Source organism: Methylobacterium sp. P5_C11, assembly GCF_054049775.1.
The window spans coordinates 1-42,242 of the sequence record NZ_JBFULS010000052.1 but is presented as its reverse complement, the minus strand read 5'-3'; the positions used below and the strand labels follow the sequence as shown (position 1 = coordinate 42,242).

Genomic DNA, 42,242 nt, shown 5'->3' with positions numbered 1-42,242 from the left:
GCCCGTCGGCGCGCCCGCCAACAGCCTCGTGCCGCCTCCCGGCGTGCCCCCGCCGGCCGCGGCGCCGCGGACCTTCGGCCGCGCCGCCAGCGCCCAGCCCGACGAGGCCGCGAGCGACGCCCGCACCCGCGCGCGGCAGGCCAAGACGCTGGACGAACTCGAAAAGATCCTGGGCGCCTTCGATGCCTGCCCGTTGCGCTTCACCGCCAAGAACCTCGTGTTCGGCGACGGCAACCCGGAGGCGCGGGTGATGTTTCTCGGGGAGGCGCCGGGCGCCGACGAGGACCGGATCGGCAAGCCGTTCATGGGCCGCTCGGGCCAGCTCCTCGACAAGATGATGGCGGCGATCGGGCTCGACCGGACGAGCGCCTATATCGGCAACATCGTGCCCTGGCGGCCCCCGGGCAACCGCAACCCGACCCCCCAGGAGGTGGCGGTGTGCCGCCCCTTCGTGGAGCGCCAGATCGAGCTGGTCGATCCCGACATCCTCGTCTGCCTGGGCGCGCCCGCGACCCAGACGCTGACCGGCACCAAGGACGGCATCCTTCGCACCCGCGGCCGGCTGTTCCCCTACAAGTTGCCGAACCGCGAGGTGAAGCTGCTGGCCACGCTCCATCCGGCCTTCCTGCTGCGCCAGCCGGTGCAGAAGCGTCTGGCCTGGCGGGATTTCCGCGCCCTGCGCGCCCTCCTCGACGGGACAGCTTGACCGCGGCGGCGGAACCGGGTCTCCCCTCCCGCCATTAGAGCTTCGTTCCCACCCCCGGTGCACCAGGGGCCGGACACAACGACGCACAGCAAACCGTGGGCTGCCCGAGGCGGCCGGCGCAGCATCGATGGCGGGACCCAACCATGCGCTGGGAAGATCTACGCAGCTCCGACAACGTCGAGGATCGCCGGGGCGAAGGCGGTGGCGGCGGCGGGATGGGCTTTCCCGGCGGCGGCGCCGGCGGGCTCGGCATCGGCACCATCGTGGTGCTGCTGATCATCAGCTACTTCACGGGCATCAACCCGGCGATCCTGATCGGCGGCGCCGAGCGGATCGGCGGCGGCCACAGCCAGCAGGAGCAGCCGGCCGACCCGCAGACCCAGGCGAAGCGGCGCCAAGCCCCCACCGACGAGAGCGGGAAGTTCGCCTCGAAGATCCTCGGCAACACCGAGGATGTGTGGAGCCAGATCCTGCCGCAGCAGACCGGCAAGCAGTACACCCCGACGACGCTGGTGCTCTACACCGGTGGCACCCGCTCGGGTTGCGGCTCGGCCCAGGCCGCGATGGGGCCGTTCTACTGCCCCCTCGACAAGAAGGTCTATCTCGACACGGGCTTCTTCAAGGAGATGGCCTCGAAGTTCGGCGTGAAGGGTGACTTCGCCTACGCCTACGTCATCGCCCACGAGGTCGGCCACCACGTCCAGGACGTGCTGGGCATCCTCGGCAAGGTCCAAACCCGCCAGCAGCAGGCCTCGAGCAAGACCGAGGCGAACGCCCTGTCGGTGCGGATCGAGCTGATGGCCGACTGCCTCGCCGGCGTCTGGGCCAAGAACTCCAACGACAAGTACGCCGAACTGGAACAGGGCGACATCGACGAGGCTCTGAACGCCGCCGCCCAGATCGGCGACGACGCCCTCCAGCGGCGCTCGAAGGGCTACGTGGTGCCGGATTCCTTCACCCACGGCTCGTCGGCCCAGCGCCAGCGCTGGTTCACCGCCGGCTACAAGAGCGGCCAGACCAAGGCCTGCGACACCTTCCGGACGGCCGACAACTGAGGGCCGACGGGCGGGGGACTCATCCCGTCCTGACACGCGCCTCTCCCTCCGCCCCAGAGGGGCGAGGGAGAGGCCGCCGCCCGCTCACCCCCGGCTCAGGCGCCGCGCGTTGGCCTGAACCTTCCGGCGATAGCTGCGGATCACCTTTCCGTTCGAGGCGCCGGCGGCCAGCATCAGGGCCGCCTCGCTCGCCGCCATGATCTTCTCGGTCACCATGAGCTGCGCCTCGACCTGTGCGGCCGGACCCCCGAAGGCGAACATCGCCATCCGCTGGGCGATCACCCCCTGGGCCTCCAGTCCGAGCATGGCCATGTCCAGGCTCGTCGTCCACCAACCGCAAAGCATCGTCGTCCTCAAAGGTGTCCGCCACGGCCAAGCCCGGCACCATAAGCCGGAGCGGCCGCCGGTGCCGCAGGCAAACGACGTAGCTCGCAGAATGGGGCCGAAAAGCCGCGCGGCCCCCGGCGACGGCCACGATTGCGTGGCGCGCAGGCCTCGCCCCCGCCCGGCCCGTCTTTGCGCCGTCTCGATCCATGCCGTAAGCGCCCCCGGGAGACCCTTTCCCGGACACCGCACCCCCTCTCCATGATACGCCTCGACAAGATCACCAAGCAGAACGGGCGTCAGCTCGTCTTCATCGAGGCCTCGGCCGCGCTCCAGCGGGGCGAGAAGGTCGGGCTCGTCGGCCCGAACGGGGCCGGCAAGACCACCCTGTTCCGGATGATCATCGGTCAGGAGCAGCCGGACGAGGGACAGGTCGCGGCCGACCGGGGCATCACGATCGGCTACTTCAGCCAGGATGTCGGCGAGATGTCCGGGCGCAGCGTCGTCACCGAGGTGATGGACGGCGCCGGCCCGGTGAGCACCGTGGCGGCCGAACTCGCGGACCTCGGCGCGGCGCTCGCCGATCCGGACCGGGCCGACGAGATGGACGCCCTGATCGAGCGCTACGGCGAGGTCCAGGCGCGCTTCGAGGAACTCGACGGCTACGCCCTGGAGGGCCGCGCCCGCGAGGTGCTCGACGGCCTCAGCTTCAGCCAGGAGATGATGGACGGGGATGTCGGCGCCCTCTCGGGGGGCTGGAAGATGCGCGTGGCGCTGGCCCGCATCCTGCTGATGCGCCCGGACGTGATGCTCCTCGACGAACCGTCCAACCACCTCGACCTGGAGAGCCTGATCTGGCTCGAATCGTTCCTGAAGGCCTATGACGGCGCCCTGCTGATGACCTCGCACGACCGCGAGTTCATGAACCGCATCGTCACCAAGGTGGTCGAGATCGACGGCGGCGCGCTCACCACCTATTCGGGCGACTACGCCTTCTACGAGGGGCAGCGGGCGCTCAACGAGGCGCAGGCCCAGGCGCAGTTCGAGCGCCAGCAGGCGATGCTCGCCAAGGAGATCGCCTTCATCGAGCGCTTCAAGGCCCGGGCCTCCCACGCCGCCCAGGTGCAGAGCCGGGTGAAGAAGCTCGACAAGATCGAGCGCGTCGAGCCGCCCCGGCGGCGGCAATCCGTGGCCTTCGAATTCCAGCCGGCGCCGCGCTCGGGCGACGACGTCGTGATGCTGAAAGGGGTGCACAAGCGCTACGGCAGCCGCACGATCTACGAGGGGCTCGACTTCGGGGTGCGGCGCCGGGAGCGCTGGTGCGTCATGGGCATCAACGGGGCCGGGAAGTCGACCCTCCTGAAGCTGGTTACCGGCACCACCGCGCCCGACGACGGCTCGGTCACCCTCGGCGGCAGCGTCAAGCTCGGCTATTTCGCCCAGCACGCCATGGATCTGCTCGACGGGGACAGCACGGTCTTCCAGACCCTGGAGGACGCCTTCCCGCAGGCCGGCCAGGGGTCGCTCCGGGCGCTCGCCGGCTGCTTCGGCTTCTCGGGCGACGACGTCGAGAAGCGCTGCCGGGTGCTCTCGGGGGGCGAGAAGGCCCGGCTGGTCATGGCGCTGATGCTCTACGATCCGCCGAACTTCCTGGTGCTCGACGAGCCGACCAACCACCTCGACATGGGCACCAAGGAGATGCTGATCACGGCGCTTGCCCATTACGAGGGCACGATGCTGTTCGTGTCCCACGACCGGCATTTCCTGGCCGCGCTCTCGAACCGGGTGCTCGAAGTCACGCCGGACGGCATCCACCAGTATGGTGGCGGCTACACCGAGTACGTGGCCCGAACCGGGCAGGAGGCGCCGGGCCTGCGGAGCTGAGGGGCCCCGCGCCGCTCCGTCATCGCGAGTGCAGCGAAGCGACCCAGGGCAGCGCGACCGCGGTCGGCGGGGCGCCGGCTGGGTTGCTTCACTGCGCTCGCAAGGACGGTGGAGGGTTTCGACCGGACGCCCTGCGACCGACGCGCCGCTATCCCGCCGGGGCCGGCCGCGCTAGGCTTCACCGAAAGCGGCCCGGGTGAGATGCCGTGCGACGCCTGCTGAAGTTCCTCCACACGATGGGGTCCGCCGGGTTGCTGGGGGCGATGGCGTCCCTGGTCGTCATGGTGAGCCTCGCGCCCGCACCGGCTGCCCTCGCGGGTTACGCGGCGATGCGCGGCGCGATGGGCGCGGTCGCCACATGGATCTTCCTGCCGGCGCTGGCCGTGACCTTGATGTCCGGCCTGCTGGCCATGGCACTCAACCGGGCCTTCCTCATGGCCGGTTGGGCCTGGGTGAAGCTCGCCACCGGCGTCCTCATGTTCGAGGGCGGTTTGGTCTATGTGCAGGGACCGATGAAGCAGGAGGCCGAGCAGAGCGCCCGGGCGCTCGCCGGTCTCGTCGACTCGGCCACGCTGGCGGTGGCACTTCCGGGCGAGCGCGGCACCCTCTGGGTGCTGCTGGCCGTCGCGACCGCCAATGTGGCGCTGGGCATCTGGCGACCGCGGATCCTGCGCATCCCCGCATAGGCCAGCGCCCTGCAAATTGCCGGCTATTCAATTATTTTCCGATGCAGAATCCACTGAATAGGCGGTCGAGCACATCCTCGACGCCGACATGGCCGCCGACCGCGCCAAGGGCGCGCACCGCGAGGCGCAGATCCTCGGCGGCGAGTTCCGGCAGGCCACCCGCGCCTATGAGAAGCCGGTCGAGATGGGCGACGCAGGCCTCGAGCGCCGCCCTGTGACGGGCTCGGGTGATCAGCGCATCGCCGGTGCCGAGGCCGGTCTCCGCCGCGGCCTGTACGGCGTCGAGCAACGTGCTCAGGCCCGCCCCGGTCCGCGCAGAAACGGCGATCGCGGCGTCGGACAGGGGTAGTGATGAGCCGGCAAAAAGATCGGCTTTGGTGTGGACGGTTAGAACCGGAATGCTCACCGACCCCAGATCGGGGGCCGGCGCCCCGGGAGGAACCAGGGCGAGGACGAGGTCGGCGCCGTCGATCCGCGCCCGCGTCCGGGCGATCCCCGCGGCCTCAATCGGCTCCAGGGTGTCACGCAGACCAGCCGTATCCACCAGGAGGACCGGCAAACCGCCGAGGTCGAGCCGGACCTCGATGGCGTCGCGGGTTGTGCCGGGGGTGTCCGACACGAGAGCCACGTCGCGCCGGCTCAGGGCATTCAGCAGGGTCGATTTTCCGGCATTGGGAGCACCGGCCAGCACCACCGTGAATCCCTCGCGCAGGCGCTCGCCGCGGTGCCCGTCGCGGAGCGCCGCCGCGATTGCATTCCGCAGGATCTCGGCGCGCTCGAACATCGCGGCATCGAGCCCGGCATCGTCCACGTCGCCCTCATCGGAGAAATCCAGCGCGGCCTCCGCGGCGGCCAGGCAATCGATCGCCTCCGCGCGCCAGGCGGCCACCTGGCGGCTGAGGGCGCCATCGAGCTGGCGCAGGGCCTGCCGCCGCTGGCCCTCGGTCTCGGCATCGATCAGATCCGCGACGGCCTCGGCCTCGGCGAGGTCCATCCGGCCGTTGAGGACGGCCCTGCGGGTGAAGGCACCGGGCTCGGCCGCCCGGCATCCGGGGATCTGCCCGAGGGCCGCGAGCACGCCCATGCGCACGGCCGTCCCGCCATGCAGGTGCAGCTCACCCATATCCTCGCCGCTATACGTGTCGGGTCCCGGGAACCACGCGACCAGCGCACGGTCGAGCTCGGTCCCGTCGGTCGGATCCTTCAGGGTCCGCAGGGACAGCCGCCGGGGTGCCGGCAGGCGTCCGCCCAGCGTGACGAGGACGTCGCGCGCCGCGGGGCCGCTGATGCGGATCACCGCCACGGCGGCCCGCCCGAAGCCGCTGGCAGGCGCGAAGAGCGTTTCAGTCTGCATCATGGTCCGACGGGGGCACCAAGGGACGGCGTTTCACGTGAAACAAGGGTGGACGGCCCTATACCATTGCGGCGTCACGGCGCCTCCCGCAGGGATGCAGCGCCGCGCCACCGAACCGGGCCGCCGCCATGATCGCCAGAACCCGCCGCTCCGTCAGCCTCGGCCTGTTCGCCGCGCCCTTCGTGTCGCCCCTGCGGGCGGCCGAGGCGGATCCGGACTGGGCCGTCATCGAGCGGCGCCTTGACGGACGCCTCGGCCTCTCCGCCGACATGGCGGGGCGCGTCTTCGCGAGCTACCGGGCGGCGGAGCGCTTTCCGATGTGCAGCACCTTCAAGGTGCTGGCCGTGGCCGCGGTCCTGGCGCGGGTCGATGGCGGTGCCGAGACCCTGAACCGGATCGTGACCTACGAGGCCGGCGACCTCCTGAGCTACGCGCCGGTGAGCCGGTCGGCCCTGGAGGCGGGGGGCGGGACCGGGCGGATGTCCGTCTCGGATCTCTGTGCGGCCACCCTCGTGTGGAGCGACAACACCGCCGCCAACCTGCTCCTGGCGAGCCTCGGTGGACCGGAGGGGCTGACCGCATGGCTGCGCGGTACCGGCGACGGCGTGACCCGCCTCGACCGGACGGAGCCGACTCTCAACACGGCACTCCCTGGTGATCTTAGGGACACCACCACGCCCGAGGCGATGCGTGCGACCCTCGGCCGGATCCTCCTCGGCACCGACCTGTCGCCGTCATCGCGCAACCGGCTGGAAGCCTGGATGATCGCCTGCGAGACCGGCCGCAAGCGCCTGCGTGCGGGGCTGCCGTCCGATTGGACCGCGGGCGACAAGACTGGTAGCGGCGACAACGGGACGATCAACGACGTGGCGATCCTGCGGCCGCCGGGACGTGCGCCGGTCGTGGTCTCGGTGAACCTGACCGGATCGACGGCCTCGGCGGACATCGTCGCGGCGGCCTATGCGGAGATAGGCCGGCGCATCGCCGCTCTGGCGAGTGCCGCCTGAGACCCGGACGCCCATGAAGACGCCCGCCAAAACGCGTTCCAAGACGACCCGCGCGACCCAGGCCCTCGACAAGGCCGGAATCCGCCACAGCGTTGATGTCTACGATTACGATCCGGACGCGCCGCGCATCGGCCTCCAGGCCGCGGAGGCGCTGGGGGTCGCCCCCGGCCGCGTGCTGAAGACCCTGATGGCGGCCGTGGACGGACGGACGGTCTGCCTGCTCGTGGCCTCCGATAGGGAAGTGTCGATGAAGCGGGTCGCGGCCGCGTTCTCGGGCAAGGCGGCGGCCATGCTGAAGCCCGCCGACGCCGAGCGGCTGACCGGCTACCATGTCGGCGGCATCAGCCCCCTGGGGCAGAAGCGGTCCGTGCCGACGGCGATCGATGCCGGGTCCCTCACGGAGCCCGGCGCCGAGATTCACGTCAACGGCGGCGGCCGGGGATTGCAGATCCGCCTGATCGAGGGTGATCTCGTCGCCGTCCTGAAGGCCCTCGTCGTGTCGCTCACGTGAGCGTGCGGTAATCATCCATTTACCCTGCCGGCCCACGGTGACGGCTTTCGGCAGGGACGGGTTAGGCATGCGGGGCACGGGGCGCGGGGCGATGGCGGCGCTCGGATCCGTCCTGCTGCTCGCGGGATCCCCGCGCGCCGCGGATCTTGACATCCGCGGCCCCGCCGAAACGGGGTTGGGCGCCAGTCCGCGCTTCTTCCCGCGCAGCGACGGGCTCGATCGTCGCCCGGTCTACGCGGTGCGGTCCCGTCCCGTGCCGGTGGGCTGCACGCCCCGACGGGCGCCAGTGCCCACCAACGCACCGGATGATCCGAGCTATGTCGGCTCCGAGTACGGCCTGTCGCATCCGAGCTATTACGGCTTCACGCCCCCCCTCGGCGTGGACGATCCCTTCGGCCGCTCCCTCCTGCCGTATTGTCCCTGAGTGGAACAGCCCGGCTCCGGGCGGGGCGCCCCCCGCGCGCGGGCACGCGCCGCCGCCCTACGCGGACGGGAGCCCGGGGCCGCCTCCCCCGCGGCATGCACCCGGCTGCTTCTTCGTCCAGGATGGTTGCGGACAGCCGGATTCCACCGGTCCGCATCATGCTCTAGACCGGCGACGCCCGTCTCCCGGAACTCGTCCCGTGCCAGATCCGACACTCCAGCCCTTCAGTGACCTTGCCGCCCTGCGCGGGTGTGTGGCCGCCTGGCGCGCGGCGGGCGAGCGCATCGTCCTGGTCCCGACCATGGGGGCTCTGCACGAAGGCCACCTCGCCCTGGTGGCCGAAGCGCGGCGGATCGGCCGCCGGACGGTGGCGAGCATCTTCGTCAACCCGACCCAGTTCGGCCCCAACGAGGATTTCTCCCGCTATCCCCGAGACCTGGAGGCCGACCTGGCCCTGCTCGACAAGGCCGGTGCGGACGCCGCCTGGACGCCCGGCGCGGCGACCATGTACCCGCCGGGCTTCGCCACCCGGATCGAGGTGGCGGGGCTGACCGAAGGGCTGTGCGGCCCGTTCCGGCCGGGCCATTTCGCCGGGGTCGCCACGGTGGTGACCAAGCTCCTCAATCAGGTCCGGCCGGACGTCGCGCTGTTCGGGGAGAAGGATTTCCAGCAGCTCCGGGTGATCCAGCAGGCGGTGGCGGACCTCGACCTCGCGGTGGAGATCCGCGGGGTGCCGACCGTCCGGGAGCCCGACGGCCTCGCGCTGTCGTCGCGCAACCGCTACCTCACCGCCGCGGAGCGCGCCGTCGCCCCGAAGCTCCAGGCCGTCCTCGCCGAGATCGCCGCCGCCTCCCGCAACGGCACGCCCGTGGCGGGCCGGATCGCGGCCGGCCGAGCGGCACTGGAAGCGGCCGGGTTCCGGGTTCAGTATCTCGCCATCTGCAATGCGCGGACCCTGGCGCCGGTCGAGCGGGTGGACGGACCGGCTCGCGTGATCGCCGCCGCGTATCTCGGCCGGACCCGGCTGATCGACAATCTCGCCGTGTAGGAGACCGCAGCGCTGCCACCCGTCCCCGCGGCGCGGTTCTCGGCCTGCAGGACGGCATCCGGCCAGGGCGCGCGGGCTGGTCCTGGATCGTCGTGGGCGCGGGACAGGATTTCACCGTGATCGCCGGCGTCCGTGGCCGGCGAGTCACGGCTCCCGCGGTTCTCAGATTTCGGTGCCAGGATGATTGGCGCCGCCGGGCCGATCTGCTCTCTGCTGACGCAGTGATCGCGACGCGCCCCGCTCCGGCCTTCCTGGCCGTGTCCCTCGCCCTGGCGGCGCCCGCCGCGGCCGGGGAGGACGCGTTCGAGGGCATGGCCGGCCCCTTGGCCGGCCCCTCCGGCGAGCGCCTGCGCGTCGATGCCAAGGGGCTCACCCTCACCGTCCCGGAGCCCGACGTGGCGCTCCAGATCGGCGGCCGGCTGCACCTCGACGGCGGCGCGGCCGGTTTCAGCCGGCCGGGCCTGCCCGAGGCCTTCCCCGACACCGTCGCGGTGCGCCGGGCCTGGATCGAACCGACGCTCACCATCGGCCGGGACTGGGTGATCGCCTTCCAGTACGATTTCGCCGACCCGATGCTGCCGATCAACGACGCGTTCGTCGCCTGGAAGGGGGTGCCGGGCACGATCCTGACGCTCGGCAACATGAAGGAGCCGTTCAGCCTGGAATGGCTGCAGAGCAACAACGACACCCTGTTCGTCGAGCGCTCGGTGGCCAATGCCCTCGTGCCGGAGCGCCGCTTCGGTTTCGCGGCCGGGCATCACGGGCAGGCCTGGACCGCGGTGGCCGGCGTGTTCGGCAACGCCGCCAGCAGCGGCATCGACGGGGACGGCGTCGCGGTGGCGGCCCGCGCCACCGTCGCGCCGATCATGACCGCGGACGAGACCCTGCATCTCGGGCTCGCCGGGGTCGCCCGCAGCCGGTCGCGGTCCGACGGCGCCTTCAGCTTCTCGAGCCCGGCGGGGGCGTCCCTGTTCGAGCGTCCTCTGGTGGATACCGGCGATCTCCCGGATGCGGCCAGCGTGTCGCGGCTCGGCGTCGAGCTGGCCTATCGCCGCGGCCCGTTCCTGATGCAGGCGGAGTACATCCGTGCCGCGCTGCAGCCGTTCGGCGACCCCGGCCAGCCCACCGCCAGTCTCGACTTCCAGGGCGGCTACGTCGAGGCGGCGATGGTGCTGAACGGCGCGGGCCGCGCCTACGCGCTGACGCCTCAGGGCGGCACCACCTACGCGACCTTCAAGGGGGTGACGGTCCCGGAGGCGCAGCGGGTCACGCGGGGCGGGATCGGCGTGTTCGAACTGGCCGCGCGCTACAGCGCCATCGATCTGAACGCCCGCGGTTTCCGCGGGGGCGCCGAGCAGGACGTGACCCTCGGCCTGAGCTGGTATCCCGAACCGAATCTCAGGCTGACCGGGAACGTCATCCACGGGCGGGTGCGACCGGGGGACGCCCAGTCCGAGCGCCTCGGCGCCGCCCCGTTCACGGTCGACACGGTCGTGGCGCGCCTGCAGATCGCGTGGTGAGGCGCGTGGCCGGGCGCGTCGCCCGGTCGGCCGCGCGGTCCTCACACCGCCCTGCGCAGGACCGACCGGAACGGGCGCCGCTCGGGTTCCGGCTCGGGCGGCGTGGGACCTTCGGGGGGCGAAGCCGCCAGGACCTCCGCGCGCACCGGCCGCGGCGCCGCGAAGGCCGTTCCCTGCGCGAACGGGACGTCGAGGTCGATCAGGTCCGGAACGTCGGCCTCGTCGGCGACGCCCGTGGCGACGAGGCGGATTCCAGCCCGGGCCAGGGCCGGTGCGGTATCCTCGACGGCGATGTCCGACAGGTTGCCTCGGGCCAAGCCCGGCCGCAGCAGCATCTCGGCCGGGACCTTGACCTGACCGATTCCGAGGGCGGCGAGTTCGGCCGCGTCGAAGCGCAGGTCATCGGGGCGGTCGAGGCTGAACCCGATCCGCCCCTGCAGGGGCGCGAGCAGGCCGCGCTGGCCCGCATCGAGACGGCGCCAGCTCTCCTGCGGCAGGGCGAGGGTCAACCCCGCCAGGGCCGGGTCGTCGGCGGCGGTGCGCGCCAGCTCGCGCAGGAGTCCGGGCTCGAACAGCGACAGCGGCGACAGGCCGTAGGTCAGCAGGGTCTCGCTGCCGCGCCGGGCGAGGTGGCGGGCCACGATGGTGGCACGCTGGAGCATGCGACGGTCGAGTTCGGTGGTGCGGCCGTAGCGCTCCAGAACCGGCAGGAAGGCGTCGGGCTCGGCCGGCGGAGCGCCGGGGCCGCCGATGCGCAGCCGGGCCAGCGCCTCGTAGGCCACGACCTTGCGCTGGGGCAGGGTGACGACCGGCTGGAGGTGGATCTCCAGGCCGTCCCCTTCGAAGGCCCGGATGATCTCGGCCTCGTCCTGGACGGCCGCCACCGGCCGCGGCGGGATCGGTCGCGGGGGGATGGGCCGTGCCGGCCCGGCCGGCGCAACCGGAGCGGCGCGCCGGTCCGTCGCGTCCGGCGGGGCCGCGGGCGGAACCTGCTCGGCGATGGTGGGCGGCCCCTGGGGGCGGAGCGGTGACGCCGCGGCAATCGGTTCCGCGGCGGGCGCCGGCCCGGCCTGGATCCGTGGCGCTTGGGCCGCCTGGATCTCGGGCCGGGCCTCGAGGCCCGCGATCGCGGCGTCCTGCGTGCTCACCACCGTGGTGAGGTCGCGGACGATGCCGCTGAGAAGCCCGAACTCGACGGTGAGCTCCTCGATCTGTGCCCACAGCGTCGCTTCGGCGGATTCGGGGCGCGGCTGCGCGGCGGCGGCCGTCGTCTCGACCTTGAGCAGGCGCCGGGACAGCAGATCGACCTCGCCCGACAGCTTCTCGCAGCGCGCCTTCAAGGCGGCGATCCGGGTGAGGGCGAGACCGCCGGCCACAGCGGCCACGACGCCGAGCGCCAGGGCACTCCAAAGCGGCAGGAACACCGCGAGCGGCCCGAACACGACGAGCCCGAGAAGGCCGACCGTCAACAGCCCCGCGTACCGGCCGAGGACCGGGACCATCGTCTGAACACCTGCCGGGAACGCGCGCCGGTCGCCGGGGGACATCCCGGGCGAACCCCGCCGGGCGCGAACCGAATCGCAGGATCATTGGCCGCGCGCACCCGGCCCGGCAAGGCTCAGGGACGGCGATGGCGCGCCACAGGCTGTTAATTCCGTGCGGTGTGACGCCGGCGCCCGCTGGAACGTTGCGGAATCATCACGTCGCGTCCGATTGCGGGGCGCTCCGGGGAGGGTTGTGCGGCTTGCGAATGCGGAGCGGATGAAAAGGGGCCATAAAGCGTTGCCATGACCTCCGTTCCCCAGCGTAACCCACGCTTCCGCGCCGTTCTCGGCGCCGGCGCGCTCCTCGCAGCCTTCGGCACGACGCCGACGCGGGCCGCGGATCTCGGCGCCGATCTTCCGCGGACCACGCCGACCTTCGCGCTGATCGATCCCAATACCTGGATCGTCACCGTGAGCGGCTCGATCCAGGCCGTGCCGCGCTATCCGGGCGCCAGCGACTACACCGCCGTCGGCTATCCCTCGATCGACATCCGCCGGGTGGGCGAGCCGCGCCGGTTCTCGACACCGGACGACGGCTTCAGCCTGTCCCTGTTCGACACCGGCACCTTCCGGATCGGGCCGACCGCGCGCTTCGTGCCCGGGCGCTATTACGGGGACGACCGGCGCCACCTGTTCGGCTTCCGCGATGCACGCTTCGCGGTGGAGCCCGGCGTGTTCGCGGAGTTCTATCCGGTCTCCTTCATCCGGACCCGCGTCGAAGTCCGCCAGGGCATCTACGGCCATCACGGCACGGTCGGCTCGCTGGCGGCCGACTACCTGATCCCGGCGGAGAAGTTCCTGTTCTCCATCGGGCCGCGCTTCAACTTCGGCGATGCCAGCTACGCCCGGAAATATTTCGGCGTCTCCCCGATCGAGGCGGCCCTGAACGGGCGGGTCACCCCCTACGATCCGCGCAGCTTCTACTCGGCGGGAGTGCTCGGCGGCGTGACCTACACGCAGAGCGAGACTTGGTCCTACACGGCCTTTGCCGGCTACACCCGGATCCTGGGCGCCTCCGGCGACAGCCCCCTGGTGCGCCGCCCGTTCGGCAACCCCAATCAGTATCAGTTCGGCCTGCGCATCGATTACGCCTTCCGCATGCCGGCGCTGTTCTGAGTCGGGCGCACGGCTTGCGCGGCCGGCTCCGCCTCCCGACATTCGGGGTACACGGTTGGAAGAGGCCCGGATGGACGAGACGCGGGCCGACCTGCTGATACGGGTCGAGGGCATGACCTGCGACGGCTGCGCCGCCGCGGTGACCGGCTTGGTGAAGCGGATCGATCCCGGGGCCCATGTCGCCGTCGACCGGGCGGCTGCACGGGTCGCCATCCGCACCGACGTGCAGGCGCTCACCATCGCGGACGCCCTCACCAAGGCCGGCTACACGGCCACGGCCATGACCGGCTGAGACCCATTCCGCGGCCGCCCGCGCGGGCTCAGACGCCGTCACGGCGATCCGACGCCTGAGCCCGCGGTCCTTGTCGCAGCATCCACGTTTCCAAGCGTCGCGGACACTTGCGTCTGGATCGATGCCCTAGGAGCGGGTCAGGAACATCCCGGTCAGCAGCAGGGCGAAGCCCGCTAGGCCGAACAGGCCTTCCTTGCGATGGGTGCTGTCGAGAAAATGGGCCGCGGCCCCGGCCGCGCAGCAGACGGCACCGAGGCCGATCGTCAGCGACGACATTGCGATCTCTCCTCATCGCGCGTCGCTCGGCGACGCGGCGAAACACGCCCTCTCGTGGGCCTGCCGGACGGCGTTGTCCGTTCAGGATTCCGTCACGGCGCAAGATTTGCACGGTCCGGCGCGACTGACAAGTGAGGCTTGCCAAGTCTTCCGTCATCCTTCAAGAATTCAACTTGAGTGAACAATATAACTCGGCGTAAATATCGCTAATAATACTGTATTCATGTGGGCTGTGCCGTTCGGCATCGCCACGTCGGGAATGTCGGGGCTGCCGGAAGGCGGACAGCGCGCGTTGACCGTCCTGCCCGGACCCGCTTAGACCGTCCGCAGAACCGCGGTCTCCGGCGCCGTGCACCGCCGGCAGGCCGGGTGCGTGGCGCCCTTCGCCCGCGTGAGATCCCGCCAGAGGCTGCGCGTCCCCCGATGCTTACCCCCTCCTCCGCCCGGTTCGACGTCGCGGTCGTGGGCGGCGGCCATGCCGGCGTCGAGGCCGCCGCCGCCGCTGCCCGCTGCGGCGCGCGCACGGTTCTGGTCACGCACGATCCGGGGACGATCGGGGCCATGTCGTGCAATCCCGCGATCGGCGGGCTCGGCAAGGGCCATCTCGTGCGCGAGGTCGATGCCCTCGACGGCCTGATGGGCCGGGTGGCGGACGCGGCCGGGATCCAGTTCCGCCTGCTTAACCGCCGCAAGGGTCCGGCGGTGCGCGGCCCCCGGACCCAGGCCGACCGCAAGCTCTACGCGGCCGCCATGCAGGCCGCGGTGGCCGAGACCGAGGGGCTGACGGTGGTCGCGGGCGCCTGCGAGGATCTGGCTTTCGATCCRGAGGGCCGCCTCCACGGCGTGGTCCTGGCGGATGGCCACACCCTCGCCTGCGCCGCGGTGGTGTTCACCACCGGAACCTTCCTGCGCGGGCTGATTCACATCGGCGAGCGGCAGATCCCGGCGGGTCGCGTCGGCGAAGCGCCGGCGATCGGGCTGGCCCGGACCCTCGACCGCCTCGGCCTGCGCCTCGGACGCCTGAAGACCGGCACGCCCCCGCGCCTCGACGGGCGAACCATCGACTGGTCCGGCCTGGAGATGCAGGAGGCCGACGCCGAGCCGGTGCCGTTCTCCACCCTGACCGAGCGGATCACCACGCCGCAGATCCGCTGCGGCATCACTCGGACGAGCCGGGCCGTCCACGACCTGATCCGCGCCAACCTGCACCGCTCGCCGATGTATTCCGGCGGGATCGCCAGCCGGGGGCCGCGCTACTGCCCGTCGATCGAGGACAAGGTCGTGCGCTTCGGCGACCGGGAGGGCCACCAGATCTTCCTGGAGCCCGAAGGACTCGACGATCCGACGGTCTACCCGAACGGCATCTCCACGGCACTGCCGGAAGAGGTGCAGCGCGACCTGGTCCGCCTGATCCCGGGGCTGGAGCGGGCCGCGATCCTCCGTCCCGGCTACGCCATCGAGTACGATTACGTCGATCCCCGGGAACTCGATGTCGGCCTGCAGGTGAAGCGCCTGCCGGGCCTGTTCCTGGCCGGCCAGATCAATGGCACCACGGGCTACGAGGAGGCGGCCGGCCAGGGGCTGGTGGCCGGGCTCAATGCCGCCCGTCACGCGGGCGGCCTCGAGATCGCAGGCTTCGACCGGGCGGAGTCGTATCTCGGCGTGATGATCGACGACCTCGTGACCCAGGGGGTCAGCGAGCCCTACCGGATGTTCACCTCGCGCTCGGAATACCGGCTATCCCTGCGGGTCGACAACGCCGACGCCCGCCTGACGCCGCGGGGGATCGCGCTGGGCTGTGTCGGGGGACGTCGGGCCGCCCATTTCGCGGCCGGGCGGGCCGCCCTCGACGCGACCCGCGCCCGCCTCGACTCCGTGAGTCTGACGCCGAGCCAGGCAGCGATCCACGGCATCACCCTGAACCGCGACGGCATCCGCCGTTCGGGCTTCCAGCTGCTCGCCTATCCGGAGATCGCCTGGGCCGACCTGGCGGCGGTCTGGCCTGACCTCGCCGAGGTCGCCCCGCGGATCGCCGACCGGATGAAGACCGACGCCACCTACGCGGTCTATCTCGACCGTCAGGACGCCGACATCGCGGCCTTCCGTCGGGACGAGGCGGTCCGCCTGCCTCCGGGCCTGGATTACGCGGCCATTTCGGGACTCTCCAACGAGATGCGGGTGAAGCTCGAGACCGTACGGCCCGGAACCCTGGGACAGGCGGCACGCATCGAGGGCGTGACGCCGGCGGCCCTCACGCTCCTGGCAGCCCATGCGCGGCGCGGTGCGCGCTCGCTACCGGCCGTGGTGGATCAGCTCTCGGCATGATCGAACCGGACCGCGCCCGCATCCTCGCGGCCTCCCGTGTTTCACGTGAAACAGCCGAGCGGCTCGATCTCTACGTGGCGCAGTTGCGGCGCTGGCAACCGATCAAGAACCTCGTCGGCCCGGCGACGCTGGCGGAAGTCTGGAGCCGCCACATCGAGGACGCGCTGCAACTCCTCGATCTGGCACCGGAGGCCCGCACATGGCTGGATCTCGGCTCCGGGGCGGGCATCCCGGGCCTGATCCTCGCCATCGCCGGCCAGGAGCGCGGCATCCGCGTGGACCTCGTGGAGAGCAACGCGCGCAAATGCGCGTTCCTCATCGAGACCGCCCGGCTCACGGGAGCGCCGGCCCGGGTGCGCAACGCCCGGATCGAGGCGGTGATCGGCGACTACGCCGGGACCGACGTGGTCTGCGCCCGCGCCCTCGCGCCGATGGTGCAGCTCCTCGCCTGGACCGAGCCTCTGTTGAAAACGGGCACCACCGGGCTGTTTCCGAAGGGCCGGGACGTACAAGCCGAATTGACCCAGGCCAGCGCGCAGTGGACAGTCGTTAACGACCTCGTGCCGAGCCGGACCGATTCCGATGCCCGGATCGTGCGCGTCACTGCCCTCGCCGCCCCGAGCCACCGATGAGCGAAGCGATCCTCGGCGATCCCGCCGACCGGTCCATGGATTCATCCATGCGCCGCCCTCTGCGCGTTCTGGCGCTCGCCAACCAGAAGGGCGGCGTCGGCAAGACCACCACGGCGATCAATCTCGGCACCGCCCTGGCGGCGATCGGCGAGGACGTGCTGGTGATCGATCTCGATCCGCAGGGCAACGCCTCCACGGGTCTGGGCATCGATCGCGCCAAGCGCAAGGTCTCGACCTACGAGGTCATGGCCGGCGAGGCCTCCCTGGCGCAGGCGGTCGTTCCCACCGCGGTGCCGCGGCTGTCCCTGGCGCCCTCGACCATGGATCTCCTCGGTCTCGAGCTGGAACTCGCCACCCTGCCCGACCGGGCGCACCGGCTGCGCAGCGTCCTGAAGAGCCTGACCCAGGCGCCGAGCCTGAGCCGGATCAGCTACGTGCTGATCGACTGCCCGCCCTCGCTCAACCTGCTGACCATCAACGCGCTGGCGGCCGCCGACGCGGTGCTGGTGCCGCTGCAATGCGAGTTCTTCGCCCTGGAGGGTCTCAGCCAGCTGCTGCGCACCGTCGAGCAGGTCCGCGGCGCCCTGAACCCGAAGCTCACGATCCAGGGCATCGTGCTGACGATGTTCGACCCGCGCAACAACCTCTCGGCCCAGGTCGTGGCGGATGTGCGCGGGTTCATGGGCGACAAGGTCTACGAGACCGTGATCCCCCGCAACGTCCGCATCTCCGAGGCGCCCTCGCACGGCAAGCCGGCGCTGCTGTACGACCTGAAATGCGCCGGCAGCCAAGCCTACCTGCGCCTCGCCTCGGAGGTGATCCAGCGCGAGGGCCGGGTTCCGGCCGCGGCCTGATTGATTTGAGCCCCCTCCGGTTCGAAGAGGGGGGATGTGGAGCGTGACACGGGTGGCGATCATGGCGGAGGAGGGGGCGAAGCCTCGACTGGGGCGCGGGCTCGCGGCGCTGATCGGTGACTTCAACGAGGCGGGCCGTGGCTCGGCCAAGGCCGAGGAGCAGCGCAGGGTTCAGATCGAGTTCCTGCGTGCCAACCCGCGCAACCCGCGCCGGAGTTTCGCCGAGACGGAGCTGTCGGAACTCGCGGTTTCCATCGGCCAGCGGGGCATCATCCAGCCAATCGTCGTGCGGCCGATCAGCGACGTGCCCGGCACCTTCGAGATCGTGGCCGGCGAGCGGCGCTGGCGTGCGGCCCAGCGCGCCGGCCTCGACGAGGTGCCGGTGGTGGTGGTCGAGATCGACGACCGGGGTTCCCTGGAATTCGCGATCCTGGAGAACGTCCAGCGCACCGACCTCAACGCCATCGAGGAGGCGTCCGGCTACGAGCGCCTGATGAAGGATTTCTCGTACACGCAGAAGGAGCTGGCCGAAATCCTCGGCAAGAGCCGCAGCCACCTGGCCAACACGCTCCGGCTGCTCAACCTGCCGCTCTCCGTGCAGGAGCGGGTCTCCGCCGGCGAGCTGACCGCTGGCCATGCCCGGGCGCTGCTGGCCGTGCGCGATCCCGAGGCGCTGGCGCGCCGCGTCGTGGCCGAGGGCCTGTCGGTCCGGGATGTCGAGGCCATCGCCTCCGCGGAGGCCGCACCCACGGAAGCGCCCCGCCCCGGCCGTCCACGCCTGTCCGCCGAGCGGCCTGCCCCGGTGCGCGACCTGGAGCTGCGGATGCACCGGGCGCTCGGCGTCCCGGTCTCCTACAAGCCCAAGGACGCCGATTCGGGTGAGATCCGCATCCGCTACGAGACGAAGGACGAGCTGCAGGCCCTGCTCGACCGCTTCCAAGTCTCGAATGGCTGATTAAGTCCAGGCTGGCGCCGCGCACGGTCGGCGTGCTGTTCCGAAGGCCGGCGCAACGCCGTCCGCGCGATCTTGGCTGGTCCGGGCAGAGTAGTGCACGGGGGTCGCCGTCCTGGGCCGCGGCACGGCGGCGCGGCTGCTGATCGTCGGCGCGGGCGGCAGCGGCACCGAGATCCTGACCGCGGCGGCCCTCGAGCCAGGCTGCACTTCACAGCGGTCGATCCGTCCGACGCCATGATGGATCGCTCGGTCGCGCGGCTGGCGCAGGACGGACTCCGCGACCGAACCGAGATCGTCCGTGGGACGGTGGATGCCCTCCCCCGTGACGTAGCCTACGACGCTGCGGCCCTGATCGGCGTGCTGCAGCATCTGCCGGGCGAAGCGGACCAGCGGGCGATCGCTGCAATCCATCGCCGTGCGCCTGAAGCCGGGTGAGCCCCTGATGCTCGCCGGAAACCAAGATGCATATGCGAGCCAGCCCTGTTGATGGCGGCCGTCGCAACCCTGCTGGACGCGGTCGGCTTCGGGCCTCCGACCCGCTTCTTCTCCAGCCTGTTCTGGGGGGCCGTGGCTCGCGCGCCGCCAGTCCGGGGGCGCTGACGGCGCCTGAAACGGGGCGCTATCGTCGCCGCCGCGCGCCGGCCTCCGCGACCCGCAGCAGGGCCGCGGAGGCCAGGGCGTGGGCCAGATCGGGTTCGGCCCGCCGGCAGGCGAGAACCGCCTCCTGCAGGGCCGCCACGGCCTGTCGGAGCGTGCCGGGCGGCCAGGCGCCGAGCTGGCCCTCAAGGCTGGCCTTGCGCTTGAAATGCAGCCCGCGCCACGTCGCCACCATCATGGCGGGGGTCTTGTCGGGATTGTCGAGGCGGGTGGTGAGCAGCGTCAGGGCGTGCCGCAGCGCCGACCCCAGCACCACGCCCGGGTCGAGGCCCTCGTGGCGGAAGCGCCGGTAGTCGCGCTCCACCGCGTCGCGGCGGCCGTCGAAGGCGGCGTCGATCAGGGTGCTGAGCACGCTCGCCGCGACGTCGCTGGTGACGGCCTCGACATGGTCGAGGGTCACGGTCTTGTCCCCGCCGCCCTCCCCCGCGGCGTAGAGAGCGAGCTTCTCGATCTCCATGAGGCTCGCCCGGCGGTCGCCGCCGAGGCTGCGGGCCAGGACCTCCCGGGCGGCGCGGTCGATGCGCAGGCCGCGGTCCTGGAGGGTGCGCTCGATCAGATCCGAGAGCGTCCGCTCGTCATCGGCGTAGCAGGGGATCGCCAGCGCCCGGGGCGAGCGCTCGCACAGGGTGCGCAGCGGGTTGTTCTTGGCGAGGTCGCCGCCCTCCACGACGATGCGGGCATCCGCCACCGTCGCGCCCAGCACGGCCTCGACGGCGGGGGCGTAGTTGCGCGTGCCCGGACGGACCCAGATCGACCGGCGGCCGCCGAACAGGCCCATCGTCCCGGCCTCGTCGCAGAGCCGGCCCGGATCGGCCGCCAGGGCGTCGCCGTCGATCCGCACCAGGGCGAAGGGATCCGCCGGGTCGGGGACGAAATCCTCGGCGAGCTTGCGGGCGCGCTCGGTCACCAGACCGGTATCCGGTCCGTAGACGAGGATCACGGGGATGCGCGGATCGGGTCCGCGCCGGATCAGCCCCTCGATCTCGCCGGCCTTGACCGCGGTCACGCCGGGCTACGGCTTCGTCGACAGGACGGCGGCGAGGCGGCTCTTGATCTGATCGGAGAGCACGCTCGCCAGACGGATCTCGGCATCCCGCGCCGCCCGCTGGCTGGCGAAGCGCTGGACCGAGCGGTCGTAGGTCGCGGTCGAGGTGGCGACGCCCTCGGTGTAGATCTTGGCGCCGCTCATGTCCTCGAGGCTGTACTTGATGTTGGCCACCAGGGTGCCGGCCTCGGCGCGGCCCGTGGTCGAGGAGACGATCGGGGTCTGCACGATCTCGGAGCCCGACAGCTTCAGCCGGTAGCGCTTGGTCGCCGGCTGTCCCGAGCCGTCGAGGTCGAAGACCAGCTCGCTGCGCAGGTAATGGCCGAGGCGCTCCTGGCCCTGGGCCATCGCCACCTCGTCGACCTGGACGGAGGCGAGCAGCGCCTGGACCGTCTCACCCGAAGCCGTCGGCCCGTAGAGCGGCCGGAAGCAGGCCGAGAGGCTGAGCGCCAAGCCGGTCGCACAGGCGAGGCGGATCATCCGCCCCGCGATCGAAACTCCCGAACCCACCATCAGCCGTCGTTCCGCCCCCGCTTGCCGGATCGTTCTAGCGCGGACACGGCGTGCCGCGCCACGACGCTAGGATCCATGTGTTACGATTCCTCTGCTACGGTTCGTCTGCGGCGAGAGCGTGGTCGCCGGGTTTCGGAATGTGGCCCTCCGCCAGGACCGCGGACCCACGAAGCGTGCGAAAATCCTAGGCGATGGCCGCCAGGTAGGCCGAGACCGTGACGACCGCCAGAACCGTCGAGACCAGCACAACGGTGGCGGTCAGGTCTGCCTCGCGCCGGTAGAACTCTGCCAGCATGAACGGCCCGGTGCCGGTCGGCAGCGCGGCCATCAGCACAGCGGTGTGCAGGAGGAGGGGGGGCAGGTCGAACACGAAGCGGCCGAGCCCAAAGGCGAGCAGCGGGTGAAGGGCGAGCTTCAGGCCGACGAGAAGGCCTGTCTCCCACCCCTGGCGGCCCTGGGGACGGCGGCTCTGGGCCAGGAACAGGCCCAGGGCCACGAGGGCGCAGGGCGCCGCGGCCCCGCCCAGGAGCTTCAGGAACGTCTCCACGGCGTCCGGCTCGGTGAGGCCCATGCTCGGCACCAGGGCGCCCAGGGCCGGTGCCACGAGGAGCGGGTTGCGCAACAACGAGCCGCCGACCGCCTGCCAGACGGGGCGGCAGGGACCGCTCCCGCCCGACGGGACCGCTTCGCGCCGCAATGCGGTTTCGATCAGTACGATCGCCACCGCGAACACACCGCAGACCGTGAGGATTGCCGCCACCGTGGTGGGGGCCAGGGCCTCCGGTCCGAAGGCGACGAGCGCCAGGGGAAACCCCATGAACCCGGTATTGGCGTAGCCGGCGTTGAGGCCGTCCACGGCCGCGTCGGCCAGCGGCCGCCCTCCCCCGCGCCGGATCAGCACGGTGAGGGCGAAGACCGCGAGGCTGCTGAGGCCGAAGGCCCCGATGAAGCCGGGCTTCCAGATGGCGCTCCACTGGGCGTGGGCGGTCACGTCGAACAGGAGGGCCGGCAGGGCCAGGAAGACCACGAACCGGTTGAGTTCGGTGGTGGCGGCGGAGCCGAGCACGCCGATCCGCCGGGCCAGCCAGCCGGCGAAGATCAGGGCGAAGATCGGCAGCACGACCAGAAGGGTCGAGAGCATGGCGGGTCCGGATCGGAGGACGATGCTCCGGCCTTAGGACGGTTTCCGTACCGATCTCCAATGCCGGGGACGGGGGCCTGCCATGCCCGCACCCGCCCCGGTTGGGACTACCAGCGGTAGATCAGGCTGCCGATCAAAGTGGCGGGGGCGCCGCGGTAGCAGAAGCCGGCCTGGCAATTCGTGTAGTCGCGATCGAAGATGTTGAACGCGTTGATCTGGGCTCGGAAACCCTTGTACTTCGGGTCGAGCGCCGCGAAATCGTAGGCGACCAAGGCGTCGAACAGAGTCACGGTCGGATTGCGCACCGTGTTCTCGTCATCGGCGAAGCTGTTGGCATTGAAGCGGATGCCGCCGCCGATCGTCAGACCCCGCAACGCGGAGGAGGGCGGGAACAGGTAGGTCAGGAACGACGCGAAGGTGTCACCCGGGATACCCGAGAGCTGGTTCCCGTCGATTGCCGCCCCGGTGACGGCCGAGGTCTGCTTGACGAAGCGGAAGTCGAGATGGGTGTAAGCGAGCGTCAGGTTGGTCCCGGGCGCGAAGTTTGCCGTCGCTTCCATCTCGAAGCCGCGCGAATTGACCTCGCCGGTCGCTACTTGGTTGGCAAAATTCGTGGGATCCTGGCGCAGGATGCTCGTCTGAGTGATGTCGAAGCCCGCAATGCCGGCACTGATGTTCGTGCCTGGGATCAGGTACTTCACGCCCGCCTCGATCTGATCGCCGGTGGCGGGCCTGTAGGGGCGGCCAGTGACAGTGTTGACACCGACCTGCGGGGTGAAGGTCGTCGCGTAGCTCGCGTAGGGTACGAGGCCGGGCGCGAGTTCATAGTTCAGGCCGGCCCGATACGTGAAGGCGCTGTCGTTCTGGCTCTGCGGACCGGCGACCACGCCCCGCGTCATGCTGGCCGTGTCGGAGGCGACCCAGTCCTGGCGCCCGGTCAGCGTCAGGACGAATTTCCCCACCTTTGCCTGTTCCTGGAAATAGACCCCGACCTGGTCCTGCGCCTGCCGCGACGAGCGATCGACGGCGGGGCGCGCGATCGGCTGGCGGCCGTAGTTCAGGGTGAGCAGGTTGAGGTCGGGCGCCACGCCGAAACCGGCCACGCTCGAAAAGTCGTAGTGGTAGTAATCGATGCCGGCCAGCAGCGTGTGGGCGACCGGGCCGGTGCGGAGGTGGCCCTCGAGCTGCGTGTCGACCGCGAAGGAGGCCAGTGACTGCTTGAACAGCCCGGTGGACCGCTGCGCGCTGAGGCCCGTCACCGCGTCGACCTGCGTGTACGAGAAATTGGCGTCGACGCCGGAATAGCGGAAGTTCTGCCGCAGGATGAGGTCCGGCGAGAACCGGTGCTCGAAAGCGTAACCGATCCGGTGCTGATCCGTCCGATAGGTGTTGAGCGCACCGTCACCCGAGTAGATCCGCGACACGCGAAAACCCGGGAAGTTGTAGAAGCTCGCATTGCCCGGGACGTTCGATTCCTGGAACTCGGTCAGCAGCGTGAAGGTCGTGTCGGCGGTGGGGCGCCACGTGAAGGCGGGCGCGATCGTGAAACGGTCGTCCCGGACACCGGGGCCGGGCAGGAACGTATTGGATTGCCGGGCGACGCCGGTCAGCCGGTAGGCCATCGTGCCGTCCGATCCCTCCACCGGGCCGCCGACATCGAAATTGCCCTGGAAGCGGTCGAAGTTGCCGCCCTGGAACCAGACCTCGCCGAACTGAGCGAAAACGGGCCGCTTGCTGGTCACGTCGACGATGCCGCCGGGCGAGCCCAGGCCGTAGAGGCCGGAGGCCGGCCCACGCAGGATCGTCAGGGCCTCCGTTCCGTAAGGTTCGATCCGGGGAACCGCGAAGCCGACGCCGGTCTGGCGCAGGCCGTCGCGGAACACGCCGTCATAGGTCTCCGCGAAGCCGCGGATGTAGAACGCGTCGGCCCGCGGATCGAAGCCGAACACGTTGCTCGACACGCCGGGCGTGTAGGCCACGGCCTCGTTGAGGCTCTGCACGTTGCGGTCGTTGAGCTGCTCGCGGGTGACCACGGAGACCGATTGCGGGGTCTCGATCAGGGGCGTGTTGGTCTTGGTGGCGGCCGGGCTCACCCGCGCCACGTAGCCGGTGATGCCGGACGGTCCGCCGCCGCCGCCGCTGGTCGCCGCGCTGCCCCCATCACCGCCGCTGACATTGCCGCCGCCGCTGCCGAGACCCGTCGGAGCCGCGACGGCCGGCCGGGCGGCCTCCACGGAAATCTCGTTGAGCTGCACGGCGGCGCCCTGCGCCGCCGCGGCTTGGGGGACGATGACGGTGGTCAGGGCCGTGGTGGCGAGAAGCAGGCCGGACTGGGCGATACGGTATGACATTCGGAAACCCCGAAACGCGCCCTGACGCGGCGCTGGGGTTGCCGTACCACCGTTCACGGGGTCTTGATCAAGCCGAAAACGTGTTAGAAATCACACACTTAGAAGGCTTCAAATCTGGAACGGTTCGAGGCTAGAACTCGAGCGGCGGCTCCCGCAGGGCCTCCGCTTCCCGGGTGCAGACGGCCTGATCGGGGGACGTCCCGGAGCCCGCGAGGGCACCGCGGAGTTCGGCCCGGGCCTTCTCCAGATCGGCCCGGAAGGTCGCATCCCCCATCAGGGCGGCGAAGACCGCGGTGCCGGTCAGGCGTCCCGCCGCCACGTCGCTGAGCCAGTGCACGCCGCAGACGATCCGGCTCTCGCCATAGGCCCGGCCCCGGACCAGAATGGGCGTCGCCTTCTCGGGCACGAGCGCCGCCAGGATCAGCGCGTAGGCCCAACCCTGGGTGGCGTGACCCGAGGGGTAGCTGAAGCTGTCGGCCAGGGCCTGACTGCGCTGCACGCAGATCGGCGCCTCGTTGCCCACGAACGGACGCAGGCGGCGGTAATGCACCTTGGGCGCCCGCGTCGCCCGGGCGAGGTCGAGGCGGGTGCGCTCGAGGAGGTTGATCACCGCCGGCACCCGCGCCTGATCGATGCGGGTGCCGAGCACGCAGGCGAAGTTCTCCAGCACCGCGGCGGCGCCCTCGGCCACGTCGTTGGCGGCGAGGTCCCAGCGGGGGCTGCCCTTGAGGGTCCGGGTGATGTTGAAGGCCGCCCGGTCGGCCTTGTCGAGGGGTGCGTCGTGGGCCGGCGGCGACGGCAGGAGCTGGACCGCGTCGGGGAGCGCCGCATCCGGCAGATAGGGCTTCACGGCCGGCTTGCCGGGCTTGAGGGTGTCGGACCCGAGAGACGGGGCGGCGGGCGCGGCGGCCGGGTGGGGCGCTTCCTCGGCCCGGACGGCGAAGGCCAGGAGGAGGGCGAGGGCTGCCGGGGCGAGGGGGGCCAGGGACGGGGTGCGCAGCATCGGATCCGGGGCTCTATCGGATGGAATCTGCGGGCCGCGCCCGCTGCCGGAGGAACGGTTCGGCCGGCGCATCCAGTCCCTGCACAGGTCGATGGGTCTGTCCAGGGTGGCGGTGCCGATCCCGGCCGCCTGTCACGGACACCCGGCCGGCCCCCGCGATCGTCTGGCTCAGGCGCCCAGGATCGCGGCTGCGACCGCGCCGGGATATTCCTCGTGCGGGCTGAGGGCGCCGGGAATCGCGGCGCCGGTCACGCGACCCTCGGCGATCAGGGCATCCATCTCGGCCCCCGAGCGCCGCGGCGCCCCGTCGGGGCGCAGCACCAGGGTCGGCGGCAGGCCGTCGCCGAACAGCGCCAGGAACGCGGCACGGCTGCCGACCGGGTCGAGGCCGCCGGTGACGAAGGCGGCGGTGCCGAAGCGGCCGTTCCGCTGCCGGGTGATCGCGTGCTTGTCGCGGATCACCGCCGGCGTGACGCGGGCCGGGTCCGCGTAGACATGGGCGCGCATCATCCGGCCGATGATCGGCGGGCTGATGTTGACCCGGTAGAGCGCCTCGCCGAGGACCGGGGCCTCCACGGCCCGGCGGATGCGCGGGAACCAGTGCACCCGCCCCGGCATCGCGGTGGGCAGCGGCCCCCGCCAAGTCGGCGCCATCAGGACCAGCCGCGCGAAGGCGTGCGGATGGCGCCGGGCGGCCGCGACCAGGTAGCCGGCGGCGTGCCCGGCCGCGACCCCGAGGGCATAGGGGCCGGGGGCTGCGGCGAGGAGCGCGTCCAGGAAGGCGTGGAACGTGTCCGGGGCCAGCGGCACCCGCGCCCGCGGCCGGGCGCCGAAGCCCGGCCAGTCGGGGACGAGGCAGCGGTAGTCGGTCGCCAGCGCGCGGGCGAGGTCCCGCATCTCGGCGCGTGCCGAGATCGTCGACAGGGCCGGGAGCAGGAGCGCCTCCGGACCGTCGCCGATCCTGTCGCAGGGGGTCGGCACCGGACGGCCCGCCACCGAGAGGTTCAGCGCCTGCGTCTCCATCGGACCGCCTTCGAATGTCAGGACATCAGGTGCGGAGCAGCTCGTTGATGGCGGTCTTCGACCGGGTGCCGGCATCGACGCGCTTGACGATCACCGCGCAGTAGAGGCCCGGGCCGGGCGTGCCGTCCGGCAGCGCCTTGCCGGGCATTGTGCCCGAGACGACCACCGAGTAGGGCGGCACGCGGCCGTACATCACCTCGCCGGTGGTCCGGTCCACGATCTTGGTGGAGGCGCCGATATAGACGCCCATGGACAGGACGCTGCCCTGGCCGACGATGACACCCTCCGCCACCTCGGCGCGGGCGCCGATGAAGCAGTCGTCCTCGATGATCACCGGGTTGGCCTGGAGCGGCTCCAGCACGCCCGCGATGCCGGCGCCGCCGGAGATGTGGCAGTTCTTCCCGACCTGCGCGCAGGAGCCGATCGTCACCCAGGTGTCGACCATCGTGCCCTCGCCGACATGGGCGCCGAGGTTGACGAAGCTCGGCATCAGCACGGCGCCCGGCGCGATGTAGGAGCCCCGGCGGACGAAGCAGCCCGGCACGGCGCGCAGGCCGGCGGCGCGGAACTCGGCCTCGCCCCAGCCGGCGAACTTGGAGGCGACCTTGTCCCACCAGGGCGCGCCGCCGGGGCCGCCCGCGATCGTCGCCATGTCGTTGAGACGGAAGGAGAGCAGCACCGCCTTCTTCAGCCACTGGTTCACCACCCAGTCGTGGTTGCCGCTCTTCTCGGCGACGCGGGCCTGGCCCGAATCGAGCAGGTCCAGAGCCGCCTCGACCGCCTCGCGCACCGCGCCCCGGGTGGCGGTCGAGATGTTGGCGCGGTCCTCCCAGGCGGCTTCGATGGTCTGGGCGAGATCGGAATGGGGCAGGCCAGCCTGGGACATGGACAGGGTCAGAACTCTTGCGGCGGGAGCCCGTGCTTACAAGCGGTCACCGGAGCTGTCACCTGACGAGATGCCGTCGATGACCTCGAGGAGTTCGCGCACCTGATCGAGGTCGCTCACCAGCCCGGCGAGGTCGTCCGCCAGGGTGTCGTGGACGGCCTGCGCGGCGGCGGGGAATTCCTCCAGCACCCGGCGCATCAGCATCGGCGTGATCCGCATCACCGCGGCGCTGCCCTCGGCCCGGGCCTCGGTCGGGCGCGTCCCGCGCACGAACAGGGCGAGCTGACCGATCAGCGCCGAGCGTCCGGCCCGCACCGGCTCGGCCCCCGGCATCCGGGGGGCGAGCCGGATCGTCCCCGCCATCACCACGAAGCCGCCCTCGGCCGGATCGCCGCGGGAAAACAGCAGGTCGCCGTCCGCCAGGTCGCGCCGCTCCGCCGCGAAGGTCAGCAGGCGCAGGGCGTCCCGGTCGAGGAAGCCGAACAGCGGCGCGGCCGCGAGGATCGCGATATCGTCGTCGAGCCCCAAGAACGCCTCACCACCCTGCGCATACGCGAACCTGCCGGATCGCCTACACGTAAAGCTTCAATTCGTCAGGGCAGCAACTTGTATCCACCGCCCTCCGTCACGAGGATCGCGGCGGTGGCGGGGTTCGGCTCGATCTTCTGGCGCAGCCGGTAGATATGCGTCTCCAGCGTGTGGGTGGTCACCTGGGCGTTGTAGCCCCAGACCTCGGCCAGCAGGGTGTCGCGGTTCACCACGGCCCGTCCCGCCCGGTAGAGGAAGCGCAGGATCGCGGTCTCCTTCTCGGTGAGCTTCAGCTTCGAGCCGCGCTCGCCGACCAGCAGCTTGGCGCCGGGCCGGAACGTGTAGGGTCCGATCTGGAACACCGCGTCCTCGGAGGCCTCGTGGCTGCGCAGGTGGGCGCGGATCCGGGCCAGCAGGATGCCGAACTTGAACGGCTTGGTGACGTAGTCGTTGGCGCCGGCCTCCAGCCCCTCGACATGGTCCGCCTCGGAATCCTGGGCGGTGAGCATGATCACCGGGCCGCGGAAGCCGCCGGCGCGCATCCGGCGCACGGCCTCGCGCCCGTCGAGATCGGGCAGGCCGACATCCATCACGGCGAGGTCGATGCGCTCGGCGGCGACGCGCCGGATCGCGTCCGTGGCGTTGGCCTCGGTGAGGACCGTGAACTCGTCGCAGAGATCGAGCTGCTCGGTCAGGGTGTCGCGCAGGATCGCGTCGTCGTCGCAGATCAGCAGGCGGTAGGCATTCGGCATCGTCCGGGGTCCCAGAGCATGCTGCGGGAGAGGCGAGTGCCGCCTGCCGGGTTCAGCATGCGATGACGTCAGGATCTCGGCAGGATCGCGTCGCGACTCTACCAAGGCTCGTGTTTCCGCATCCTTTCGCCGCCGCGGCCATCGCCACGGTGGAGGGGCTGCGGGATCGGGGCGCTCCGTTCCGGGATCGAGGCGTCGGTCCACACGGCGAGGCGGTGGGCTGGCTCCCGAATCCCGGCTCGGCGGCCCGGGTTCGACCGAGAAATAGGGCGCCCTTTGTGGCCGGAAGTTGCCTTGCGCGCAATTTTCATCGGTTGGGCATGCGGATCTCGGGCATAAGGCGCGCCGGACCGGGTGGGTTCGGGAGGGGAAACATGCGGCGGCCGAGCAGGAAACCCGTCCGCCTGACCCTGGGGGACATCCGCGTGCGGGCGATCGTCGGGGACCGGCGACGCGGGCAGCTGCTGGTCGGCCCAGCGGTGATTCCCTGTGCCCTCGGGTCGGGCGGGATCGTCGGCGACAAGCGCGAGGGCGACGGCGGCTCGCCCCGCGGCCGCTTCCGCCTGCGCGGCGGTGCCTACCGGCCCGACCATCTCGGGATCCGTCCGCGCACGGCGCTGCCCCTGCGGGCGACCAGGCCCGCCGACGGCTGGTGCGACGATCGCCGCGACCGCCGCTACAACCGGCCGATCCGCCTGCCGGCCCCCGGAATCAGCGCCGAGTCGATGTGGCGGGACGACGGACTCTACGACGTGGTGATCGACCTCGACTACAACCGCGCCCCGATCCGGAAGGGGCGGGGCTCGGCGATCTTCCTGCACATCGCCCGGGACGGCTACCGCCCCACGGAGGGCTGCGTCGCCCTGGCCCGGGCCGACCTGCTGCGGCTGCTCCGGCGCCTCGGGCCGCGGACGCATCTGCGGATCGGCTGAGGCTCAGGTCTTCCGGGTTCGCGCGCCGAAGATGGCGGTGCCGACCCGGACATGGGTGGCGCCGAGCTGGATCGCCGCCGGGAAGTCGGCGCTCATGCCCATCGAGAGGATCGGCAGGTTGTGCGCCTTCGCCAACCGGGCCAGCAGGGCGAAATGGGCCGAGGGCGGATCCTCCGCCGGGGGGATGCACATCAGCCCCTGGATGGCCAGCCCGTGGGTCTCCTGGCACTCGGACAAAAGGGTGGCGAGCTGGTCCGGCAGGACGCCGCCCTTCTGCGGCTCGGCGCCGGTATTGACCTGGATCAGGAGCTTCGGCGTGCGGCCGGACCGCTCGATCTCCTTGGCGAGCGCCGCCGCCAGGGACAGGCGATCGAGGGAGTGGATCACGTCGAACAGGGCGACCGCCTCGCGGGCCTTGTTGGATTGCAGCGGTCCGACGAGGTGCAGCTCGACATCGGGATAGCGGGCTCGGAGGTCGGGCCACTTCCCGGTGGATTCCTGGACGTAGTTCTCGCCGAAGACGCGGTGCCCGGCCTTGAGGGCCGGCAGGATGCCCTCGGCCGGCACGGTCTTGGAGACGGCCACCAGCTGGACCGTCGCCGGATCGCGTTCGGAATCCTCGGCCGCCCGGGCGATCGCCGCCCGCACCTCGGCGAGCCCGGCCGCGACATCGGCCTGCCCGACGGGGAGCTTGTCTGTCCTGTGGCCCATCCCATCGGTCGGAGGGGCCGTCGTGCCAGTCGTCGCGTCGTCCATGGCGTGCCTGTCCTGTCGCTGCCGGGCGCCGGTCTGCGCCCAACGGTCCAAGACACGAGGACGGACCAATCCGGGCGGCGCCTCTCCAACCCAAACCCTCATCCTGAGGTGCCGGAGCGCAGCGGAGACCTCGAAGGAGCCCTCCAGAAGCCACCGCGATCCCTGGAGCCCTCCTTCGAGGCCCGCTCACGCGGGCACCTCAGGATGAGGCTTCGGGGCCCGCTCACGCGGTTACCTCAGGATGAGGGATGAGATCGGGAGCACCCCGGCGCAGCCCTCGTCGTGTTCTCTGTCCCGTCATGCGGACCTATGCGTTCGCGCGCCCCGCGCAAGCCCGAATCGCGCGCCGCGTTGACCGGCTGCGGCGCAGATATGCTATCGCGGCGCAAACCGTGCCGCGCCGGCTCCTGTGGCCGCCGCCGAGCCCCTGACCCAGCCGGATCCATGACCAGCACCGCCCCCCAGCCCGTCGAGCGCTACAACGCCAAGGATTCCGAGCCGCGCTGGCAGGAGGCCTGGGCCGCGCAGCGCCTGTTCGAGACCGACAACGGCGACCCGCGCCCGAAATACTACGTGCTGGAGATGTTCCCCTACCCGTCGGGGCGGATCCACATGGGCCACGTCCGCAACTACGCGATGGGCGACGTGGTCGCCCGCTACAAGCGCGCCCGCGGCTTCAACGTGCTGCACCCGATGGGCTGGGACGCCTTCGGGCTGCCGGCCGAGAACGCCGCCATGGAGCGCAAGGTCAACCCGCGGGATTGGACCTACGCCAACATCGCCTCGATGCGCGACCAGCTGAAGGCCATGGGCCTGTCGCTCGACTGGAGCCGGGAGATCGCGACCTGCGATCCCGACTACTACAAGCACCAGCAGCGCATGTTCCTGGATTTCCTGGACAAGGGCCTCGTCACCCGCCGCACCGCCAAGGTGAACTGGGACCCGGTCGACCACACGGTGCTGGCCAACGAGCAGGTGATCGACGGGCGCGGCTGGCGCTCCGGCGCCCTGGTGGAGCAGCGCGAGCTGACCCAATGGTTCTTCAAGATCACGGATTTCGCCGAGGACCTGCTGACCGCCCTCGACGGGCTGGACCGCTGGCCGGAGAAGGTCCGGCTGATGCAGAAGAACTGGATCGGCCGTTCCGAGGGGCTGGAGGTCCGGTTCGCCCTGGCCCGGCCGGTGGCCGGGGCCGCCGATTCGGTGACCGTCTACACGACCCGGCCCGACACGCTGTTCGGCGCCAAGTTCCTGGCGATCGCGGCCGACCACCCGCTGGCGGCCGCGCTGGCCGCCGACCGGCCCGAGCTGCAGACCTTCATCGAGGAGTGTCGCCGCACCGGCACCGCCCAGGCCGCGATCGACACGGCCGAGAAGCACGGCTTCGACACCGGCCTGACCGTTCGCCATCCCCTGGACCCGTCCTGGGAACTGCCGGTCTACGTGGCGAACTTCGTACTGATGGAGTACGGCACCGGCGCGGTGTTCGGCTGCCCGGCGCACGACCAGCGCGACCTCGATTTCGCGAACAAGTACGGGCTCGGCAACACGCCCGTGGTCTGCCCCGAGGGACAGGATCCGGCCGGCTTCGTGATCACCGACACCGCCTATGTCGAGGACGGGCGGATGATCAATTCGCGCTTCCTCGACGGGATGCGCACGGAAGAGGCCTTCGAGGCGGTGGCCCAGCGGCTCGAAGGGGAGGGGATCGCCACCCGCAAGGTGCAGTTCCGCCTGCGGGACTGGGGCGTCTCGCGCCAGCGCTACTGGGGCTGCCCGATCCCGATCATCCACTGCGAGTCCTGCGGCCCGGTATCGGTGCCGGTGGCCGACCTGCCGGTGAGGCTCCCCGAGGCGGTCTCCTTCGATCAGCCCGGCAACCCGCTGGAGCGCGACGCGGCGTGGCGCAACGTGCCCTGCCCGCAATGCGGCGCGCCGGCCCGGCGCGAGACCGACACGATGGACACGTTCGTCGATTCGTCCTGGTATTACGCCCGCTTCACCGCGCCCTGGCTCACCGACGCCCCCACGGACCGCGCCGTGGTCGATCGCTGGCTGGCGGTGGACCAGTATATCGGCGGCATCGAGCACGCGATCCTGCATCTGCTCTACGCCCGGTTCTTCATGCGGGCGATGTGCGAGACCGGCTGGGCCGGCACGCCTGAGCCCTTCGCGGGCCTGTTCACGCAGGGCATGGTGGTCCACGAGACCTACAAGGACGCGGCCGGCGCCTGGGTGCCGCCGGCCGAGATCCGCTTCGCCACCGAGGAGGGCGAGCGCCGCGCGTTTCACGTGAAAACTCAGGCGCCGATCACGATCGGCCCGATCGAAAAGATGTCGAAGTCGAAGAAGAACGTGGTCGACCCCGACGATATCATCGCGAGCTACGGGGCCGACACGGCGCGCTGGTTCATGCTCTCCGACTCGCCGCCGGAGCGCGACGTGATCTGGACCGAGGAGGGCGTGCAGGGGGCGGCCCGGTTCGTCCAGAAGGTCTGGCGGCTGGTGAACGCCGCGCGCGCGGCGACCGGCGACGGCACGGCCGACCTCGCCCTGCGCAAGGCCGCCCACCGGGCCCTGGCTTCCGTGCAGGATGATATCGAGCGGCTGCGCTTCAACCGCTGCGTCGCCCACATCTACACCCTGGCCAACGCCCTGGAGGACGGCCTGCGCGGCCCGGTCTCGGCCACGGCGGCCGGGGAGGCGGCCGGCATCCTGGTGCAGCTCATCGCCCCGATGATGCCGCACCTCGCCGAGGAATGCTGGGTCGCCCTAGGCCGCCCGGGTCTCGTGGCGCAGACGCCCTGGCCGGAGGCGGAAGCCGGTCTCCTCGTCGAGGACGAGATCACCCTGCCGGTCCAGATCAACGGCAAGAAGCGCGCGGACGTCACCGTGCCGCGGGACGCCGACGCCAAGGCGGTGGAGGCCGCGACCCTAGCGCTGGAGGCGGTCCAGAAGGTCCTGGAGGGCAAGGCGCCGCGGAAGGTGATCGTCGTGCCGGGGCGGATCGTGAACTTGGTGGTTTGAAGGACCCGCGCCGGCTCGGAAAGCCCTTCAGAAAGCATCTCTCCAACCCTCGGCCTCATCTAGAGGTGCGAGCGCAGCGCGCCTCGAAGGCGGGCTCCGGAGGTCGCGCGGCCGGCTGGAGCGCTCTTTCGAGGCCTGCGCTGCGCTCCGGCACCTCAGGATGCGGTAGAGGATTGGAGAAGAGGGCAGGGGGCTCTTGGCGGTGATGGCCCGATGCAGGGCGCATGTTGAAGAACCGGCGTTGACGTCGCAGACTCGCTCACCTTCCCTCGATCGCGGCTCGAGGCGCAGACTTGACAGTCAGGTACGATCCGGAGGCCGATGCCCTGTATCTGCGCCTTGCCCATTCCGCGGTGAGCGAGAGCGAGGAGGTGCGGCCCGGCCTCATTCTCGACTTCGACGCGGAGGGCAGCGTCGTCGCCATCGAGGTCCTCGATACCAAGGAGCACCTCTCTGCGGGCGCGGATCTGGCTCATCTCCCCGCCGCCTGAACCCGCTCAGGGCGCCGCCAGCCCCGGATCCTGCCCGCTGGCCTCCAGGCCGCGGGCCACGAGACCTTCCCGCTTCGCCCACGCGATGAAATCCTCGAGATAGGCCGCGCCCGCCGGGCGCCCGACCGGCAGGCCCATCGCCTGCGGAATCTCCATGAAATGCCCCGGCAACAGCCGCACCTCCGGGTGCGCCGCCGCGTAGGCGGCAAGCGGCTGATGCACGCCCGCCGCCACCTCCAGCCCATCCCTCGCGAAGGCCGTCACCGCCTCGGCGGAGGTCGGCGCCCGCACCAGGGTCGCGTGCGTCAGGGCGCGGGTCAGGAACAGGTCGTAGGCGCTGCCGCGCCCCACCGAGACGCGCACGCCGTCGCGATCCACCGTCTCCAGGCTCCGGAGGGGCGAGGCGGCCGGGACGAGGTAGCTGCCGGCGATCAGCACGTAGGGATCGGTGAAGGCGATGCCCTCGGCCCGCTTCGGATCGATCGCCAGGAAACAGATGTCCCAAGTCCCGGATCCCGCCGAGCCCGAGACCGCACCGGCCCCCGGGTAGGTCACGAACGCCACCGGCACGCCGAGCCGCGCGGCCAGCGCCCGGGCGAGATCCACCGAGACCCCCGCCGGGCCGCCCGCGCCCGCCTGCGCGAGGACCGGGTTGCCGAGATTGATCGCCGCCCGGAGCGTGCCGGTGGGGGCGAGATCGTGCAGAACCGTCGTGTCAGGGGCCATGGGTCTGGTCTCCGCGTGTGCGCCCGCGGACAGGATCAGCAGGACGAGTGCCAGGCCGATCCGCCGGGCGCCGCCCTGTCCGAACTCAGGCACGCCGGGCCTGCCCGACCGGCGCTGACGCGTCGCCCCGGGCCGCCCGCCGGCGCCGCCGGGCGAGCATGTTCAGACCCTCGACGCCGGCCGAGAAGGCCATCGCGGTGTAGATGTAGCCCTTCGGCACATGCGCCCCGAACCCTTCGGCGATCAGCGTCATGCCGATCATGATCAGGAAGCCCAGGGCCAGCATCACCACGGTGGGGTTGCGGGCGATGAAGGCCGAGAGGGGCTCGGCGGCCAGCAGCATCGCCGCGACGGCGACGATCACCGCCACCATCATCACCGGGACATGCTCGGTCATGCCCACCGCGGTGATGATCGAGTCGATGGAGAAGACGAGGTCGAGGAGCAGGATCTGGCCGATCGCCGCGCCGAAGCCGAGGCTGCCCCCGGAGGAGGTCTCCGTGTCGGGCTCGGGATCGACACTGTGGTGGATCTCCTTGGTGGCCTTCCAGAGCAGGAACAGGCCGCCGCCGATCAGGATCATGTCGCGCCAGGAGAAGTCCTGACCGAGGAGCGAGACGACCGGTTCGGTCAGATGGACGATGAACGCCACCGTGCCGAGGAGGCCCAGCCGCAGGATCAGCGCCAGCCCGATCCCGATCCGCCGTGCCCGGGTCTGCTGGTCGGCCGGCAGCTTGTTGGTGAGGATCGAGATGAAGATCAGGTTGTCGATGCCGAGCACCACCTCCATCACCACCAGTGTGGCGAGCGCCGCCCAGACGGCAGGTTGACTGGCGAGTTGGAGCAGGTCGGTCACGGGTTGGACGCCTCGCTGTTCGGGAACAGGCGGTTGCCGAGGGTGGCAAGGTCGAATGAGGACGGGCCGCGCACCGGCTCCGGGGCGAAGACGCGGAGGACCTTCGGGACCACCTTGAAATGCGCCGGCGTGTGGGTGGTCAGCTCGCCGTCGGTATTCACCGGCCGGGGCTTCCGGGTGGAGAGCTTGATCTCCTGCGTGTGGAAGGCCTGTACATCGTCCGCGCGCCCGTGCGTGCCGCGCCGCAGGGCCGGCAGCAGCGCGAGGAGGCGCCACCAGTGCTTGATCTCCAGGCTGTAGAAGTCGAGCTTGCCGTCATCGACCGCCGCGGTCTCCTCCACGGTCATGCCGCCGCCGTAGTGCCGGCCGTTGCCCACCGAGACCTGGATGGTGGTGACCCGCTCGACCTTGCCGTCGTGCTCGATCGTCACCGTGAAGGGGCGCACCCGCCGCAGGACCCGGACGGCCGCCACCGCGTAACCGAGGACGCCCCAGGTCTTCTTCGATTCGGCGGTGAGTTCGCCCGCGAGCTCGGCCGAGAATCCGATGCTGGCGACGTTGAAGTAATAGTGACCGTTGACCCAGCCGAGATCCACCGGCCGCGCCTCGGCGGTGGGGATGAAGCGGGCCGCCGCCAGGGGATCGAGCGGCAGGTTCAGGGAGCGGGCGAGATCGTTGGCGGTGCCCAGCGGCAGGATCGCCAGGGGCAGCCCGCTCTCCACCAGGGCCGGGGCGGCGTAGTTCATGGTGCCGTCGCCGCCGCCGAGGATGACGAGATCGACCTCTCCGGCCCGGTCGCGGATCACGTCGCGGCAATCGGCGTCCGGGGGCGGTTCCTCGGGCACGATGCCGCCTGCCCGCAGGATCCGCCGCACCTCGTCCAGGTCGAGGCCGCCGTTGCGGGCCTTGGCGTTGCAGATCAGGAGCGCCCGGCGCTGCGCGGTGCTCAACGCGGCCTCACGGATGGCGGGGGCGGCAGTGCATCGGTCTCAGGTCGGGGCACGGGATCCTCGATGCGCGGCGGCGCTGGACAGGCGGGCTGAGAGCCCGGAAACGGCCAGCGGTCCAGGCTGTCCCCGACTTGGTACAGAAACGAACGAACGCAACCCCATCATCCCCGCAATCCAGGGCTGGTCGAAGCCGCGCCATTCGTCAGGATAGCGGGTGCGCCCGAGACGATTGGGGAACCCCCCGGACGGGCGGGCGCATTCTCCCCAAGATCCGTCCCAGATCCGCCCCGGCCGCCAGGAAGGCACCGATGCCCGCCACCCATCCCGTCCGACCCAAGGCTCTCGCGCTCGGCCTGCTTCTGCCGCTGGCCCTGGCCGGCACCGCGTCGGCCCAGCAGCCGTCGGCGGCGCCCGGGGCAGGCTGGGTGGACCCGCCGGCCCGCACGGCAGCGCCGGATGCGGTGCAGCCGCCGGCCGCCGACCGGCAGGCCCAGGGTCAGCCAGTCACGCAGCCGGCAAAGGGCCAGCCCGACGGCGGGCGCGCCGCGAACTCCGTCCGGCAGGCCGCCAAGGATGATTCCAGGAGGGCTGACTCCGCGAAGGCTGAACCCGCCGAGGACGGTCTGCCCAAGGCCGCCGGAACGCGGGCGCCGGGTCCCAAGCGGGCCGCCGCCCTGGAACGGCCCTCCGGGCGTGAGGGCCTGCACCGCCGTGCCCACCATCCGAGCCGGCTCGCCGAGACCCCGGCCGCCACCGCGGCGCCTGCCGCGCCTGCCGCCACCGCCCACGCCGCGGCGGCCCGGGCGCTGACCGCGAGCTATCTCGCCACGGTCTCGGGCTCCGGCGACACCATGGTGGGCGCCGCCACCCAGTTCTATGCCACCCGGGTGCGCTTCTATGGGCGTCCGATCACCACCGCGGCCCTGGTCGCCGAGAAGCGCAGCTTCGTCCAGCGCTGGCCCGAGCGGCGCTACGAGCCGCGCGCGATGCGCGCCGCCTGCGATGCCGAGACCTGCACGATCCGCGCGATCGTCGATTTTCGCACCGCCAATCCGGGCCGCGGCGCCGTGTCCAGTGGCGAGGCGGAGCTGATCCTCGAGGTGGGCTTCGCGGGAACGCGGCCTTACATCCTCGGCGAGACCGGGCGGGTCCTGCGGCGGAGCATCCAGGCCGGAACCCTGGCCGCCTCGCCCGGCAAGGCGTAAGAGCCTCGCGTGGAAGGCCCGCGGCGCCGTCGTGTGCGGCGCGCGGTGATGCCGGGATCGGGTGTATGACGTCTTCAACGGTGGTGGCGAAACAGGAGTCGGAGCCGGCGCGGCCGGCCCTCGACGATCCCGGCCGCGCCGCACTTCGCGCGGCCATCCGGTCCGAGATCGCCCAGGCTCGGCCGCGCCCGGTGGCGGTCCGGACGCTCGAACTCCTCGCCGAGGCCGCCACCGTCCCCGATGCCGCCGGCTTTCGGGTGCTCGACCGGCACGGGGCCGTCCGGATGCGGGGCGACACCGCCGAGCCGATGACCCTCGCGGATCTCGTCGCGGAACTGCAGGCGCGGCACCCCGCGCTGTTCCTCCCGCCGGAACCCGACCCCGAGCCCGTGCCGGCGGACGCGGACGCCAAGGATTCTTCGCTGCTGAGCGGCGCCTACGAGATGAAGGCCGCCACGGCGCGGTTCGTGGAGACCCAGTCCGAGCGTGCCCGGTCCCTGGCCGAACGCTCCTCGGTGCAGGGCCGGGCGCTGGCGCAGAACGCGGCCGGGCGCTTCGCGACCCTTCGGACGAGCCTGCGCGGCCGGCTCGGCCGCACCGCCGCCGCCGCGGGCGACGATATCGATGGGTCGATGCGGGAGGTCGATCCCGCCGCGGCCTGGACGACGGGCTCCGGCCGGTTCGGCGAAACCCTGCAGGACGGTCTGAAGCGCCTGCGCGACCGGCTCAGCCCCGGAGGCGAGGTCCTGGACGACGGCGCCCGCCGGCAGCGGCTCTGGCTGGCCGGCGCGAGCGCGGCTGCCCTGGTTGCGGTGGTGGCCGCCGGACTCGTCCTGGTGGATCGCGTCCCGAATTCCGGGCCGCCCGCATCCACCGACCCGACCCCGTCGCGGACGACCGAGCCGAACCGTGCGGCACAAGCAACCCCGCCCGCCGCCTCGCCGGCTGCCCCCGACACGGTCACGCCACCACCCGAGACCACCGGCGAAGGCGAGGCCGACACACCGCCCCCGCCGAATTCCGTGCGGGGGACGGTCCAGGTGATCGATACCGCCACCCTCAAGGTGGGCGGGAAGGTCGTGCACCTGTTCGGGGTGGAGTGGGTGCGGGGCGGGCAGGCGGACGAGCTGACCCGCTACATCGGCGGCCGGACGGTGACCTGTCAGCCTGCGCCGGGTAGCGAGACCATGAACTGCCTGGTGGATGGGCGCGATCTCTCCGAAGTGGTGCTGTTCAACGGCGGCGGCCGCGCCTCGCCGGAGGCGAGCCCCGAACTGGTCGCGGCCGAGGACCATGCCCGGAGCGAACGGCTCGGCGTCTGGAAACGCTAGCCGCGTCCCGGCCAAGCGAAGCGGCAGGGACGGGTCGAGACGGGAAGGGCAGCGACGGGAAGGGGCAGGACGGCATGCCGGGCGAGGTCTTCGGCCACACGGCGGACGGGGAGGCGGTCACCCGGCACGTCCTGAGCCGGGGCAGCCTGCGGGTCGCCGTCATCGACTTCGGCGCGGTCGTCACGGCGGTCGAGGTGCCCGACCGGGCCGGCCGGCTGGCCAATGTCGTCCTCGGCCTGCAGAATCTGGAGGGCTACGAGACCGTGAGCCCGAGCTTCGGCGCGGTGATCGGGCGCTACGCCAACCGCATCGCGGGCGGCCGTTTCAGCCTCGACGGGCGGACCTATCGGCTCCCGGTGAACGAGGGTCCCAACACCCTGCATGGCGGCCCGCGGAACTTCGGGACATGCCTGTGGCGGGTGGAGCGATCCGACACGACAGGCCTCGCCCTGAGCCGCCGATCCCCGGACGGCGAGGAGGGATTTCCGGGGACTCTCGACGTGCGCGTCCGCTACAGCCTGCCCGCGGACGGCGTGCTGCGCATCGACTACGCGGCCACGACCGACCGGCCGACGGTCCTGAACCTCACCAACCACAGCTACTTCAACCTCGCCGGGGAGGGGACGGGCAGCGTCCTCGACCACGTCGTGCAGCTCGAAGCCGACGCCTTCACGCCGACGGACGCGACCCAGATCCCCACCGGCGAGATCCGGCCGGTCGCCGACACGCCCTTCGACTTCCGCACGGCGCACCCGCTGGGGGCGCGCATCCGGACCGGCGATCCCCAGCTCGCCATCGCCAAGGGCTACGACCACACCTTCGTGCTGCGTGGCCCCGCCGGGACGCTGCGGCCGGCCGCCACCTGCCTCCATCCGGGCAGCGGGCGCCGGCTCGACGTGTGGACCACTCAGCCGGCGCTCCAGCTCTACACGGGCAACACCCTCGACGGCACGCTCGTCGGGTCGTCCGGCCGCCTCTACCGCTCCGGCGACGGCGTCTGTTTCGAGACCCAGGGCTTTCCGGACGCCCCGAACCAGCCGGCCTTCCCCTCGGCTGTGCTGCGTCCGGGGGAGACCTTCGCGGCGCGCACGGAGTTCCGGTTCTCGGCGGTGTGAGGCGCGTCCGCGCCCGCGGGAGCCCTCTCTGCCGGCCTGGCGGCCCGCCCCGACACAGGGGACGCCGAGGCCGCGTCCCGTCCGCGGAGCCGGCCTCGTGGCCTCCCTGGGGCGAGCGCTCAACCGCCGAAGCTCGTCGCGACGGACCACAGGGCGGCGTCCAAGGCGGTCGGATGCGGCGCGGCAGCCGGCGGTCCCGCCCGCGTGAACGCGACGCCGGGCTCTGCGAGGCCCGACAGGCTCAGAAGGGCTGCCAGTACCGAGGGGAGGGGGCGGGCGCCGGACTGGGCGAGGCACAGGCCGGCGGACAGGATCGAGCGCGGCACGGCCCCACCGCCGGCTGCCCGGCCGGCCTGCAGCCTTGTCGGGGACCGGTACCAGTCCCCGGCTTCGAAGGCTGCCTGCGCGGGCCTCCCCGGTTCAGTTCAGCACCTGCGGCCACCCCGCCGGACCACGCGAGCGGGGGATGAAAGCCGCAGGGTCGGGTGGCCGAGGCGCTGCCGGGTGTGCGGAAGGCACCGAACCTGCGTCGAGCGCCTGGAGGGCGGCCAGGATCGCGTCGAGCGGCACGGGCTCGGCCCGGCAGCCCGCCAGGCAGCGCAGCGTCGGGCAGGATTCCACGGCGCGCGCGTCCGAGGCCCAGGATGCCAGGATCGTTCGTTTCTGAGCGCGCGACAGGCCCGGATAGGCCAGCACCTCGCGGGGATGCCGGAAAACGTCTCCCGGCGCCACGAAGGCCTCGAACGGGTCGACCGCCGGCGCCCTCAGATTGGCTGCCGCCATCGGGCCGAGGCGCTCGACGGGGGACTCGATTGGGTTGGTCTCGCTCTGTTGCATGCGACCCTCCTCCTCGTGGGCAATGGCTGGGGCGGCCGGCACGACCTGCCGGTCCGTGCCGGCCGCCCGTTCAGGCCGCCCGCTCAGGCCGCCTTGGTGTCCCGGGCGATCTGGACCGGCGCGTTGTCCTGGCTGGGCACCGTCGTCGCTCCGCCGATGGCGATGCGGCGGGGCTTCAGGGCCTCAGGGACCTCGCGCTTCAGCGCGACGGTGAGCAGGCCGTTCTCCAGGGACGCGCCCACGACCGTCACGTGCTCGGCCAGATTGAAGGTCTGGCGGAAGGTGCGGGACGCGATGCCACGATGGAGGTAGTGCTTCTCGCCCTCCTGGGCGGCCTTCTGGCCCGACACGAGAAGCGTCGTGTCCTGCTGGACCAGATCGATCTCGTCGGGCGTGAAGCCCGCGACCGCCATGGTGATGCGATACTGGTCCTCGGCGACCTTCTCGATGTTGTAGGGCGGCCAAGTCGCCGAAGCCTCGACGCGGTCGGCCTGGTTGAGCAGCTCGAACACACGGTCGAACCCGATGGACGACCGGAACAGGGGCGCAACGTCGTAAGTCCTCATAACCACATCCTCCGACGAGCAACGTGACTACAAGCGACGCCGGACACCGTGCCCGGCGCCCTCAACGCGAGCCCGTTTCCGGGCCTCGCACGCGCGTAACGTGCCGGGTGAGGGACCGGTTCCGCGCCGGGTGAAGGTTTTTCGGGTCGGTCGGGCGTGGTCGAACACGGCGACCCGCCCCGTGTGGCCTCTCCCTTGAGCCGAGGGCTGCACCGGCTCGCGGTCTCGGTCGGCTCGCGCGTCAGGTCGAGGGCGCGGGTCCCCTCTCCCGTGCGGGAGAGGGACAGGGTGAGGGACGCGAACGGGCGGAAGAGGGCGCGCCCTCTCGGCGCATCAGGCGCGTGGCCTATCGGGAGACGTCTCCTCCCTCACCCCAGCCCTCTCCCGCTCGGGAGAGGGGGCGGGTCGCGCTCCGTCACAGGCCGCGCCTCGAACCTGCCCTTGCCGCAGCGGGGAGGGGGTGCCGCGGAGGCGACGGGCTCTCCCTCTCAGCCGACCGCGTCCTCCACCAGGATCTCGCGCTTGCCGGCGTGGTTGGCCGGGCCGACGATGCCCTCGACCTCCATCCGCTCCATGATCGAGGCGGCGCGGTTGTAGCCGATCTGCAGGCGGCGCTGGATGTAGCTGGTCGAGGCCTTCTGGTCGCGCAGCACCACCTGCACGGCCTGGTCGTAGAGGTCGCCGCCGGCCTCGCCGAAGGAGCCCTGGTCGAAGACCGCGCCGTCGAGTTCGAGTTCCGCGGCGCCGGCCTTGCCCTTGGCGCCGCCCTTCTCGGCCGCCCCCTCCTCGTCGTCGGCGGTGACGGCGTCGAGGTAGCTGGGTCGGCCCTGGCGCTTGAGGTGGGCGACGACGGTCTCGACCTCGCTGTCCGAGCAGAACGGCCCGTGCACCCGGGTCGTGCGGCCGCCGCCGGCCATGAACAGCATGTCGCCCTGGCCGAGCAGCTGCTCGGCGCCCATCTCGCCCAGGATCGTGCGCGAGTCGATCTTGCTCGTCACCTGGAAGCTGATCCGGGTCGGGAAGTTCGCCTTGATCGTG

General features: G+C 71.4%; 43 protein-coding genes. 22 read left to right on the top strand and 21 right to left on the bottom strand.

Features of this window, described 5'->3' with window-relative positions; translation table 11 throughout:
• Both ACXJKQ_RS22060 and ypfJ read left to right on the top strand, forming a co-directional pair.
• Positions 1–706 (top strand): uracil-DNA glycosylase (locus ACXJKQ_RS22060; protein ID WP_457107833.1); only part of this gene is annotated, 706 nt, incomplete at its 5' end.
• A 143-nt stretch (positions 707–849) separates the two neighbouring features.
• Positions 850–1,761, top strand: coding sequence for a KPN_02809 family neutral zinc metallopeptidase (ypfJ, locus tag ACXJKQ_RS22055; RefSeq protein WP_457107832.1), 912 nt, complete (start codon positions 850–852; stop codon positions 1,759–1,761).
• Positions 1,762–1,845: 84 nt separating this feature from the next.
• Here the strand turns inward: ypfJ and ACXJKQ_RS22050 are convergent, their stop codons facing one another.
• Entirely contained in the window at positions 1,846–2,106 is a 261-nt protein-coding gene (locus tag ACXJKQ_RS22050; protein ID WP_457107831.1) for a hypothetical protein, read from the bottom strand.
• 240 nt (positions 2,107–2,346) lie between these two features.
• Here ACXJKQ_RS22050 and ACXJKQ_RS22045 point away from each other — a divergent pair, with 240 nt between their 5' ends.
• On the top strand, positions 2,347–3,969 hold the full coding sequence (locus ACXJKQ_RS22045; protein WP_457107830.1) for an ABC-F family ATP-binding cassette domain-containing protein: 1,623 nt from the start codon (positions 2,347–2,349) through the stop codon (positions 3,967–3,969).
• 206 nt (positions 3,970–4,175) lie between these two features.
• Complete coding sequence (locus ACXJKQ_RS22040; protein WP_457107829.1) at positions 4,176–4,655, top strand: hypothetical protein; 480 nt, start codon at positions 4,176–4,178, stop codon at positions 4,653–4,655.
• Positions 4,656–4,686: 31 nt separating this feature from the next.
• Here the strand turns inward: ACXJKQ_RS22040 and mnmE are convergent, their stop codons facing one another.
• Complete coding sequence (gene mnmE, locus ACXJKQ_RS22035; protein ID WP_457107828.1) at positions 4,687–6,012, bottom strand: tRNA uridine-5-carboxymethylaminomethyl(34) synthesis GTPase MnmE; 1,326 nt, start codon at positions 6,010–6,012, stop codon at positions 4,687–4,689.
• Positions 6,013–6,137: 125 nt separating this feature from the next.
• Here mnmE and bla point away from each other — a divergent pair, with 125 nt between their 5' ends.
• The 5 genes from bla to ACXJKQ_RS22010 all read left to right on the top strand — a co-directional run bounded on the left by bla (position 6,138) and on the right by ACXJKQ_RS22010 (position 10,519).
• A complete protein-coding gene (gene bla / locus ACXJKQ_RS22030; protein ID WP_457107827.1) occupies positions 6,138–7,016 on the top strand; it encodes a class A beta-lactamase in 879 nt (292 codons plus the stop codon).
• A gap of 13 nt (positions 7,017–7,029) precedes the next feature.
• A complete protein-coding gene (locus ACXJKQ_RS22025; protein ID WP_457107826.1) occupies positions 7,030–7,527 on the top strand; it encodes a YbaK/EbsC family protein in 498 nt (165 codons plus the stop codon).
• A 67-nt stretch (positions 7,528–7,594) separates the two neighbouring features.
• Complete coding sequence (locus ACXJKQ_RS22020) at positions 7,595–7,951, top strand: hypothetical protein (protein WP_457107825.1); 357 nt, start codon at positions 7,595–7,597, stop codon at positions 7,949–7,951.
• A 199-nt stretch (positions 7,952–8,150) separates the two neighbouring features.
• Positions 8,151–8,999 carry a pantoate--beta-alanine ligase gene (gene panC, locus ACXJKQ_RS22015; protein WP_457107824.1) on the top strand — a complete coding sequence of 283 codons (849 nt, stop codon included), beginning with the start codon at positions 8,151–8,153 and terminating at the stop codon, positions 8,997–8,999.
• 221 nt (positions 9,000–9,220) lie between these two features.
• Complete coding sequence (locus tag ACXJKQ_RS22010) at positions 9,221–10,519, top strand: OprO/OprP family phosphate-selective porin (RefSeq protein WP_457107823.1); 1,299 nt, start codon at positions 9,221–9,223, stop codon at positions 10,517–10,519.
• A 41-nt stretch (positions 10,520–10,560) separates the two neighbouring features.
• Here the strand turns inward: ACXJKQ_RS22010 and ACXJKQ_RS22005 are convergent, their stop codons facing one another.
• Positions 10,561–12,021 (bottom strand): EAL domain-containing protein, encoded by a 1,461-nt coding sequence (locus ACXJKQ_RS22005; RefSeq protein ID WP_457107822.1) that lies wholly within the window; start codon positions 12,019–12,021, stop codon positions 10,561–10,563.
• Between the two features lie 285 nt (positions 12,022–12,306).
• On the opposite strand from ACXJKQ_RS22005, the gene ACXJKQ_RS22000 reads away from it, so the two are divergent.
• A complete protein-coding gene (locus tag ACXJKQ_RS22000) occupies positions 12,307–13,179 on the top strand; it encodes a MipA/OmpV family protein (RefSeq protein ID WP_457107821.1) in 873 nt (290 codons plus the stop codon).
• A gap of 70 nt (positions 13,180–13,249) precedes the next feature.
• The gene (locus ACXJKQ_RS21995) at positions 13,250–13,471 is read left to right on the top strand and encodes a heavy-metal-associated domain-containing protein (RefSeq protein WP_457107820.1); all 222 of its coding nucleotides are present in this window, start codon (positions 13,250–13,252) and stop codon (positions 13,469–13,471) included.
• A 126-nt stretch (positions 13,472–13,597) separates the two neighbouring features.
• Here ACXJKQ_RS21995 and ACXJKQ_RS21990 read toward each other — a convergent pair whose 3' ends face one another.
• A complete protein-coding gene (locus tag ACXJKQ_RS21990) occupies positions 13,598–13,747 on the bottom strand; it encodes a hypothetical protein (protein ID WP_457107819.1) in 150 nt (49 codons plus the stop codon).
• A 423-nt stretch (positions 13,748–14,170) separates the two neighbouring features.
• On the opposite strand from ACXJKQ_RS21990, the gene mnmG reads away from it, so the two are divergent.
• From mnmG to ACXJKQ_RS21965, 5 genes are all read left to right on the top strand, one after another.
• The gene (gene mnmG / locus ACXJKQ_RS21985; RefSeq protein WP_457107818.1) at positions 14,171–16,072 is read left to right on the top strand and encodes a tRNA uridine-5-carboxymethylaminomethyl(34) synthesis enzyme MnmG; all 1,902 of its coding nucleotides are present in this window, start codon (positions 14,171–14,173) and stop codon (positions 16,070–16,072) included.
• The gene (gene rsmG / locus ACXJKQ_RS21980; protein WP_457107817.1) at positions 16,069–16,704 is read left to right on the top strand and encodes a 16S rRNA (guanine(527)-N(7))-methyltransferase RsmG; all 636 of its coding nucleotides are present in this window, start codon (positions 16,069–16,071) and stop codon (positions 16,702–16,704) included. The genes mnmG and rsmG overlap by 4 nt, the downstream gene beginning before the upstream one ends.
• Positions 16,701–17,558 (top strand): ParA family protein, encoded by an 858-nt coding sequence (locus ACXJKQ_RS21975; protein ID WP_457107816.1) that lies wholly within the window; start codon positions 16,701–16,703, stop codon positions 17,556–17,558. The genes rsmG and ACXJKQ_RS21975 overlap by 4 nt, the downstream gene beginning before the upstream one ends.
• 61 nt (positions 17,559–17,619) lie before the next feature.
• Positions 17,620–18,513: a ParB/RepB/Spo0J family partition protein gene (locus tag ACXJKQ_RS21970; RefSeq protein WP_457107835.1), complete on the top strand. Its 894-nt coding sequence runs from the start codon at positions 17,620–17,622 to the stop codon at positions 18,511–18,513.
• A gap of 234 nt (positions 18,514–18,747) precedes the next feature.
• Complete coding sequence (locus ACXJKQ_RS21965; protein WP_457107815.1) at positions 18,748–18,948, top strand: hypothetical protein; 201 nt, start codon at positions 18,748–18,750, stop codon at positions 18,946–18,948.
• 184 nt (positions 18,949–19,132) lie between these two features.
• Here the strand turns inward: ACXJKQ_RS21965 and holA are convergent, their stop codons facing one another.
• The 9 genes from holA to ACXJKQ_RS21920 form a co-directional block, all read right to left on the bottom strand.
• The gene (holA, locus tag ACXJKQ_RS21960) at positions 19,133–20,176 is read right to left on the bottom strand and encodes a DNA polymerase III subunit delta (RefSeq protein WP_457107814.1); all 1,044 of its coding nucleotides are present in this window, start codon (positions 20,174–20,176) and stop codon (positions 19,133–19,135) included.
• Positions 20,177–20,182: 6 nt separating this feature from the next.
• Positions 20,183–20,728 (bottom strand): LPS assembly lipoprotein LptE, encoded by a 546-nt coding sequence (gene lptE, locus ACXJKQ_RS21955; RefSeq protein ID WP_457107813.1) that lies wholly within the window; start codon positions 20,726–20,728, stop codon positions 20,183–20,185.
• Positions 20,729–20,912: 184 nt separating this feature from the next.
• Positions 20,913–21,869, bottom strand: coding sequence for an AEC family transporter (locus ACXJKQ_RS21950; RefSeq protein WP_457107812.1), 957 nt, complete (start codon positions 21,867–21,869; stop codon positions 20,913–20,915).
• 107 nt (positions 21,870–21,976) lie between these two features.
• The gene (locus ACXJKQ_RS21945; protein ID WP_457107811.1) at positions 21,977–24,220 is read right to left on the bottom strand and encodes a TonB-dependent siderophore receptor; all 2,244 of its coding nucleotides are present in this window, start codon (positions 24,218–24,220) and stop codon (positions 21,977–21,979) included.
• Between the two features lie 130 nt (positions 24,221–24,350).
• Complete coding sequence (locus tag ACXJKQ_RS21940; RefSeq protein WP_457107810.1) at positions 24,351–25,223, bottom strand: acid phosphatase; 873 nt, start codon at positions 25,221–25,223, stop codon at positions 24,351–24,353.
• A gap of 168 nt (positions 25,224–25,391) precedes the next feature.
• The gene (locus tag ACXJKQ_RS21935) at positions 25,392–26,246 is read right to left on the bottom strand and encodes an alpha/beta fold hydrolase (protein WP_457107809.1); all 855 of its coding nucleotides are present in this window, start codon (positions 26,244–26,246) and stop codon (positions 25,392–25,394) included.
• A gap of 25 nt (positions 26,247–26,271) precedes the next feature.
• Positions 26,272–27,117: a 2,3,4,5-tetrahydropyridine-2,6-dicarboxylate N-succinyltransferase gene (gene dapD, locus ACXJKQ_RS21930; RefSeq protein WP_457107834.1), complete on the bottom strand. Its 846-nt coding sequence runs from the start codon at positions 27,115–27,117 to the stop codon at positions 26,272–26,274.
• Positions 27,118–27,168: 51 nt separating this feature from the next.
• Entirely contained in the window at positions 27,169–27,660 is a 492-nt protein-coding gene (locus ACXJKQ_RS21925) for a cyclic nucleotide-binding domain-containing protein (RefSeq protein WP_457107808.1), read from the bottom strand.
• Positions 27,661–27,725: 65 nt separating this feature from the next.
• Positions 27,726–28,412: a response regulator transcription factor gene (locus ACXJKQ_RS21920; protein ID WP_457107807.1), complete on the bottom strand. Its 687-nt coding sequence runs from the start codon at positions 28,410–28,412 to the stop codon at positions 27,726–27,728.
• A 374-nt stretch (positions 28,413–28,786) separates the two neighbouring features.
• Between ACXJKQ_RS21920 and ACXJKQ_RS21915 the strand changes: the two genes are divergently transcribed.
• Positions 28,787–29,344 carry a L,D-transpeptidase family protein gene (locus ACXJKQ_RS21915; RefSeq protein WP_457107806.1) on the top strand — a complete coding sequence of 186 codons (558 nt, stop codon included), beginning with the start codon at positions 28,787–28,789 and terminating at the stop codon, positions 29,342–29,344.
• A 3-nt stretch (positions 29,345–29,347) separates the two neighbouring features.
• Here the strand turns inward: ACXJKQ_RS21915 and ACXJKQ_RS21910 are convergent, their stop codons facing one another.
• Positions 29,348–30,055 carry a YggS family pyridoxal phosphate-dependent enzyme gene (locus tag ACXJKQ_RS21910; RefSeq protein WP_457107805.1) on the bottom strand — a complete coding sequence of 236 codons (708 nt, stop codon included), beginning with the start codon at positions 30,053–30,055 and terminating at the stop codon, positions 29,348–29,350.
• Positions 30,056–30,544: 489 nt separating this feature from the next.
• Between ACXJKQ_RS21910 and leuS the strand changes: the two genes are divergently transcribed.
• A complete protein-coding gene (gene leuS, locus ACXJKQ_RS21905; RefSeq protein ID WP_457107804.1) occupies positions 30,545–33,127 on the top strand; it encodes a leucine--tRNA ligase in 2,583 nt (860 codons plus the stop codon).
• 293 nt (positions 33,128–33,420) lie between these two features.
• Positions 33,421–33,618 carry a DUF2283 domain-containing protein gene (locus ACXJKQ_RS21900; RefSeq protein ID WP_457107803.1) on the top strand — a complete coding sequence of 66 codons (198 nt, stop codon included), beginning with the start codon at positions 33,421–33,423 and terminating at the stop codon, positions 33,616–33,618.
• 6 nt (positions 33,619–33,624) lie between these two features.
• On the opposite strand, the gene ACXJKQ_RS21895 is transcribed toward ACXJKQ_RS21900, so the two are convergent.
• From ACXJKQ_RS21895 to ACXJKQ_RS21885, 3 genes are all read right to left on the bottom strand, one after another.
• A complete protein-coding gene (locus ACXJKQ_RS21895) occupies positions 33,625–34,344 on the bottom strand; it encodes an ABC transporter substrate-binding protein (RefSeq protein WP_457107802.1) in 720 nt (239 codons plus the stop codon).
• An 85-nt stretch (positions 34,345–34,429) separates the two neighbouring features.
• Positions 34,430–35,200: a TerC family protein gene (locus tag ACXJKQ_RS21890; protein ID WP_457107801.1), complete on the bottom strand. Its 771-nt coding sequence runs from the start codon at positions 35,198–35,200 to the stop codon at positions 34,430–34,432.
• Entirely contained in the window at positions 35,197–36,150 is a 954-nt protein-coding gene (locus ACXJKQ_RS21885; RefSeq protein ID WP_457107800.1) for a lipid kinase, read from the bottom strand. The genes ACXJKQ_RS21890 and ACXJKQ_RS21885 overlap by 4 nt, the downstream gene beginning before the upstream one ends.
• Before the next feature lie 308 nt (positions 36,151–36,458).
• Here ACXJKQ_RS21885 and ACXJKQ_RS21880 point away from each other — a divergent pair, with 308 nt between their 5' ends.
• The 3 genes from ACXJKQ_RS21880 to ACXJKQ_RS21870 all read left to right on the top strand — a co-directional run bounded on the left by ACXJKQ_RS21880 (position 36,459) and on the right by ACXJKQ_RS21870 (position 39,801).
• On the top strand, positions 36,459–37,355 hold the full coding sequence (locus ACXJKQ_RS21880; protein ID WP_457107799.1) for a hypothetical protein: 897 nt from the start codon (positions 36,459–36,461) through the stop codon (positions 37,353–37,355).
• Positions 37,356–37,420: 65 nt separating this feature from the next.
• Positions 37,421–38,686, top strand: a complete 1,266-nt coding sequence (locus tag ACXJKQ_RS21875) for a thermonuclease family protein (protein WP_457107798.1) — start codon at positions 37,421–37,423, stop codon at positions 38,684–38,686.
• Between the two features lie 74 nt (positions 38,687–38,760).
• Positions 38,761–39,801: an aldose epimerase family protein gene (locus tag ACXJKQ_RS21870; RefSeq protein ID WP_457107797.1), complete on the top strand. Its 1,041-nt coding sequence runs from the start codon at positions 38,761–38,763 to the stop codon at positions 39,799–39,801.
• 119 nt (positions 39,802–39,920) lie between these two features.
• Here the strand turns inward: ACXJKQ_RS21870 and ACXJKQ_RS21865 are convergent, their stop codons facing one another.
• The 4 genes from ACXJKQ_RS21865 to ACXJKQ_RS21850 form a co-directional block, all read right to left on the bottom strand.
• Entirely contained in the window at positions 39,921–40,127 is a 207-nt protein-coding gene (locus ACXJKQ_RS21865; protein WP_457107796.1) for a hypothetical protein, read from the bottom strand.
• Between the two features lie 94 nt (positions 40,128–40,221).
• A complete protein-coding gene (locus ACXJKQ_RS21860; protein ID WP_457107795.1) occupies positions 40,222–40,638 on the bottom strand; it encodes a hypothetical protein in 417 nt (138 codons plus the stop codon).
• Between the two features lie 83 nt (positions 40,639–40,721).
• Entirely contained in the window at positions 40,722–41,204 is a 483-nt protein-coding gene (locus ACXJKQ_RS21855) for an Hsp20 family protein (RefSeq protein WP_457107794.1), read from the bottom strand.
• A 488-nt stretch (positions 41,205–41,692) separates the two neighbouring features.
• Positions 41,693–42,242 (bottom strand): DNA translocase FtsK (locus ACXJKQ_RS21850; RefSeq protein ID WP_457107793.1); only part of this gene is annotated, 550 nt, incomplete at its 5' end.

Coding starts and splice junctions, on each gene's coding strand:
- ypfJ (WP_457107832.1), top strand. CDS start 850: ATGCGCTGGGAAGATCTACGCAGCTCCGACAACGTCGAGGATCGCCGG.
- ACXJKQ_RS22050 (WP_457107831.1), bottom strand. CDS start 2,106: ATGCTTTGCGGTTGGTGGACGACGAGCCTGGACATGGCCATGCTCGGA.
- ACXJKQ_RS22045 (WP_457107830.1), top strand. CDS start 2,347: ATGATACGCCTCGACAAGATCACCAAGCAGAACGGGCGTCAGCTCGTC.
- mnmE (WP_457107828.1), bottom strand. CDS start 6,012: ATGATGCAGACTGAAACGCTCTTCGCGCCTGCCAGCGGCTTCGGGCGG.
- bla (WP_457107827.1), top strand. CDS start 6,138: ATGATCGCCAGAACCCGCCGCTCCGTCAGCCTCGGCCTGTTCGCCGCG.
- ACXJKQ_RS22025 (WP_457107826.1), top strand. CDS start 7,030: ATGAAGACGCCCGCCAAAACGCGTTCCAAGACGACCCGCGCGACCCAG.
- ACXJKQ_RS22020 (WP_457107825.1), top strand. CDS start 7,595: ATGCGGGGCACGGGGCGCGGGGCGATGGCGGCGCTCGGATCCGTCCTG.
- ACXJKQ_RS22005 (WP_457107822.1), bottom strand. CDS start 12,021: ATGGTCCCGGTCCTCGGCCGGTACGCGGGGCTGTTGACGGTCGGCCTT.
- ACXJKQ_RS22000 (WP_457107821.1), top strand. CDS start 12,307: ATGACCTCCGTTCCCCAGCGTAACCCACGCTTCCGCGCCGTTCTCGGC.
- ACXJKQ_RS21995 (WP_457107820.1), top strand. CDS start 13,250: ATGGACGAGACGCGGGCCGACCTGCTGATACGGGTCGAGGGCATGACC.
- ACXJKQ_RS21990 (WP_457107819.1), bottom strand. CDS start 13,747: ATGTCGTCGCTGACGATCGGCCTCGGTGCCGTCTGCTGCGCGGCCGGG.
- rsmG (WP_457107817.1), top strand. CDS start 16,069: ATGATCGAACCGGACCGCGCCCGCATCCTCGCGGCCTCCCGTGTTTCA.
- ACXJKQ_RS21975 (WP_457107816.1), top strand. CDS start 16,701: ATGAGCGAAGCGATCCTCGGCGATCCCGCCGACCGGTCCATGGATTCA.
- ACXJKQ_RS21970 (WP_457107835.1), top strand. CDS start 17,620: ATGGCGGAGGAGGGGGCGAAGCCTCGACTGGGGCGCGGGCTCGCGGCG.
- ACXJKQ_RS21965 (WP_457107815.1), top strand. CDS start 18,748: ATGATGGATCGCTCGGTCGCGCGGCTGGCGCAGGACGGACTCCGCGAC.
- lptE (WP_457107813.1), bottom strand. CDS start 20,728: ATGGTGGGTTCGGGAGTTTCGATCGCGGGGCGGATGATCCGCCTCGCC.
- ACXJKQ_RS21950 (WP_457107812.1), bottom strand. CDS start 21,869: ATGCTCTCGACCCTTCTGGTCGTGCTGCCGATCTTCGCCCTGATCTTC.
- ACXJKQ_RS21945 (WP_457107811.1), bottom strand. CDS start 24,220: ATGTCATACCGTATCGCCCAGTCCGGCCTGCTTCTCGCCACCACGGCC.
- ACXJKQ_RS21940 (WP_457107810.1), bottom strand. CDS start 25,223: ATGCTGCGCACCCCGTCCCTGGCCCCCCTCGCCCCGGCAGCCCTCGCC.
- ACXJKQ_RS21935 (WP_457107809.1), bottom strand. CDS start 26,246: ATGGAGACGCAGGCGCTGAACCTCTCGGTGGCGGGCCGTCCGGTGCCG.
- ACXJKQ_RS21920 (WP_457107807.1), bottom strand. CDS start 28,412: ATGCCGAATGCCTACCGCCTGCTGATCTGCGACGACGACGCGATCCTG.
- ACXJKQ_RS21915 (WP_457107806.1), top strand. CDS start 28,787: ATGCGGCGGCCGAGCAGGAAACCCGTCCGCCTGACCCTGGGGGACATC.
- ACXJKQ_RS21910 (WP_457107805.1), bottom strand. CDS start 30,055: ATGGGCCACAGGACAGACAAGCTCCCCGTCGGGCAGGCCGATGTCGCG.
- leuS (WP_457107804.1), top strand. CDS start 30,545: ATGACCAGCACCGCCCCCCAGCCCGTCGAGCGCTACAACGCCAAGGAT.
- ACXJKQ_RS21895 (WP_457107802.1), bottom strand. CDS start 34,344: ATGGCCCCTGACACGACGGTTCTGCACGATCTCGCCCCCACCGGCACG.
- ACXJKQ_RS21880 (WP_457107799.1), top strand. CDS start 36,459: ATGCCCGCCACCCATCCCGTCCGACCCAAGGCTCTCGCGCTCGGCCTG.
- ACXJKQ_RS21875 (WP_457107798.1), top strand. CDS start 37,421: ATGACGTCTTCAACGGTGGTGGCGAAACAGGAGTCGGAGCCGGCGCGG.
- ACXJKQ_RS21870 (WP_457107797.1), top strand. CDS start 38,761: ATGCCGGGCGAGGTCTTCGGCCACACGGCGGACGGGGAGGCGGTCACC.
- ACXJKQ_RS21860 (WP_457107795.1), bottom strand. CDS start 40,638: ATGCAACAGAGCGAGACCAACCCAATCGAGTCCCCCGTCGAGCGCCTC.
- ACXJKQ_RS21855 (WP_457107794.1), bottom strand. CDS start 41,204: ATGAGGACTTACGACGTTGCGCCCCTGTTCCGGTCGTCCATCGGGTTC.